We start from the raw sequence: 57,671 nt of genomic DNA, 5'->3' as shown, positions 1-57,671 counted from the left end.
GGTGGTCGACATCAAAGTGGCGTCATCCTCAAACGCGAATTCGCGCTGAGTGACGGGCTGGTTATTACGCATGTGTGTGTCCTTGCAAAACGCAGGCGAAAAGAAAAATCGATTATGCTTTTTTATCTTTTCGGCAGCGCACGGCTTGAGCTTTAGCACCAGTTTCACATTCAGGGCAATAAAAAAGCCGCTTTGCAGCGGCTTTCACACTTTGGTTACTGACGTCATCTATTAACCTGGTTTTACAGTAAACCAAATCAATCTTTTAATTTAAAACGCACCTGCAGCGCAAAGGGCGCAGGGAAATCAGAATTGCCAGCGAACCCCCACGTTATACCGCCACCCTTTAGCACCGTTGCCCGCAATCTCTTTGCGATAATCCGCCTCGGCGTAAAGCGATACATCCTTCTGCAAGGTGGCAGTGCCGCCGGCGCCCACTTCCCACATCTGACCAAATTTTCCGCTGCTGAAGGTGGCGCCAAACGCCGGATTATCCACCGAAGACACTGATGTATCCGCCGCTCCACCCCAACCTTTGTAGTAGTTAGCGCGCAGATACGGGGTGTATTGGCGATTGCTGTCGTCGGTCCACGTGCGATCGAGGCGCGCGCCCAAACGGCCAATGGTTTGGTTGTAATCGCCGTAACGTACCTTGTTGCCGTCTTTATCGGTGAAGTCATTCATGTTCAGCTTCATGTACATCAGCTGCGCCTGCGGCTCCAGCTTGTAGCCATCGCCCAACTCAAACGGATAGCCGCTCTCCAGCGATGCCGTCCAGCCATTACCTTTCAGCTTCGCCACCTCTTGCGTGCGGGCAATGTCGGTTTCGCCGCGATGCCTGTCAAATGACAACACGCCATCCAGATAGAAACCGCTTTGACGCTGCCAGGTGCCGTAAAACGCCAGGCTGTCGCTGTCGAAGGTGGTGCTGCTGTAGCCGTCGGCCGCATGCGGACGAATGCGCGTATTACCGCGCGTGTAGGCTAAGCCGCCGCGCAGGCTATCCTGCTCGCCATCCAGACGCAGCAGATTGCCGCCCACCTGCACCGCGCTGTAATCGAGGTCAAAGTCATAGCCGAAGTCGTGGAAACTCTTATCACTCTTGTACTTCAGGTTCGAGCCGATGTAGCGCAGGAACATCTCGCCGCCGTTGCCCTGCGGACGCGTCTGCTCGTGGCGCAGTTCGCCGAGGCGTTTATGCAAATCGTCGATAATCGCCGAGGTGTAATAGGCTAAACCGACCGGCGCTGAGACATAAGATGGCACCTGCGGCACCACCGCTGGGCGCGAATCGTAGCTTTGCGGCGTACCAAAGGCATCAGTGATGAAGGTCGGCTGGCAGCTGTTGCCATCTTCACACACGTAGAAGTTCGCCAGACGGTAATCCCAATAGTTATTGCCGCTGCCGCTGACTAAGCGTTGATTGGGATCGCTACTGCCCGGCGCGAAGGTGTAGAGGCGATATTGCCACGGCCCGGCGCCGAGATAGCCATCTTTCAGCGCGAAGCTGTTAGCGCTGGCATTACCGCCGACCTGTGCCAGCGAGATCCCTTCGTTGCCCTCCACGCCACCATTTTGATTGAGATCGGTCAGTGCGCCGGTGCTGGCATCGGCAAGCTCCACATTCACCAGCGTGGTACCGCTGGCATTGCCGGTGACATTGAGATGGTCGGTGAACTGGTTGCTCAGCGCACCGCCCTCATTCAGATTGGTGACCAGATTGAGCTGGCCGCCGCTTGATGCCAGTGAGCCCGCAATATCCAGCGTGTTGCCCGGCGAACCCGCGCCGTTGGTGAGATCCAGCGTACCGGCGTTGTTCACCACCAGCGAATCTGCCGTTCCACCCGACAGCGTTGGATGCACGTTATCGCCGGCAAACAGCGTAGAGTCAGCATCCACGTTGATAGTGCTGTGCGCCAGTTGCAGGTTATCGGTCAAAGTCCATTGGGTGTTGGCGAAGTTGATGGTGCTCCAGCCGCTGCCGAGGTTGACCCCTTTGCTGAGATCGTCGGCGCTGAAGCTGCCGCCGCGTGAATCGATCTGGTTGAAGGTTAAGGTGTTACCGGTGCCGGTGCCGCTGGTGAGATGGTAGGTGGTGCCGAGATCGACATTGCTCACTTCAGCGGTGTTGTTGTTGTCATTGCCCATGGTCAGGCTGCCGTTGAGCGTACCGCCCGTCCAGCGGAACAGATCCGATCCGCCGCCTGGGTTGATATCGCCCTGCACCGCGCCTTCCGTCAGCAGGATTTCATCATCAGCGTTGCTGCCCGCCACCGCCACCGCCACGGTTTGTGGATTGGCGGTGATGATGTTGCCAAGGTTTTCGAAAATGGTTTTACCACCGCGCAAATCCACCACCGGCGCCGTCAGGCTGTTGGAGGTAAAGTTGCCGGTATTGACGATGGTGCCCGCGGTGCTGGACACCAGCGCCGATCCACCCGCCGCATTATCAATATTCACATTGGCGGCGGTGGTGACATTGCCCGTGGTGTTGGCGCGAATACCGGTGCCGCCTGCGCCGGTAACATTAAACTGATAGCCCGAACCCAGCGTAAGATCGCCGCTGGTGGTCGAGCCATCGGCATTGGCGATGTTCAAACCGGTACCGCTGCCGTTCACGTTGGTGGTCACGGTTGAAGCCGGATCGAACGGTACGGCGGTGCGAATCCCGTTGCCGTCGCCGACATTAATGGTGAGATTGCGCAGGCCGACGTTGCTCAGTTCGGCGCGGTTTTCGATGCCGTTGCCGCTGCCCAGCACGTTAACCGTGGCATCGCTGGCGCTGAGTGCGGTCGCGCCGCTATCCAGCAAGATGCCGTGCGCGTTGCCGCGCGTGGTGATCACCGTGTCGCTACCGGTTAAAGCCAGCTGCGCGCCATCGCTGATGCGCACGCCCGCCGTACCGTTATCGACATTAATGGTGCCGCCTTTCGCCAGCGTGCTGCCGCTGCCGGAGACATCCAGCCCGGTGCCGTTGGCCACGTTGACCACGCCGTTGTTGGTCAGCGTACTGCCAGCGCGCGAACGGATACCGATGTTGTTGCTGCCGGTGAGATTCACATTGCCGTTGTTGACCAACTCAGCGCCGTTGGTGACGTCAAAGCCAATCGCACCATTGCCCGCGCCGCTGACGTTGCCGTTGCTGGTGACGCGGGTAGCCGCTGACGTGCCATCCAGCGCGTTACTCAGATCGGTACGCAGATTATTCACCAGCACGCCGACCGCGTTGCCGCCGCTGAGATTAATGCTGCTGCCGCTGTCCAGCGTGGCGCTCGCGCCGCCTTCTGCGCGGATTGCCGTGCTACCCTGGCCGCTGGCGGTGAAGTTGGCGTTGCGGCTATTCAGGCTGCTGCCGCTGCCAGAGATGATCGCGCCGGTGCTGTTACTGGCGCTGGAGGTAAGGGTTGTTGGAGAGGCGAAACTTAGCGCTGCGCCGTCATCAATGCGATAACCGGTTGAGCCGCTGGTGTTAACGTCCAAGGCGTTGGTGGCGGAGCTGATGCGCGATCCGCTGCCCGCCGCGTGATAGGCGATCTGGTCGCTGTTGTTGAATACCGGCGCTGAACCAGCAGCGATATTCACCAGCGCGCCGTTGAGCGCTTCCGCCCCGATTGCGCCGGTGCCGTTCAAATTCAATGTCCCACCATTCAGGTTCGCTACCGCACGATTGCCGCTGGCGCTAACGCCGCGACTGCGGTTGGTGGTGCTGCCGCCGTTAACGTTGATGGTGCCGGTATTATTGGCGGTGGTGGCAAAGGTACTGCTGCCACTGTTCACTGCGATGCCGGTGCCGCCATCGTTGATATTGATGTTGCCGCTGTTGGTGCCGGTTGCACCGCTTTCGACGCGGATGCCGGTTGAATTGGCGCCGGTGAAAGTGATATCGCCAGTGTTGGTCAGCTGCGCGCGATTACGCGCCACATAGCCGGTCAATCCACTCTGCGCAGCATTTAAAGACGCCGCAGAGTTCAGGCTGGTGCTGGTCACCGGCGAGCCGCTGTTTCTGCCGAAGATATCGTGTTTTTGTCCGTCAACGATCGCGCCAATCGCGTTGCTGCCGGTGAGGTTCATGGTGGTTGCCGCGTTAATCACGCCATTTGCGCCCCCTTCCACCGTGATGCCATTGGCGCCGCTGCCGCTGACGTTGATCACCGCCGCACCACTGTTGACATCGGTGCCCGCGCCGCTGCCGAGCACCGCTGTTGAACCTGCTCCGGAAGCGGTGAGCGACAAGGCGTTGCCGTTAAAGTCTGCGCCCTGCTCAACGCGGAACAGCGTGGAGTTCTGCGTGGTGACATCAAACGGATTATTGCCCAGCACGTTGATCAGCGCATTGGGGCCGCAGGCGAAGAAGGCAATCTGGTTGGTGCCATTGGAGAAAGTCGGTACGGCAGCCGGATCCACCGTAACAGTGGAATTACCGCGCGCATGCACGCCAATCGCGCCATTGCCGCTGAGGTTAATCGGGCCATCGACGGTGGCCTGCGCCGTGCCCGTTCCTTGCCCTTCCACCCACACGCCGTAGTTGCGCGTGCCGCTGGCCGGATCGGCCCCGCCCGCCACGTTAATGGTGCCGGTTGAGGTGGCACTCGCGGTGTTGCCATTGGTGGCCAGCACTTTCAGGCCGGTGCCGTTCACGCCATTCAGATTGATGGTGCCCGCGTTATTGATGTTGCCCGCACTGTTGGTCACCAGCATGCCGACGTTTTCGCGCGGTATCGCAGCAGCCGCACCGTTCACATTGATGGTGCCGGTGTTGATCATGGTGGCGTTATTAGCACCTGTCGCCGACATCCCCGCTGCGTTTTGCGTTTTCGTCCCGATGGTAATGCTGCCCTCGTTGACCGCGTTGCCGTTGGCGACCAAGGCGATACCGCTGGTGAGCCCGCTCTGGTTCATCGCGGTATCCGCCGTCGCCTCACCCAGGCTGTTTTGCGGGCCGCGACCAATGTAGATATTGCCGCTGGCGTTATTGGTAAAGCTTGAAGTGGCATCGGTCAGCAATACGCCGGATGCGGTGCCGCGCGCACTGGAACCGTTAACGCCGACGTTGATATTGCCGCTGTTATTGGCGCTGGAAGACACACCCAGATTGATGCCCGCCACGCCATACTGCGAATTGCTGCCGGTGGTGGCGAAATTGAGGATGCCGTTGTTGTTGAAGGTACTGCCAGTTTGCACGGCTACGCCGTTGGCACCGTAGCCGGTCGAACCAATGCCGGTGCCATCCTGACGATTGAGGAATCCGCCGTTAATCACACCATTGTTAATCCCGCTGCTGTTGTCGGTCAGCACCAGCGCCGTGCCGTTATTGGTGATGCTGCCTCGGCTCGCCAGCTTGCCATCAATCACCGCCTGCGCACCGTTCGAAGCTTTAATCGCTCCGCCGGTTGCGCCCACCACTTCCAGCGTTTTACCCGCCGCCAGATTCACTTTCGCCCCCGCGCCATTGGCATTAATCACAATGCGATTTTGTATCGGTTGCGTGACTTCATCGGGTGGCGTGGCACTGACGTTGTAAACAATGTTGGCATTGGTGAAGGTGACGGCTTTGTTGAATTCGGTGAGATAGCGCGTTTTATCGAGGTTGCCTGACTGAAGTTGGCTGATCAGCCAGTTATTGTAGCTTTGCAGTTGGCTGGCGTTAGTGACGCTAAAACTGGTGCTGTTGCCATCCAGCGTCTGCACGCTGAAGGCCCCGTTATAGGTGGCGAGATTTTGCACCTGATAGCTGCTGGTGGCCGAGCCTGCGCCGTCTGGCGTAGCGGTTGAGCCGAAGAAGCTAATGCGGTTGTTGCTGTTCCAGTTTACCGTGCCGGTGCCGCTCACATCAAAAAGCGCTGTCTGCTTGGCTGCCATGGTCCAGCTGTTGGTGCTGGCGCTGCTGAGCGCATTGGCCTGGCCGATATTCACGTCCAGCGTGCCACCTGTCACATCGGCAATACGCGCGTCGATATATTGGCCATTATTGACGTTTTGCACATCCGGCACGCTGGTGGCGCTGGTGACGGGCGCTAATGCGACAAGACTCGCAGAGTTGTAAACCTGGAACGTGCTGTTGGTGCCGGTGGCTGCATCGGGCGTGGTGATGGCAAAGTTTTGCGGGCCGGGATCAAGGCGATCCTGATTGAGATACTGCGATCCCGAGGTGATTGCTACTTGTCCGAGCGTGGTGGTGACTGCGCCATCTGTTCCTGCCGTGAACGCCTGATTCCCGGTAAGGGTTTCATTGCCGCTGCTGACGGTAATTTTACCTATTTGGTTGTCATTATTTTGTGGTGTGTAAGTCCCTAATGTAACAGCCTGACTTTGCATGGCTGGATAAACCAGCAATTGCGCCGCCAACATTCCTAATGCGATAGGATTTAATGTAAACCTCATACTTCCTCCAATGGGCGTGCAGCGTCCGCGCTGTTATTGCAACAGCGTTAAATTCATCGCGAGGGGATAAAGCGGCAGGTGAATACCAACCCCGTGTAGCAATCTAATTTGAGAACAACTGTGTGAAGAAATACGGTGCAGCAATAAAAAGGATGGCGTTATTGTTATAGATTAATTGGCTTTAGGTATAGACATTTTTGCTTGCCGATGCAAAAAGCAATTTCGGGCAACTAATTGTGAAATCGGACAAATGGTTGCGATGTGCATTAAATATTTAAAAATAAATAATACCAATATAAATTTAAGTTCTGGTTATCTATCTCCTTAATAAATGCTTTATTTTTTACTGACACTTAACTTACAGATGGCACCTAATGGATTAATGGGGCAGTGCCAGGGTGAGCGAGACGAGAGAATCTTAAAGCGTGATCGAAATCACGTTTATACCAGGTCGCCATGAATGGCGACCTGGTCGATATCCGCATTTTACTTAACTCAAATCCACATCGCGGGTGCCGCCCCACCAGGTAAAGGCAAACCCGCCAATCCACGCCACAATCAGACCGGCGAGATACACCGCCATTCCGGCAAAAATGCCCTGCGATGACGTCATTAGTGGCAGCGTGACTAAACCGGAAGGGCCAAACACGGTGTTCATACCCACCGGTAATCCCAGCCACGCCACCAGCCCGATAAAGAAGCCGCCCAGCGCGCCGCCAAAACAAGCGGTAATAAACGGCTTCAGGCGCGGCAGCGTCACACCATAAATCAGCGGTTCACCGACACCAAGCAGCCCCGGCACAATCGCACCTTTGATCTGTTTACGCAGCAGCGAGTGTTTGTCCGCTTTGCACCACAACGCCAGCGAGGCGCCCACCTGCCCCGCGCCAGCCATCGCCAGAATGGGAAAAAGCGAGTTAAAGCCCTGGGTTTCCATCAGCGCGAAATAGACTGGAATAAAGCCCTGATGAATGCCAAACATCACCGCGATCAAAAACAGTCCGGCCAAAATAGCGCAACCAAATGGATTGTTATTGAGATGAATAAACAACCATGACATGCCTTTAAACAATTCACCGCCAATCGGCATAATCACCAGGAATGTCACCGCGCCGGTAATTAATAACGTCAGCAACGACGTCAGGATCATATCGAGATTATCGGGAATGATTTTTCGCAGCTGTTTCTCAATCCAGGCACCAAATATCGCCGCCAGCAGCACGCCTATAATATTGCCGCGTGGATCGATTACCATACCGAAGAAATCCTGCATCCCGCTGTAATAGCCAACTTTGGCGTCAGGCATATAACCGAGCACAAACAGCGAGGCGATAATGGCGCCGTTGACGCCGGTCCCACCAAAGGCTTTCTGCGCGTTGTAGCCGATCAAAATACTCAGGAAGGTAAACAGCCCTTTGCCGAACACCTTCATGTACGCCACGGTATCCAGCAGCCAGCGTGCATGATCGCCCGGCTGATTGAGGTGGAAGATCTGTTCAATCAGCGTGGCGAAACCCAGCAGTAAACCGGCACCGATAAAACCGGGGATCAGCGGCGTAAAAATGGTGGCAAAGCAGGAGAGAAAACGGTGCAGCGCGCTGGTCTGTTTTGCCTTCATCTGCTGCTTTTGCGCGCTGGCGATGGCGTGCACATCGTCTGGCGCTTGTTGATTGAGCAGCGCCTGCATCTTCTCCGCTGCGGTTTGTGCTTTGCCGGGGCCGAGCACAATCTGCAACTGCGCATCGCTGTCGATCACGCCCAGCACGCCCGGCAGCGCTTTGAGTGTGGTGCTGTCCACTCGCGTGGCATCGTTAAGCGTCAGACGCAGACGCGTCATGCAGTTGCCGCACTGCTGCACGTTGCTGGCGCCGCCCACCGCCTGCAGAATGTCGCGCACCAGACCTTCAGTAATGGCCGCCATCATTGCGCTCCTGCGTCACGTAACGCGTTGCGAATAAAGCCCTGATTCTGACTTAACAGCGATTTCGCTTCAGCGGCCGTTAATCCCGCCAGCACCATGACAATCGCGGTTTTACAGTGTCCCTGACACGCCGCCAGCGCCTGCTGCGCGGTGGCATCGTCACAGTCGGTGGCTTGTTTGACGATGTTCACCTGGCGCTGCACCAGCTTCTGATTAGTGGCTTCGACATCAACCATCAGATTGCCGTACACCTTGCCACTGCGAATCATCGCGCCGGTGGTGAGCATATTGAGCACCAGCTTCTGCGCCGTTCCGGCCTTCATGCGCGATGAACCGGTAACCACTTCCGGGCCAACCACCGGCGTTAGCGCCACATCCGCGGCCTGCGACATCGGGCTGTTGGGATTGCAGGTTAACGCCGCAGTAAATGCGCCCTGCTGACGCGCATACGCCAGCGCGCCCAGCACATACGGCGTGCGGCCGCTGGCGGCAATGCCGACCAGCACATCATTAGCATTGAACTGGATATCCCGCAGATCCTGCGCGCCCTGCCCCACATTGTCTTCGGCGTTTTCTACCGCCTGCAGAATCGCGGTGTGGCCGCCGGCAATCAGCCCGACCACCTGGCTGCGCGGCGTGCCGAAAGTCGGCGGACACTCGCTGGCATCCAGAATTCCCAGACGACCCGACGTGCCCGCGCCGCAATAGATCAGGCGACCGCCTTTGCTGAAGGCTTGGGTAATGGCATCCACCACCTGTGCAATCTGCGGCACGATGGCTTCTACCGCCAGCGCCACTTTTTTGTCTTCATCATTAATCACCCGCAGCATGGCTTCGGTGGACAGCTCATCGATGTTCTGACTGGCGGGATTACGACCTTCGGTGATCATCTGGCTGAGATCGATCTGCATGCGACACTCCTGTGAGAGAATAATTTATTCGTAAAACTATATATCACACAGAATTGTTAATTCCTCTGCTGCGCGTGATTTTTTTGCTTTTGCCACAGCAGGCATAAAAAAACCCGCCGAAGCGGGTTTTAGTGCGTAGCGGTCGCTATTAATCGCGACCCTACGACGTTATTAACTGGCGCTTTGCGTGCGCAGCTGCTGCTCGTAGGCGGCGGCTTGTTTGGTGTCGAACTGGTCTTCCCAGCGCGCAATCACCAGCACCGCCAGCGCGTTACCGATCACGTTCAGCGCGGTACGCGCCATGTCCATGATGCGATCCACACCGGCGATAAACGCCAGACCTTCCAGCGGAATGCCCACACTGCCCAGCGTTGCCAGCAGCACCACGAAGGAGACGCCCGGTACGCCAGCGATACCTTTCGAGGTCACCATCAGCGTCAGTACCAGAATAATCTCGTCGGTCAGCGACAGGTCGATGCCATACAGCTGGGCAATAAAGATCGCCGCGATGCTCTGGTACAGGGTTGAACCGTCGAGGTTAAACGAGTAACCGGTTGGCACCACGAAGCTGGTGATGGCTTTCGGCGCACCGTAGGCTTCCATCTTCTGCATGATGCGCGGCAGCACGGTTTCTGAGCTGGAGGTGGAATAGGCAAGAATCAGCTCGTCTTTCAGAATGCGCATCAGCGTAGTAATGCGCAGCTTACAGAAGCGCGCCACCGTGCCGAGCACCACGAAAGCAAAGAACAGAATCGCCACGTACACCAGCAGCACCAGCTTGGCGAGCGGATAGAGCGAAGCAAAACCGAAGTTCGCAATGGTGACCGCAATCAGTGCAAACACGCCGACTGGCGCGTAACGCATGATCATGTGCGTCACTTTAAACATGGTTTCGGAAATCGAACGGAATACCGTGACCAGCGGATCGCGATGTTCCGATGGCAACGCCGACAAGCCCATCCCAAACAGCACCGAGAAGAAGATAATCGGCAGCATGTCGCCCTTCACCAGCGAGGCGAAGATGTTCTGCGGGATCAGCGACAGAATGGTGGTGACCAGACCGTGCGGTGCGCCCTGAACGGCTTCGGTTGTGGCTTCGTATTTAGAGATGTCCACCGTTGCCAGCGTTGACATATCAATGCCGCTGCCGGGTTGGAATACGTTGGCCAGCGTGATGCCGACCACAATGGCAAGGGTGGTGATCACTTCAAAATAGATAATGGTTTTGACACCAATACGTCCGAGCTTTTTCGCATCACCCACGCCAGCAATGCCGACAATCAGTGAGGAGATAACAATCGGTACCACAATCATCTTGATCAGATGAATAAAGATGTCACCCGCTGGCGTCAGAATGTTAGTGATTAACCATTCACGATCGTCGGGCTGATTATGCAGCACGGTTCCCACAATCACGCCCAAAATCAGCGCGACGAGGATTTGCCATGCAAGGGTGAACTTAAAACCTTTCATAACGCGTTATTTCCTCAGTTAAAAACCCCTTTGCTCTGCTGCGAAGGTGCAGGAGAAATGTCACACAGGGAAGTGAGCAAAAGCCCGATAAAATAGAGGGTTATTTATGACTACGTCGGTTACAGCTGTGCAGGCATTTTGCGCCTGCGGAGTGATGCAGTCTGAGTTGATACCTGCTGAACAGGGCCGAGATAAGTACCATTTTCACTACGGTAAATGCAACCCCCGGCGCGATAGCGCAAATCTTATTCAGGTTAGTAGCATAAAATGCTGACAAAGGTTAACAGCCATAACTCGCTGTTATGAAAAGTGTTAATTCGATAATTTTCAGCATAGCTATGCAATATTGCGCAAAAAGCGGCCCGGCGCGTTTGCTGATTATTTGCACAGAAGAACCAGAAATCTCTTAGGCTTAAAGCAGAAAATCGGACTGATCGCGCGGCGTTTTGACTCTGCGTTCGTGAGGCATTTGGCGGTGATAACAGGTCGTGATCCAGACTACAAAACAGAAACAAAGCCCTGTTGCGGTCTTCAATTAACCATTGATTGACATATGATTAACATCTTCAAGGAGGTCAGCCATGAGCCAAATACACAAGCATCCCGTACCCGCTGCCATTGCAGCGAATGCTCTCATTAATGCCGATCAGTATGCGGCGCTGTATCAACAATCGGTTGACGATCCCGACACCTTTTGGGGTGAGCAAGGCAAAATCCTCGACTGGATTAAGCCTTACAGCAAAGTGAAAAATACCTCCTTTGCCCCCGGCAATATTTCCATTCGCTGGTATGAAGATGGCGAGCTAAACCTCGCCGCTAACTGCCTTGATCGCCATTTGGCCACGCGCGGCAACCATCCTGCCATCATCTGGGAAGGCGACGACGCCAGCGAAAGCAAAACCATCAGTTTCCGCGAACTGCATGCGGACGTCTGCCGCTTTGCCAATGTGCTCGGCAGCCTGGGAGTGAAGAAAGGCGACGTGGTCGCGATCTATATGCCGATGGTGCCCGAAGCGGCCGTAGCGATGCTGGCCTGTGCGCGCATTGGTGCGGTGCACTCGGTGATCTTCGGCGGCTTCTCACCGGAAGCGGTTGCTGGACGCGTGGTGGATTCCAACGCCAAACTGATCATCACCGCCGATGAAGGCGTGCGTGCTGGTCGCAGCATTCCGCTGAAGAAAAACGTCGATGATGCTCTGAACAATCCCAACGTCACCACGGTGAAAAATGTGGTGGTGTTTAAGCGCACCGGTAAAGACACCGGCTGGCGCGAAGGCCGCGATCTGTGGTGGCACGATCTGATGGCGAAGGCCAGCGATCAGCATCAGCCGGTTGCTGTTGATGCCGAACATCCGCTGTTTATCCTTTATACCTCCGGCTCCACCGGCAAGCCGAAAGGCGTGCTGCACACCACCGGCGGTTATCTGGTGTATGCCGCCAGCACCTTTAAGTACGTATTTGATTATCATCCGGATGATATTTATTGGTGTACTGCCGACGTCGGCTGGATCACCGGTCACAGCTATCTGATATACGGTCCGCTGGCGTGCGGCGCAACCACGCTGATGTTTGAAGGCGTGCCGAACTGGCCGAAGCCGAGCCGCATGGCGGAAGTGGTGGATAAACATAAGGTGACGCTGCTGTATACCGCGCCAACCGCGATTCGCGCGCTGATGGCCGAAGGTGATAAAGCGATTGAAGGCACCGATCGCAGCAGCCTGCGCATCATGGGTTCGGTGGGTGAACCGATCAACCCGGAAGCCTGGGAGTGGTATTACAAGAAGATTGGCGATAGCCGTTGCCCAATCGTCGATACCTGGTGGCAAACCGAAACCGGCGGCTTCATGATCACGCCATTGCCGGGCGCAACTGAACTGAAAGCCGGTTCCGCCACCAAACCGTTCTTCGGCGTGCAGCCTGCGCTGGTGGATAACGAAGGCAACCCGCTTGAGGGGGCGACCGAAGGCAACCTGGTGATCGTCGATTCCTGGCCAGGCCAGGCGCGTACGCTGTATGGCGATCACGATCGTTTCGAGCAAACCTACTTCTCCACCTTCAAAAATCGCTACTTCAGCGGTGACGGCGCGCGCCGTGATGAAGAGGGTTATTACTGGATCACCGGTCGCGTCGATGACGTGCTGAACGTTTCCGGTCACCGTCTTGGCACCGCCGAAATTGAATCGGCGCTGGTGTCGCATCCGAAGATTGCCGAAGCGGCGGTGGTGGGCATTCCGCACAGCATCAAAGGTCAGGCGATCTACGCGTATATCACGCTCAACCACGGTGAAGAGCCGTCGCCAGAGCTGTATACCGAAGTGCGTAACTGGGTGCGTAAAGAGATTGGCCCGATTGCCACGCCGGATGTGCTGCACTGGACCGACTCGCTGCCAAAAACCCGCTCCGGCAAGATTATGCGTCGCATTCTGCGCAAAATCGCTGCCGGCGATACCAGCAATCTCGGCGATACCTCTACGCTGGCCGATCCGGGCGTGGTAGAGAAATTGCTGGAGGAGAAACAGTCCATCTCAATGCCGTAAGCGGCTTCTGTTGTAGGGGCGACCATTTGGCCGCCCTTATATGCCACGTATTTCTGAGTTCGCACAACTTATAAAACTAGAATATTCAGCCAGTTAAATCATTTAATCGTGAGTATGCTGGCCGCCTTGCCTCTGGAGAAAATGTGATGAACGAAACCCCTGAACAGGAAGCAGTCTGGCAACAAGTCGAGAATAATCCGCGCTTTCATGAGCTGGTGCACAAGCGCCAGGCGTTTGCGCTGCTGCTCAGCGTGATCATGCTGGTGCTCTACATCGGCTTTATTCTGTTGATCGCCTTCGCACCCGGCTGGCTCGGTACGCCGCTGCACGCCGGCACTAACGTCACGCGCGGTATTCCGATTGGTGTCGGTTTAATCGTGATGTCATTCGTGCTGACCGGCGTCTACGTGTGGCGCGCCAACGGCGAGTTTGATCGTCTGACCAAACAGATCCTGAGCGAGGTGAAATCATGAAGCGCCTGCTTTCAATATTTCTCGCGGTAGTGCCCGCCAGCGTGTTTGCCGCCGATGCCATTACCGGCGCCGTGCAACGGCAAGCCACCAACTATGAAGCCATTATCATGTTCGTGGTGTTTGTCGCCGCGACGCTTGGCATCACGTATTGGGCTTCCAAACGTACCCGCTCACGCAGCGATTATTACACCGCAGGCGGCAATATCACCGGATTCCAGAATGGCCTCGCCATCGCCGGTGACTTTATGTCCGCCGCCTCCTTTCTCGGTATTTCTGCCCTGGTTTATACCTCGGGTTACGACGGGCTGATCTACTCGCTCGGCTTCCTCGTCGGCTGGCCGATGATCCTGTTTTTGATTGCCGAACGGTTGCGTAACCTCGGGCGCTATACCTTTGCCGATGTGGCTTCTTATCGCCTCGCGCAGAAACCGATCCGTACGCTGTCGGCCTGCGGCTCGCTGGTGGTGGTGGCGCTCTATCTGATCGCGCAGATGGTCGGTGCCGGTAAGCTGATCCAGCTGCTGTTTGGCCTCGACTACCATATCGCGGTGGTGATGGTCGGCATTTTGATGGTGCTGTACGTGCTGTTCGGCGGCATGCTGGCGACCACCTGGGTGCAGATCATCAAAGCGGTGCTGCTGCTGTTTGGTGCCAGCTTTATGGCGATTATGGTGATGAAAGCTGTTGGCTTTAGCTTCAACACGCTGTTCACCGAAGCGATGGCGGTGCACCCAAAAGGCGCGGCGATTATGCAGCCGGGCGGGCTGGTGAAAGATCCGATCTCGGCGCTCTCATTAGGTCTTGGTTTGATGTTCGGTACCGCCGGTTTGCCGCATATTCTGATGCGCTTCTTCACCGTGGCTGATGCGCGTGAAGCGCGTAAAAGCGTGTTCTGGGCCACCGGCTTTATGGGCTACTTCTACTTCCTGACCTTTATTATCGGCTTCGGCGCGATTTTGCTGGTGGGAGCGAATCCCGCCTTCAAAGACGCCAGCGGCGCGCTGCTCGGCGGCACCAATATGGCGGCAGTGCATCTGGCGAACGCGGTCGGCGGCAGCCTGTTCCTCGGCTTTATCTCGGCAGTGGCCTTCGCCACCATTCTGGCGGTGGTGGCCGGTTTAACACTGGCGGGCGCGTCGGCGGTTTCACACGATCTTTATGCCAGCGTGATCCGCGAAGGTAAGGCGACGGAACGCGATGAACTGCGCATCTCGAAGATCACCGTGCTGGTGTTGGGCGTGGTGGCGATTGCGCTGGGCATTCTGTTTGAGAAACAGAACATTGCCTTTATGGTTGGCCTGGCGTTCTCGATTGCCGCCAGCTGTAACTTCCCGATCATTTTGCTGTCGATGTACTGGTCGAAACTGACCACGCGCGGCGCGATGGTGGGCGGCTGGCTGGGGCTGATCACTGCGGTGCTGCTGATGATCCTTGGCCCGACGATTTGGGTGCAAGTGTTAGGGCATGAGAAGCCGATTTATCCGTATGAGTATCCGGCGCTGTTCTCAATGCTGGCGGCGTTCATCGGCATCTGGCTGTTCTCGATTACCGACCATTCAGCACGCGGGGCGCAGGAGCGTGCGCGCTTCCGTGGGCAGTTTATTCGCTCGCAGACGGGGATTGGGATTTCGCAGGGTAAATCGCATTAAGTCCGTGCTGGCTTCCCCTCACCCTAACCCTCTCCCATAAATGGGAGAGGGAACCGATCGAGCTCGTTTTTCTCCTTCTCCCGCTTGCGGGAGAAGGCCGGGATGAGGGACAGACCGCACCCAAACAAAAATGGCGACCCATTGGGCCGCCATTTTTCATTTTAATTCAGACAATTAGAAACGCAGTGATGCGCCGACGTACGGGCCATCGACCAGTACGTTATCTTTGCGGCTGCCTTTATTGTTGAGCTCGATGTACTGATAACCCACACGGAGGTTCAGCAGAGAGATCGGCGTGAAGCTCAGGCCGCCCGAGGCTTCCTGGTAGCTATCAAGACGATCGGAGAAGGCTTCTGGCGCATAGTAATATTCGCCGTACAGACCCCACATGCTGTTGAAGCTGTATTGTGCTGCGCCACCGACTGCCACGGTGAAGCCATCACGACCATCTTCCGGATGGGTGAACAGCGCTTTCGCAGTAGGTGCAATGCGGAAATCGCCCACGTCGATGTTATAGCCGAGGCCCGCACCGTAGGTGCTGCCATCGTGATCGCTGCGCAGCCAGTTGCCTTTCAGGAACAGGCCCGGTGAAGTGGTGCCGAGGCCAAGGTTCAGGTTGGTGCTATGCTCACCCACGTCAACACTGCCCTCAATTGCCTGCGCGCCGCTGCTCAGCAGTGCCAGACCCAAAACGCTTCCAGTAACAAGTTGCTTTAACATGTGATTCCACTCCATGAAGGACAATTAATTCGGCGGCAAGGGTACCAGCCTGGCGACGAGAGACAACATTATTTGGAAAGCTTTACGTAAAAATGGATTACAGCGGGGGGAAGATGGCCCCGAGGGGCCATTTGTAAGACTAGAAACGCCAGGCTGCGCCAAGAAAAAGACCATCAACCGAACGATGAGTAGTATTACTGCTCAAGCCACTGCTCAAGTAGCGGTAACCGGAACTTAGCGTTAACCAGTGGGCTGGTTGGGAGTAAATTCCCGCCTCAAACTGATGCAGGTGCTCCAGGTTATAATTGCCGACATTTGGCGACATGCTGAAATCGAGGTAGAGCCAGGTATGATTAGCTTGCGGCAGCGGAGCCATCGCGCGGATACCTGCATTTGCCCCGAAGCTGGAGGATTTATCATGGTTCAACTCAGCCCAGAATAAGCCCACGCGAGGAACAATACGCAGTGCGCCCATAGCGACACCATACCCCAGATTCGCGTCCACTAATTCTGACTGATGTTTTGCATTCACATACTCAATCCCATATTGCAGGCCTGGCGCGGTTTTTTGGCTATTGATTGCGGCAGCAAAGAAATCACTACCACCCTTTACGCCGATTTCCTGAGCGTTTACCCCAGCGGAGGCCAACAGCAGCCCCATTGCAAAATACTGACTTTTCATTTTTTCGCTTCCTTATCGTTTAAGCGGGCAAACAATAAGCAAAGCGATGTGGTTGCAGTATGAGCAATGACTCAAAACAAAGGCATTATGACACCCATAATAAATGGTTCAGCAGCGGCGCCAGAATCACCGTCACGACGCCAGACAGCATCATCACCAGACTGGACACCACACCTTCCTGCTGGCCGAGTTGATAAGCGCGCGCGGTACCTGCACCATGTGATGCGGCGCCAAATCCCGCGCCTTTGGCGACGCCTTGCTTGATGGCAATACGCAGAAACAGTACATCGCCCACCGCCATACCGAACACGCCGGTGATCACCACAAACAGCGCCACCAGATCCGGCTGGCCGCCAATCGGCTGCGCGGCTGCCAGCGCAAACGGCGTGGTGATCGAGCGTACTGCCAGGCTGCGCTGGATGGTTTCCGGCAGCGTCAGCAAGCGCGCCAGCCACACCGAGCTGCATACCGCCACCAGCGTGGCCGTCAGCACGCCCACGCTGAGCGACAGCCAGTGGCGCTTGATGATGTCGAGGTTCTCATACACCGGCACGGCAAATGCCAGCGTGGCCGGACCGAGCAACCAAATCAGCCAGTGACTTTCGGCGATGTAATTTTTCCAGCTGACATGAGTGAGCAGCAGCAGCGCCACCAGCACCAGCGGCGTCAACACCAGCGGCATCAATAGCAGCGTGCGCCAGCGCCGATAGATAATCTTGTTGAGGTAATAGACCAGCAGCGTGAACGTCAGACACAGCAGGCTAATCAATAGATCATTCATGATGCACCTGCTTACGCGCGGCGCGCGCCAGTTCGAAGCGGTATAAACGATCGACCACCAGTGAAGTGGAAGCCAGCACCAGCAAGGTGCTGACGCCAATCACCACGCAAATGCGCCAGCCTTCGCTGCGCAGCAAATCGCTGTAATTCACCACCGCCACCACCGCCGGAATAAAGAACAGCAGCATTTCCGCCAGCAGCCAGTTAGCACCGGCTTTCACCCAGCGCAGCGGCACAATGCGCGTCATGATTAATACCAGCAGCAGCACCATGCCAACCACATTGGCCGGCAGCGGCAGATGCAGCCAGCTCACCAGCCTGTCGCTAAAAATAAACAACCCGACATACAGCACCAGCTGCAGCGGAACAAACGTACGTTGCAAGAGATCCGTTCTGCGCGGACTTAATGCCATCATTGCCTTGCACCCTGAGGAAGAATTGAGGTGTCCAGTATAAATCCGCCGCAAACTGTGAAAGAAATGAATTAAAATCATTCAAACTATGCCAAAAAGGAATGTTTATGGACGTGCGCGCCCTGCGCTATTTCACTGAAGTGGTGCGTCAGCAAAGCTTCACCCGCGCCGCTGAGAAGCTGTTCGTGACGCAGCCGACTATCAGCAAAATGCTGCGCCAGCTGGAAGAGGAGCTCGGCTGCACCTTGCTGCTGCGTGAAGGTCGCAAACTGCATCTTACTGATAGCGGCCAGGCGGTTTACCAGCGCGGATTGGTGATTCTGCAGGAATTCCACCAGCTCGAAGCGCAGTTGGGCGACATTAACCAGTTGAAAACCGGCGAGCTGCGGCTGGGTATTCCGCCGATGGTCGGCATGCAGATGGCCGGATCGATCTCCGCCTTTCGCCGCCGTTATCCGGGCGTACAGCTGAAAATATCCGAGTTCGGTGGATTGACGGCGCAGCAAGCGGTACTGAGTGGCGCGCTGGATATCGCCCTCACCGCGCTGCCGATTGAGCCAGAACTGCCGCTCAATACGCTGGAGCTGATGCACCATCCGCTGTGCGTGCTGCTGCCGCGCAGTGAACAATGGCGCGATCACCACACAGTCGGTTTGGCGGAGTTAGCCGAACATCCGCTGCTGATCCTCAATGAAGAGTTCGCGCTGAATCGCCAGATCCGCAAAGCGTTTCAACGCCAGAACCTGACGCCGACTATTGCGCTGCGCAGCGCGCAGTGGGATTTTCTCGCCGCGATGGTGCAGGCGGGCATGGGATTGGCGATTCTGCCGGAGCCCATTTGTCAGCGGTTGGATAAACAATCGCTGCTGTGGCTGCCGCTGGAATCGGAGTTGCAGTGGAGTTTAGGGTTGATTTGGCGGGAAGGTAGTTATCTGTCGCGCAGCGCCGAGGCGTGGATTGAGTGTTGCCGTGAGCACTGGCCGGATAGTGCGCCGCGGCTGTCGGTGTGAAAACTGCCGCAGCGCATTAATGTCGATAGGTCGCCATGAATGGCGACCCTACGTTTGGCTTGCTGCTATTCCTCTTTCTCTATCAGCAGCGCTTCCAGCAGATCGAGATCGTGCAGCAGTTTCTGCATCGTCTCGTTGGAGATCTCCTGCGTGGCGCGCAGATGATAAACCTCGGCACGCTCGGCACGCAGCGCATTGAGGCGGAAACGACGTTCGAGGTTTTCGGCAAATTGCGCCTGTTCGATATCGTTTTTGCCCTCCGCGCGGCGACGCAGATTACCAATCACGCGCAAACTGACCTCTTTCAGCAGTTCCGGATCGATGTTCTCTTCGGTGTCGGTTTCGAGACGCTGCTCCATTTTATGCAGGCTCTCAATCGCCACGCCCGCCATCGCAGCACGTGCGAACTGAATCTCACGACGATGGCCAACCTTGTCGATGCTCTCAACGTCACGCAGCAGAATCGGCAAGATCACCACACCCACCAGCAGCGACACCAGGATTACGCCGGTGGCGATGAACACCAATTCATAGCGCGCTGGGAACGGATCGCCGTTGCTGAGGAACAGCGGAATCGACAGCACACCGGCCAGCGTGATGGCGCCGCGTACCCCGGCAAAAGAGGCAATCAGCAGTTCACGCAGCGAGTAGTTGGTAAACTCCAGCGGCTTCTTTTTCAGCAGACGCATACTGGTGCGCTTCATGATCCACAACCAACCGAAACGCACTACCATCAGCGCGGCGTAGACCAACAGAACGTCGGTAAACAGCATCCACAGTTCGACGTTGGGATCGGCTTGCGCTTGCGCAATCGAGGTGGAAAGGATGTCGGGCAGTTGCAGGCCGAGCATCAGGAACACCATGCCGTTGAACACAAACTCCAGCATCTGCCACACGCTGTTCGCACGCAGACGCATCGCCAGCGGTGCCTGGCGGATAATGCCGGAACGCGTGATGGTCATACCGGCGGCGACGGCGGCGAGGATGCCCGACACGCCAAGGTGTTCCGCAATCAGGTATGAGGCGAACGGTAACAGCAGCAGCAGCACGGTTTGGGTTGCCGGGTCATCACCGCTCCAGCGGCTTAGCAGACGCAGTGAGCGGCCATACAGCCAGCATATCGCCACACCGGCAACCAAACCGCCGACCGCCACTTTGAGAAACTCGACGCTGGCGCCGCCCCACGTAAACACCATGGTGCCCATCGCCACCGCGACGGCAAACTTCAGCGATACCAGACCCGATGCGTCGTTCATCAGGGCTTCGCCCTGCACAATCGACATGATTTTTTTCGGGATGCGCCCTTCACCGACAATGCCGGACAGCGCCACGGCATCGGTTGGCGACAGCACCGCCGCCAGCGCAAAGGCGGGAATCAGCGGAATGCCTGGCACCAGCCAGTAAATCAGGTAGCCAATCCCGACCACGGTGATCAGCACCAGAACCAGCGCCAGCCCCATGATTTCGCGACCGTGATGCAGGAACTCATTAATCGGCGTTTTCCAGCCATCCGCGAATAGCAGCGGCGGAATGAACAGCACGAGGAACAGCTCCGGATCAAAATCGACATGCAGGCCGAAGACGGGAAACGCGAGCAGTGCACCGGCGGCAATTTGCACCAGCGGCAGGGGAATTTGAAACGGCAGAATACGTGCCGCCACGCTGGAGAGTGAAACCACCAGCGTCATGATGAGAATAGTAAAGAAGATTTCCATGCTTTCCTTAGGCGAATCAATTTCATTAAAGCGATGTTGTTGCGTGGGAAAGTGTAAAACAAAACGCCGCACAGCGGGGCAACCCGATGTGCGGCGTGGAGCAGAAAGCGAATAATCCTGGAATTATTCAACTTTGAGGTCAGATGGCCCAGCCACCGGCATAGAACGCCACCAGCGCAACAGCAATCACCACCGTACCAACGTTCAGCTTGCGCCACTCGCCGGCAAACAGGCGGCCAATCACCAGTGAAGCGAAGCCGAGCATGATGCCGGTGACGATGTTGCAGGTCAGCACGATGAACACTGCAGTCAGCAAACCGGACATCGCATCAACGAAGTCGTTGAAGTCGATTTTTGCTACGTTGCTCAGCATCAGCAGGCCAACGTACATCAATGCCGGAGCTGTCGCGTAAGCAGGCACCAGATAGGCCAGCGGCGACATAAACAGAATCACCAGGAACAGCAAACCCACCACAATCGCCGTCAGACCGGTTTTACCGCCCGCCGCCGTTCCTGCCGCCGATTCGATGTAGACCGCAGCCGGTGAAGCGCCGACCAAACCGGCGAACAAGCTGCTGACAGAGTCCGTTGTCAGCGCACGGCCACCGTTGATGATCTGCCCCTCTTTATCCAGCAGATTCGCCTGCCCCGCTACCGCGCGAATGGTGCCGGTGGCATCAAATACGGCGGTCATCACCAGCGCCAGCACGCTTGGCAGCACCACAGGTTGCAGCGCGCCCATGATATCAAGGCTAAACATCGCCGATTGCCCGTTGGCATCCTTCAGGCTCGGCATGGCGAACAGGCCTTGGTAGGTCACCGCCGGATCGAAAATCAGGCCAAGAATCGAGATGGTGATGATGGTCAGCAGAATGCCGCCCGGCACGCGGCGTTTTTCCAGACCGAAAATCGCTGCCAGGCCGACCAGCGACATGATCACCGGGAACGACGCGAACTGACCCAGCGCCACCGGCAAGCCTGCAGCCGGGTTTTTCACCACCAAACCAATGCCGTCAGCGGCGATCAGCAGCAGGAACAAGCCGATACCGACACCGGTTCCGTGCGCCACGCCCATCGGCAAATTACGCAGAATCCACGCACGGATGCCGGTGACCGAAATCAGCGTGAACAGTAAGCCCATCAGGAACACTGCGCCAAGCGCCACCGGCACGCTGATATGCTGGCCGAGCACCAGGCTGAAGGCGGTGAAGGCGGTCAGCGAGATGGCGCAACCAATCGCCATTGGCAGGTTGGCCCACAAGCCCATGACAATCGAACCAAAGCTAGCGACTAAGCAGGTGGCAACGAACACCGCCGTTGGCGAGAAGCCCGCTTTGCCCAGCATGCCGGGCACCACGATGACGGAATACACCATCGCCAGAAACGTTGTCAGACCCGCCAAGACTTCCTGACGCACGCTGCTGCCGCGTGCAGAGATATTGAACCAGGCGTCCAGTTTTCCACTGGCCGGGCGCGATTCGCCAGACATAATTCTTCCTCAATATTTTTGTGATGTGAGTCGCCGCGCGGCGCACGTTTGCTGTTCCCTGATGGCGGATTTTCATGATGAAAATCCAGGCAAACGTTTACGTCGCCGCGTATTCCAGCCGTAAAAGGGGACGCGGAAAAAAGGCAAACGATTATCTGGCGTTTGCCATGGGGTTTTCAACTCCTAATCGCGGACATGACAGGATAAATTCAGGCTTTCGCCCCGTAGGGTCGCCATTCATGGCGACCTGGCTGAACTTAGCGGCTCAACTCAATCTCACCACCCTGCTGGATCGCACGTTGCCAGGCAGCGCGCTGCTGCATGGTTTCCAGCCAGCGGGCGGTGGCGGGCATATCGCGCAGTGAACCACGCAATTGCAGCGCCAGCAGCGGGAAGCTCATCTGCACATCGGCGATACTAAAACGTGAACCGGCAAAAAATGGATGCTGCGTAAGATGCTCTTCAATCACGCTGCCGTGCAAAGCCAGCTGCTTATTCAGCCAGGCTTTCTGAATCCCTTTGCTCAGCGCGATACCCGCCGGACGCAGCAGCCACGGGACCGGCTTTTTGCCAAACTGCGCAAACACCAGCTTCATTACCAGCAGCGGCATCAGCGATCCTTCCGCGTAATGCAGCCAGTAACGCGCCTGAATCTGTTCATCTTCATGACTCAACGCCAGCTGATGCTCGCTGTCGTATTTGAGTTGCAGGTATTCGAGAATCGCGCCCGACTCGGCAATCACGCGATTGCCGTCGGTAATCACCGGTGATTTCCCTAGCGGATGCACTTTCTTTAAGGAATCGGGGGCCAGCAGAGTGTTTTCACGTTGATAGCGTTTGATTTGGTAAGGCACCGCGAGCTCTTCCAGTAGCCATAACACGCGATGCGAGCGGGAGTTTTCCAGATGGTGAACGGTGATCATACGGTTTCCTTGCCGGTAAAAGTGTTCCGCCAAGTATAGTCGATCAGCGTTTTTGCTCGTCTTGTTCCGGATCGAGTAGCACCGCACCCGAACCTTGCTCGCCCAGGCGGTCACCCGGATTGCGTAGCGGGCAATCGCGCATCGATAAACAGCCGCAGCCAATGCAGCCATCGAGATCGTTACGCAGGCGCGTCAGGGTTTCGATGCGTTTATCCAGCTCCTCACGCCAGTGTTGCGTCAGCGCATCCCACTCCTGCGTCGACATGCGCTTATTGGCCGGCACATGTGTCAGGCTGTCGCTCACCGTCGCCAGCGGAATGCCGATGCGTTGCGCAATTTTGATTATGGCCACGCGACGCAGCACGTCACGGCTGTAGCGGCGTTGATTGCCGCCGTTGCGCGAGCTGAAAATCAATCCTTTGGTCTCATAAAAGTGCAGCGCCGACACCGCCACGCCGCTGCGCTTCGCCACTTCACCCGGCGTTAAAACCGGCTTCGGATAATTGCGTTCTTTTTTCATTTAGGGCCTTTACCTCAAGTTAACTTGAGGAATTATACTCGCACCCCAGCAAAACTTCGAATTTCTCACCAGGCAAAAAACATCAGAAGGATGAGGCTATGATGCAACAGGAAATCATTCATTCGCTGTCCAACTGGATCGATCAGAATCTGGATAAAGCGCTGTCTATTGATGAAGTCGCGGCAAAATCAGGTTACTCAAAATGGCACCTGCAGCGTATGTTCCGTGCCGTCACGAAACAAACGCTGGGTGGCTATATTCGCGAACGTCGTCTGACGCTGGCCGCTGAAGCGCTGCGCCAAACTCAGCGTCCGGTGTTCGATATCGCGATGCAATACGGTTATGACTCGCAGCAGACTTTCTCGCGCGTGTTCCGCCGTCAGTTCTCACAAACGCCTACCGCTTATCGTCACACCATGCGTCGCCAGGCGATGATTCAGCGTCCACGCTTGCTCAGTTTTGACTGTGCAGACAACAACATGACCAGTTTTGCCCAGCGTACAACCGGCGAGTGCTGCCCGGTTAGCTAACCTTTTCTGCGCGCCCCTTGCGGGCGCACCTCGCTTTTCCTGCCTGCTTTAGCCTCCAGTTCGATAAAAATCTTTCTACCTGACCCGGTATAAATTTTGTTCAAAATTTAAAATCGAGTGATATAATGTGAGCCAAGTCACACTTTCCTGTATTCAGTAAGACGGCCTGAAGGACTTCCCTGACCTTCCTTCTTCGCCGCCAGTGATGTCGATTGAATGTCGGGGATATCACTGATTCTAAGAGGTTTTTGCAGATGGCCACCTTAACCACCAGTTTGATTGTTATGCGCTGGGAACTCCTGAGTGCGGTAATGATGTTCTTCGCCAGCACCATGAAAATTCGACTGCGTCAGAACAGTCATCACGTGATGGCGCTGCTGTGCGGTGGTATTGGCGTGGGCATGTCTTGCTGGTTTGTCACCGGCCTGCTCGGTATCACGCTGAGCATGGAGAATCTGCATAACTTCATGGAAATCTCCAAAAACGCCTTTATTGAAGTGATGAGCCAGACGCCAACCGATTGGCCAATGCCTTAATCGCCGCCAATAAAAAACCCCGCCGAAGCGGGGTTTTTTATTTTGCTGTGTGATACTTAAATTTTCTTCAATACGGCAGGAATGGTTACTTCCGTCACCGTGATGCCCGGTATCTTCGTACCGCGACGATCCTGAATCCACATATCACCCATCATCTGATTGAGCCCGCGATCCAGACCGGTCACCAAACCCGCGCCTGGCGTAAAGGTCAACTCGCCGAAGTAGATCTGTTCTTTATCGATGTACCAATCCACGCGCACATAATCGAAATCACTCGCCAGCTTTTTACTCAACGCCAACGCGTGCTGCAACGAGGCCATTTGTGGCGTCACGTCCAGACCGGTATCACGAATTTTGTGATACGCCTCATTGAGGTTGTTGACGTAAAAGTTCATCGACAACAGCGGATTGCAGCGGTTGTAGATTACCTGCAACACATACTCAAAGCTGCCGTCGCGCTTGTTGAACATGTGGAACTTGTAGTCAATCGGCGCCGATTTACCATCGCCAATGTACTGCTCCACCAGAATGCGCGGCTTGATGTAGCGATAGTGAATCTCGCGCGCTTCGTTGGCAAAATCGGTCTTCAGCCAGCGATGGCAGTCGCTAATAATCTGCTGCTTCTTCAGCGCATCCGGCTCTTCCAGCAAAATCTCTACCATGTTAGAGGCGTGATTCGGCTTGATAACGGTATTTTTCCAGCTCGGCAGCGTGTGCAAAGAGCTGGGATCGCTGGTCTCGTACACCAGCGGGATCAGGTATTCGCTGCCCACTTTCTCGGCGATATATTCGCGCACCGAATATTTGTCCGACAGACGACCATACATCTGATAATCGCCATGGATGAATTTGCGGTACAGCACCTTCTCGTTAAACACTTTCGGCTCACGCAAATTGGGCAGTTTGCGGAACTTATGAAAATAGTAGATACGATCCTGGTATGCCCAGGGCATCTTCTTGATGAAGTACTGCACGCTTCTTCTGAGTTCATCTTTCAACTTGAGCATATCTGACCTCATTTGTAGGTTTTGTAGTTGAGTGAGGAAACCTGGATTTTTTGGATGACGCCGTTTTTGAAGAAGTAATTCATTACGGTAAGAGACAGCAATTCTGAGATGAAAACGCTCCATGCGGCACCCATGATGCCGTAGCCCTGGATCAGCCACCACGACAGCGGCAAGCTGATCACCATCAGGCAAACAATTTTCTTCAACAGATAATTAAACCCGCCTTCTTTGACCATGTAGCGATACGCTACGGTCCCCATCGCCGAAAAGCAGGTCGCTAACGACAACAACGTAATGAGACTTCCTGACTGTGTGTACTCGTGACCATATAAAGCGATGATGATTTTTTCGCCGTACATTGCGATCACCGCTAACAACAACAATGAAACACCCATGACATAACCATTAAGCCGTGCTGTCAGCTTGATGGCGGCTTCTCCACGCTCGCGGAAGATTTCCGAAAAGCAGGAAGTGATGATGGCGACCGGGATAAAAATCCAGGAGGCCGAAATGGTATTGGCGGCGGCAAACAGCCCGAGATCGCGCGCCGAGGCGATGCCCGCCAGGAACATCTGTGCCGCTTTCACCTGCACCGAGATAAAGATGCTGGAGATGGCCAGCGGTAATCCGGCATACAGCAAATAGCGCAGATAGGTGTTGCGCTTATCCTGCGGCGGCGCCACGTCCTGATTTTCGCGGTAAAAGTTAAAACGCTTAATCACATACGGCACCAGCGTGACGGCGACAATCGATACGGTCAGCCACAGCGGATTGAGGTGCAGCCAGGCAATGGCAAAACTTAAGCTGAAGCCCAGCAGCAAACCGACAGAGTTGGCGATGGTGTTCAGTCGCGACGCTAAGCGCGCATTGTTGTAGACACTGAAGGTGTCCTGCGTCACGAAAACCGAAGAGATAAACGAGGCCAGTGCAAAGGCGAGGAAGTTTTCCTGCATGTTGTACCAGACCCAAATCAAGACGGGCAGCGATGTGAGCAACAGCAAAACCATGCGCATGTTGCGCGCTACGGTCATCAGGCGCAGCCCTTTCGGCGCACTCTTACTGATACGTTTAAACAGAATGGTTTCCGTACCGAAAATCGCCACGGTCTGCACCATGGAAAACAGCGAGGTCGAAAACGCCATTTGGCCAAAGATGGTTGGACCAAAGGATTTTGCCACGTAGGAGGTCACAAATATGACGCCGAACACGGAGACGATCTTTTCAGACATCATCCAGGCGGCATTAGACATTACGCTCAATTTCATTGACTGATCCTTAGTATTACGAACTACAACAACTTTCGGTACAACGTCCTTGAAATGAATTAACAAGCGCTCAGTGGGCCTGACTTAATTTATTAACTTCAAACCAAACTGGTCCGAAAAATGAGACTCGCGTCAGCAATTAGGAATTATATTCAGGAAAATTCCGATTATATCCGGTGCGAAACTCGGTGGATGTAAACGATTTCAGCTTAAATTCTAAGCAAAGGTTTACTGGCACACCCTGACATTTCTGCAAGTGGTTTATGCCGATTTTCCAATGAATGTAGTATTTTTCTGCATTTGGGATGGAGAGAATTTATATCAAAAACCTAAAGCCAGGAAGGCGTTCAATGCCATTCAGAATAAAATAAGATTTATCCCATGATGATATTTCTTCTAAATATCTTAATTTAACCCTCGCAATTCAAATCGCGCACTTTAATACTGAATTAATAGTGTTTTTGCAGTGCCAGATATTAATACAGTAATTCTCATCCACTAATTGATAAGAAAGGTAATAGCATTTATGAGAAAGTCACGATATAGCGAAGAGCAAATCACAAATGCCATTAAAGCTTCTGAAACGGGAGTGAAAGTCAGGGAGATTTGTGAGGAGCTTGGCATTTCCGAGGCCACTTTCTATAGCTGGAAGAAGAAGTTTTCTGGGCTCTCTTCCGAGGAAGGCCGCAAAATCAAGGAGTTGGAAGATCAGCTTCTTAACCTCACGCGTGAACTGCAATCTCTGAGTTCCGATAAAGAGATGCTGCAAAGCGTATTGAAAAACTTCTTTACCACGAATGAAAAGCGTCAGGCGGTTAACTTTCTGCAAACGACATTCGACATAGGTACCCGTCGTAGCTGTCGTTTACTGGATATTAGCCGTAGCGTTTATCATTATCCTGCAGGTACAGATAATCGCTAACACCATTAAGGCCGATGTTATTTGACTTAATGCTGAGATTTGTTCTTACCAGAAGATATGAAGATCATTTAATACGGCGTTCACAACATAACAATTCGCTCCAATTTTTCCTGATGAATACCATCGCGGAATTGCTTCCTTTTTTGCGGTAAAATAGATTCACATCAGCAAAAGTCTCTCTATTCAAGCCATTCAAACGAAGTCCAATCTCATTTCGGTGAGATTGGCGCTTCAATTATTACTTTACCAACATTAATCATCAGCCCTGAATGCAGACAATTCTGTTAAGCATTAATGAACAACGGTGTGTAACCGTTCACACATAACCTCTGCTATTAACTGGACCTACTCCTGAATTCATTCATCATTCGGTTGACGCGCGTAGACCAACATTCCTTATCAAGCCGCCAGGAATAACCCTGATAAGAAAGGTTATCGAGCCTAAACAATAACAGCCAAAAAGTGGGGGATAAGTTAAATTACTGCACCCTATTCATCGTTACGCTTAATGGTTTTTTGCCAAAGATTAATGGAATCTTTCTTAACATCGCCCTATTCCCTTAAGCAAAAAGTGGCTTTCGAGTGCCAATCTTCAGTGCCAAACGGCAATAAACGGTAGGTTAGATGCATGTTTTTCCGCCTTAACGCGCCGGTTTTTTCCGCTTTAGGGCCTGCTATAGCCAGGAAGAACTAAGATTAATGAAGGTTTAGTGCGCCTTCATACGGCCAAACACTGTCGCGCGGGACGCAGCGACATGTCTGTTTATGACAAATCAGGGCTGAAAAAGCGGCTGAAATAAGCCGAAAAGTTATATCGACGGCCTGGTCAGCGTCAGAAAGCGGGATTAGAGGTGTGAAAGAGGTTGGTCAAATTCTTAAAATACAGCGGAGTACGCTGCCGAAATGTTTTTCAGCAGCGCTCATTGATGACTTATACCGCTGTAATATGCGGCTGAGGTTTAATGCGCATTGCGTAGATTACGCCAACAATCAAACAGCCAATGCCGACCGCAGTTAACAGCGGCGGCCAGCTTTGTCGCCACAGGAATGTCCACAGCAATCCGGCTAAGGTTTCGAACACAATCAGCGGCCCCATGATCACCGTCGGCACGCGTTGGCTGGCAGCATTCCAGCAAAGTGTGCCCAGCCATGAGCAGATCAGCCCGATACCTAACATTAATAATAGAAAGCGTTGCGGCTGCGGCCCGAAGGGCAGCGCAAACTCAGGTTGTTGCCAGTGGAGCTGTACGCAGACCAATAGATAGAACACCAACGCCTGCGGCAGCGTCACCAAACCTTGTGCCGTCGCCCAGCTGGATGGCTTATGCTGGGGATGCGCGCGCAACCATAAACCATTACGCAGCGGATACCATGTCCAGCATGCCACCGCCAGAACCGCTAACCCTAAACCGGTGAGATAGCGCGACCAGTCAAAATCGGGACCTTGCGTCTGAAGTTCGGCGGCATTCACGCAAGCCAGGCCTGCGGCAATAATCAGCAAAGCCGGCGTCAGTTTACGCCACGGCAAACGTCCTTCAAGATGGCCATAACAGAGATTGGCCGTCACAGTAATCACCACCGGTAAGGTGCCGATAATCATGGTCGAAATGGGCGCGCCGGTGCGTTGAATCGCGCTGGCGAGAAACGCGTAATAGAGCAGATTGCCAATCAGCGACAGCTTCAGTGCTTCAATCCAATCTTTGCGCGCCAGCTGACGCAAACGACGGCGATCCAGCCAGGCCAGCGGCAACACCACCAATCCAAAGGCGACGTAGCGTCCGGCCGATTGCAAAGTGCCCGGATAATCCGGTATCAGCAGCGGACCCACAAAGATCAATCCCCACATCAATCCCGCTGCCAGCGCAAACAGTATTCCAGCAAACATAAACTCTTCCTTTATAGGCATTCCGCTGCAGTGTGACGCAGGCGGAGGCGAAAGGCTTGTAGCAGATTGCGGTTAGCGTGAAGGGAACACTTGTTTTTGATAGCGGCCCGGCGTGATGCCGTAGCGATGCGCGAAGGCGCGGGTGAGATGTGCCTGATCGGTAAGGCCGACCGATGCCGCAACGGTTGCCGCACTGTCGCCGCGTGCCAGCTGCTGTTTTGCGGCGAACAGACGAAAAGCCATCAGCATTTGATGCGGCGTGACGTGGAAGTGCTGTTTGAAACTGCGCAGGAAATGCCACGGCGACAGTGATGCCAGCGCAGCAAGTTCTTCAAGCCGCACCGGTTCGGCGAGGTTTTCACGCAAATAGTCTCTTACCGCATCAAAGCGATGTGCACCTTCGGCAGGTCGTTGCTGTCCCTGACGCGCCAGCGGACGCATTAACTCCAGCAGTTCAAGCAAATTGCTTTCGCGCTCCAGTGTGGTTTCCGCCTGCCACATCTGCGCCAGCAGTTGCGAAAACGGCTGCGCCAGTCGCGCATCGATGCGCAGTGCATCGGTGAACCACCAATCACGATCGCCAGTCAGACGATCCATTTCCCGCGGATCGATATAGATCATGCGATAGTGCCAGCCTTCGTCGCAGGCAGATTCACCGGTGTGCAGCTCATCGGGATTCATCGTCACTAACGAATGCTGCGGCGCGGTGTAATTGGCGCCGCGATAGCGAAAACGCTGGGCGCCGGACTCAATCGTACCGATGCCAAAGGCTTCATGGGTATGCGGTTCAAAAGCGTAGCGGGAGATGTGCGCCTGATACAGCTCGATGCCCGGCAGCTCAGCGAAATGCTGAAACTGCGCACGATCTTGCTCACATGGAAAGACTTCAGGAACCACCTTCACGACACACCTCCGAAATAAAAGCGCTTATAAGCATGCGCGGCAGTGGCGAGAAATGCAAAGGTGAATTGCTTTACCTCTGCGCGTCGGCAATCCACACTGAGGCTTCAAACTTAGGAGAGTGAAATGGCGAATCGAGTCGTAGTTGTGGTGGATATGCAAAATGGCGTATTGGCAACGCCACGTTTTGATCGTGCCGGACGCTGTGAGCGAATCAATCAGTTAACCGCTGCGGCCGATCAGGTGATCTTCATCCAGCACGTTGGGCCAGGTTTAGAAGTTGATTCAGTTGGTTGGGCGATTGTGCCCGAGCTGCAGCAGCCAGCCAACGCCATCTTCATTAATAAGACCGCTTGCGATAGCTTCTGGCAAACCGATCTCGCCGCTCAACTCGACCAACTCAACATTAAAAGCTTCGTCATTTGCGGCTGCGCGACCGATTACTGTGTCGATACCACCATCAAAGTCGGCGCCAGCCTCGGCTATCACATCACCGTCGCCGCCGATGCGCATACCACCGCCGACCGCACGTATGTTTCCGCGCAGCAGCAGATCAATCAGCACAACGAAGTGTGGGCCGATTTGATTATGCCGGACAATCCGGTGCGGGTGCGTGAGACGGAAGCGTTATTGCGGGAATGGCGACCGCATTAAAGGTTCTGCTATTGAAAACTTCTGACAAGTGTCAATAATAGAGTATGACATTTGTCAGACCTGGAGAATCTTATGAGAGCCTACATTCCTGATGGCAAATCACATGACAATGCACTTTGGCGCTTTGCTGGCTTACCCCCACGCGGATTGGAGCTAACTCGCATGCTTGAGGCGGGCTTGCCGGTCGCGGTGATTGATGACATTCGTCATTGGTCGGCAATGAGTAGAGCCGAAATTATGAAGGTCACTGGCATCAATGAGCGAAATATTGCCCGCCGTAAAAGCGCAGGTAAAAGCTTGTCACCCGATGAGAGCGAACGCATAGCCCGCTTCGTCCGAGTGATGGATGCAGCCGTTCAATTGTTTGGTGGTAATAAAGAAGATGCTACGCAATGGTTAAGCCGGCCGGTCAAAGGATTAGGCAACATTGCACCTATTACCTTGCTAGCCACTGAAAGCGGCGCACTGGATGTGCTCGATTTGATTGGCCGTTTGGAGCATGGTGTCTTCTCGTGATTTTCTATCGGCTAACCAAAACGCTATACGCTTCTGAAGCCTGGACCGGCAACGGTGCGAAACAGTATGGTGGCCGCTGGAATCACAAAGGCCACCCAACCATTTATGTCGCGACCTCGGTTTCACTTGCCGCGCTTGAAGTGCTGGTGCACGTTTCGAACGAGTCGATTTTGGATGAGTACACTTTATTCAGCATCGAGATTCCTGACGATGAAGTCTCCTACATTTCAGAAGACTTTTTGCCTGCTGACTGGCGCCAGGATCCGGCTCCAGTTTCAACTATGGATTTGGGCACAGGTTGGCTGCAATCGAGAGAAGGTGCAGCACTGATCATTCCTTCAAGCATTATTCCGATGGAAAATAATGCGATATTGAACCCGGAGCATCCGGTATTTGAGAGTTATCTGTCGAGCGTAAATAAGTTACCGTTTGCATTCGATAAACGATTGATAAAATAAAAAAACATCCTCTTTTGAATAACAAAAAGCCCCGCATTACGGGGCTCTTAACAAATACTACGTAATGTATTTTTAGAACGGAATATCGTCGTCAAAATCCATTGGCGGTTCGTTGTTGGCTGGTGCGCTCTGCTGCTGTGGACGCTGTTGTGCGCCGCCGCTGAACTGGTTGCCACCGCCCTGCGGCTGCTGTTGTGGCTGCTGTGGCTGGCCCCAACCGTTGTTATTGCCGCCGCCCTGGCCGCCCGAAGGTGCGCCACCTGCGTTCGCGCCCTGCTGACGTCCGCCCAGCATCTGCATGGTGCCGCCAACGTTAACTACCACTTCAGTGGTGTATTTTTCCTGGCCGGCCTGATCGGTCCATTTGCGGGTGCGCAGCTGACCTTCGATGTAAACCTGAGAACCTTTACGCAGGTATTCGCCAGCCACTTCTGCCAGCTTGCCGAACAGCACAACGCGGTGCCATTCAGTGATCTCTTTGTTTTCACCGGTTGTCTTGTCGCGCCAGCTTTCTGACGTGGCCAGCGTAATGTTGGCTACCGCGCCACCATTTGGCATGTAGCGCACTTCCGGATCCTGACCCAGATTCCCGACTAGAATCACTTTGTTTACGCCACGACTGGCCATGTTGCTGTCTCCCGATGAGTTGATGCTAAAAGTCTAAGCGAAAAATTGTATCACGTCACATTGGCGTGTGCCCACTTTAGAGCGGGATTCCAAAATTTATCGGCGGACAGAATAGCAAAAACACTGGATATTTATTCAGTTTATTTTTTGTGCCATAATGGACCGTTTCTGCTGGTCGTGCTGGCAAGGCATGGCGAGTGTTGTTCAATCCGGGAAAGGTGAATGGATAAGATCGAAGTCCGCGGTGCTCGCACCCATAATTTGAAGAACATCAACCTGATCATCCCTCGCGATAAGCTCATTGTGGTCACCGGTCTGTCAGGTTCCGGTAAGTCTTCGCTGGCGTTTGATACGCTGTATGCGGAAGGCCAGCGTCGCTATGTCGAGTCGCTTTCGGCCTATGCGCGCCAGTTTCTTTCATTAATGGAGAAACCGGACGTTGACCATATTGAAGGTCTTTCGCCCGCCATCTCCATTGAGCAGAAATCGACTTCGCATAACCCGCGTTCCACCGTCGGCACCATTACTGAAATTCATGACTATCTGCGCCTGCTGTTTGCACGCGTGGGTGAGCCGCGCTGTCCGGACCACGACGTTCCACTGGCGGCGCAAACCGTGAGCCAGATGGTCGATCAGGTGCTGTCGCAGGAAGAAGGCCGTCGTCTTATGCTGCTGGCGCCAGTGGTGAAAGATCGCAAAGGCGAACACACCAAAACGCTGGAAAACCTCGCCGCGCAAGGCTACATCCGTGCGCGTATTGATGGCGAAGTGTGCGATCTGTCGGATCCGCCGAAACTGGAGTTGCAGAAGAAACACACCATTGAAGTGGTGATTGACCGCTTCCGCGTGCGCGACGATCTGGCAACGCGTCTGGCCGAATCCTTCGAGACCACGCTGGAACTGAGCGGTGGTACGGCGATCGTCGCCGATATGGATGATACCAGCGCCGAAGAGATGCTGTTCTCGGCCAACTTTGCCTGCCCGATTTGTGGCTACAGCATGCGTGAACTCGAACCGCGCCTGTTCTCGTTCAACAATCCGGCCGGTGCCTGCCCGACCTGTGATGGCCTTGGCGTGCAGCAATATTTCGATCCTGACCGTGTGGTGCAAAATCCCGAGCTGTCGCTGGCGGGCGGCGCCATTCGCGGCTGGGATCGCCGTAACTTCTACTACTTCCAGATGCTGCGCTCGCTTTCTGAGCATCTGCAATTCGATGTCGAAGCACCGTTCAACAGCCTGAGTGACAACGCGCGCCATGTGATTCTGTACGGTTCCGGCAAAGAGAATATCGAATTCAAATACATCAACGATCGCGGTGACACCTCGGTGCGCCGCCATCCGTTTGAAGGCGTGCTGCACAACATGGAGCGCCGTTATAAAGAGACGGAATCCAACGCGGTACGTGAAGAGCTGGCGAAATTTATCAGCAACCGCGCCTGCGCCAGCTGCGAAGGCACGCGCCTGCGTCGTGAAGCACGCCATGTTTTTGTCGAAGACACCAACCTGCCAACCATCTCAGAAATGAGCATCGGTCATGCGATGGATTTCTTCGCCAACATGAAGCTGAGCGGCCAACGTGCGCAGATCGCGGAAAAAATCCTTAAGGAAATTGGCGATCGCCTGAGCTTCCTGGTGAACGTCGGCCTGAATTACCTGTCGATGTCACGCTCGGCGGAAACGCTCTCCGGCGGTGAAGCGCAGCGTATTCGTCTGGCCAGCCAAATTGGTGCCGGTTTGGTCGGCGTGATGTACGTGCTGGATGAACCGTCTATCGGCTTGCATCAGCGTGACAACGAGCGCCTGCTCGGCACGCTGATTCACCTGCGCGATCTCGGTAATACCGTGATTGTGGTGGAGCACGATGAGGATGCGATTCGTGCCGCTGACCACGTGATCGATATCGGTCCGGGCGCCGGCGTGCACGGTGGTCAGGTGGTTGCGGAAGGCGATGTGCACGCGATCATGGCGAATGAAAATTCCCTGACCGGCCAGTTCCTCAGCGGCAAACGTGAGATTGCCATCCCTAAACAGCGCGTCAAAGGCGATCCCGCTAAAGTGCTGAAGCTCACCGGTGCGCGCGGTAACAACCTCAAAGATGTCACGCTGACGATTCCGGTCGGCTTGTTTACCTGCATCACCGGGGTGTCCGGATCGGGTAAATCGACGCTGATCAACGATACGCTGTTCCCGATTGCGCAGCGCCAGCTCAACGGCGCGACCACCATCGAAGCCGCGCCGTATCGTGAGATCGCGGGTCTCGAGCATTTCGATAAAGTGATCGATATCGATCAGAGCCCAATTGGGCGTACGCCACGATCGAATCCCGCGACCTATACCGGCATTTTCACGCCGGTACGTGAGCTGTTCGCCGGGGTACCGGAAGCGCGTTCACGCGGCTACAATCCGGGCCGCTTCAGCTTCAACGTGCGCGGCGGACGCTGCGAAGCCTGTCAGGGCGACGGCGTGATCAAGGTAGAAATGCACTTTCTGCCGGACATCTACGTGCCGTGCGACCAGTGCAAAGGCAAACGCTATAACCGCGAAACGCTGGAGATCAAATACAAAGGCAAGAGCATCCACGAAGTACTGGATATGACCATCGAAGAAGCGCGCGAGTTCTTTGATGCGGTGCCGGCGCTGGCGCGTAAGCTGCAAACGCTGATCGATGTTGGCCTGTCGTACATCCGCCTCGGCCAGTCGGCGACCACGCTCTCGGGCGGTGAAGCGCAGCGCGTTAAGCTGGCGCGTGAGCTGTCCAAACGCGGCACCGGCCAGACGCTCTATATCCTTGATGAGCCGACCACCGGCCTGCACTTTGCGGATATTCAGCAACTGCTGGAAGTGCTGCATCAGTTACGCGATCAGGGCAACACCATCGTGGTGATTGAGCACAACCTCGACGTGGTGAAAACCGCAGACTGGATTGTCGATCTCGGCCCAGAAGGTGGTAGCGGCGGCGGTGAAATCCTAGTGTCCGGCACGCCAGAAACGGTGGCGGAGTGTGAAAAATCACACACGGCGCGTTTCCTTAAACCAATGTTGAAGAAGTAATTTTCTCCCAGGCCCGCCATTGCGGGCCTGATTTTTATCTGTCGAATTCCGCAACGAAATGCAGGAACAGGCAAGAATCAGACAACTTCAGGCATATACGCATTCCATCCTGCTGACTATCCTTACAGCGTTCCTTTTGGCGTGACTCACGCGCCTTTTATCCCTGACGGGATCCCGCATAAAAATCACGACACATCCTACTGGAGACACCATGAATATTACGCATGCCTATGCCGCACAGGACGCGAAAGCAAAACTCGCCCCGTTCGACTTTAAGCCACGCGAACTGCGCGCTCATGATGTGCAGATTGAAGTGTTGTACTGCGGCGTCTGCCACTCTGACCTGCATACCGCGCGCAACGAATGGCGCAACACCATTTTCCCTGTGGTGCCGGGCCATGAAATCGTGGGTCGCGTCACTGCCGTTGGCGCGCACACTCACAATTACAAAGTGGGTGATTTGGTCGGCGTGGGTTGTATGGTTGATTCCTGCCGCAGCTGTCCAAGCTGTCAGGAAGGGCTGGAGCAGTATTGCGAAAATGGCTTCGTTGGCACTTATAACGGTGAAGACCGTGAAACCAAAGCCATCACCTACGGCGGTTACTCCACCAGCATGGTGGTAGATGAAAGCTTCGTGCTGCGCGTACCCGAAAATCTCGATCTGGCAGGCGTTGCGCCGCTGCTGTGTGCCGGTATCACTACCTACTCGCCGCTGCGTCACTGGAATGTCGGTCCGGGTAAAAAAGTCGGTATTGTCGGTTTGGGCGGCCTCGGTCACATGGGCGTGAAACTGGCTCATGCGATGGGCGCACATGTGGTGCTGTTCACCACGTCACCGTCAAAAATTGAAGATGGTAAACGCCTGGGCGCTGATGAAGTGGTGATCTCGAAAGATGCCGATCAAATGGCCGCGCACACCAACAGCTTTGACTTCATCCTGAACACCGTTGCGGCGCAGCACGATCTCAACCCGTTCATCGCCCTGCTGAAGCGTGATGGCAACATGACGCTGGTCGGCGCGCCGGAGCACGATCACCCGGCACCGCAGGTCTTCAACCTGATCTTCAAACGTCGCAGCATCGCCGGTTCACTGATTGGCGGCATCGCGGAAACCCAGGAGATGCTGGATTTCTGCGGCGAGCACGGTATCACTTCAGATATCGAACTGATCGCGATGAATCAAATCAACGAAGCCTACGAACGTATGCTGAAAAGCGACGTGAAATACCGCTTCGTGATTGATATCAATACCCTGCGCGAAGAATCTGCGGCTTAATTCGCCTCAGTGTTCATCATGGTTGACGCCCGCTTCACGCGTGGCGTCAGCCTGTTGCCAGGAAGCATCCACCAGATAGTAAATCTGCGAATCCTTCAGCGAACCATCCAGCCACAACGTGCTCCAGTGCGACTTGTTTAAGTGCTCGCTGGGAAACACATCGTTATGCTCCTCACGTAATAATTCCGCCAGCGCAGGTGTCGCCTTCAGCGACAAAGCCGGACGCCCTTTGACCTCATAAAGCATGGCAAACAGCACGCCTTCACTTTTAATCTGCGTCGCCTGCCAGCACTCTTTAAAGCTTTGCTCCGCGCCCGGCTTGCTCATGCAGTACGTCAGTAAATCCGATGTGTTCATGTTTTATTCCCCTTGTAAGGTCGCCACGATACGCCGCGCACCGCCCTGCACCCGATGTTCACCCAACCAGATTCCCTGCCATGTGCCTAACATCAGGCGACCACGGTTGACCGGAATCAGCAGTGAAACGCCGAGTAGCGACGATTTGATGTGTGCGGGCATGTCGTCAGCCCCTTCGTAGTCGTGCTGATAAGGCGCGCTTTCCGGAACATGGCGTAAGAAATGCTGCTCCATATCGCTGCGCACTGTGGGATCGCAATTCTCATTCAGCGTTAACGACGCTGATGTGTGTTGCAGCAGGAGATGCAATTGGCCGACGCGCACATCGGATAAGCCGTGAAGCTGGCCGACAATCTCGTCGGTAATCAGATGAAAGCCGCGCGCTTTGGCGCCAAGCGTAAGCGTTTGTTGATGCCACATGCCAGAATCCTAAAAGTAATCACACCGTTTAAGTGTGCAGCATGTCGGCGAAAGGTAAACCCTGAAGAGAGGAAAAAGCGGCAGAGCGTGAACTCTGCCGCCTGAAGGTTAGTCGCTCAGCTTAGCGGCCATGGTTTTGATACTGGATGATGTCAGCGTGGTGGCTCTGTGTTGCCTGGGTATTGACTCACATTACCGCAGCAAATGCCTCAGCAACCTGGTTGACGTTACGGCTGTTCAGGCCGGCAACGCACATACGGCCGCTGGCAATCAGGTAGACGCCGAACTCATCACGCAGGCGATCAACCTGCTGCGCGCTCAGGCCGGTGTAGCTGAACATACCGCGCTGCTTCAGCAGGTAATCGAAGTTTTGACCTGGCAGCTTGGTGCTCAACACATTCACCAGCGCCTGGCGCATTTCGATAATGCGCAGACGCATCGCTTCCACTTCTGCCAGCCAGTTATTCAGCAGCGCTTCGTCGTTCAGCACGCATGAAACCACCTGCGCACCAAAGTTTGGCGGGCTGGAGTAGTTGCGACGTACGGTCGCTTTCAGCTGGCCCAGTACACGAGCGGATTCTTCCGCGCTGTCGCAGACAATGGACAAGCCGCCAACGCGCTCGCCGTACAGCGAGAAGATCTTGGAGAACGAGTTGCTCACCAGCGCTGGCAAGCCGGCAGCCGCAATGGCGCGAATGGCATAAGCATCCGCTTCCATGCCCGCACCAAAGCCCTGATAAGCGATATCGAGGAACGGAATCAGCTCCTGCGCTTTCAGCACTTCGGTGGTTTCATCCCACTGCGCATTAGTCAGATCGGCGCCGGTTGGGTTGTGGCAGCACGGATGCAGCAGCACGATGGATTGTTTCGGCAAGGTTTTCAGTTTGGCGATGAACGCATCAAACTTCACGCCGTTGGTTTCTGCGTCGTACCACGGATAAGTCTCTACTTCGAAGCCCGCACCGTTAAAGATCGCGATATGGTTTTCCCACGTTGGATCGCTCACCCACACGTTTGACGCTGGGAAGTAACGCTTAAGGAAATCAGCACCGACTTTCAGCGCACCTGAGCCACCTAAGGTCTGGATGGAGGCAATACGGCCCGCGTGCAGCATCGGATGTTCTTTACCGAACAGCAGCGGTGCAATGGCGTTGCGGTAAGCGTTCAGACCTTCCATCGGCAGATACAGCGATGCCTGATGCGGCTGCGCCTGCAGGCGCTCTTCTGCTGCGGCGACCGCCTGCAGCTGAGGAATGATGCCCGCTTCGTTGTAATAGAGACCGATGCTCAGGTTTACTTTGTTATCGCGCGGATCTTGTTTGAAGGTTTCCATCAACGACAGAATCGGATCGCCGGCATAGGCATCAACGTTTTGAAACACGGTGCAGATCTCCATGATTGGTCAGAAATAAGAGGTAAAGATGCGTCATCAAACCATGTAACGGCCGGGACGATGATTCATTGCGATGATGAGATTGAGGATCACCGCGCCCGCGATGGAAGCAAACAGCATCGGTAACGACACCACAAACAGTGACGCTAATACCACGCAGGTATCAACCGCCATTTGCAGTTTTCCGGCACGCAGACCGATGCGGTCCTGCAGCCAGAGCGCCAAAATATTGATGCCACCGAGGCTGGCTTTATGACGGAACAACACTATAAACCCAATGCCCATCACCACGTTACCGAACAGTGTCGCATAAAACGGATTTAGCGCAGAAAAATGCACAAACAGCGGATGTAAATGGGTAAACAGCGACACCAGGCCAACCGCGCAGAAGGTTTTCAGGGTAAATTCCCAGCCCATGCGTCGCACGGCCAGCCAGTAAAATGGCAGGTTGATCAGGAAGAAGGCGCTACCAAAAGAGAGCGGCGACAAATAGCTGATTAAGAAGGCAATACCCGCCGAACTGCCGGTCAGTGCGCCAGCCTGTTTCAGCATGATGACGCCGAAAGAGACCATCAGCGTGCCGAGGACGATCGCCAGCGCATCTTCAATCAGCGAATGGGGAACTTTGGTGGGTTGAACAACGTTATCCATGGATTAATCTCATTGCAAATGATGCGGTTCAAATGCAAAAAACGCACCACATCGGCGACGTATGCGAGCCGCCGATGGGTGCCAGCGATTATCCAATTGATAACTAAGGCGCTTTATTGCAGGTTTTTGTGCATCAATTGAGACTCAAACCATCAACCCATGCACAAATTTGTTTTCCGGTGCGCGTTTTTTGCATTATTAAGGCAATAATTGCACCAGATTAGCACATCACGCACTTTTTTGGCGCGTTTTGTGCTGCGGGATTATCATCAAACCGTTCTCTTTTAAACGGCTCAATACCACGGACGTTTTCACGTGCGCCACGCTTTGATGACCAGCCACTAACTGGCTGATTAGTGCGCTCAATGACGCCAGATCGGCCACCGCTACTTTCAGCAGATAGTCGGCATCGCCAGTGGTTTTAAAGGCATCGACGATGGCGGCTTCTTCTTCCACCATGCGATGGAAACTCTCTTCGTAATCCGGCGTATGGTTTTTCAATCGCACTTCAATCAATCCCACCATGCCAAGGCCCACCGCGTCGGGCGAGAGCCGCGCGTGATAGCCGAGAATGAGATTGGCCTGCTCAAGATTGATGCGGCGGCGTGAACATTGCGATGCCGAAAGTCCGACTAAATCACTGAGTTCCTGGTTGGTGAGGCGTCCGTTAGATTGTAATAATGTCAATATCTTAAGGTCGTGATCGTCTACCTGAGTCATTCTGTTTCCACAGCGAAATAAGGGGCGCTTTGCTACAGATAACCTGATTGAAGCCGGGGTTGTCCAACACTATTTTCTGATGACGTGAAATGCATGCACAAAACGTGCATGCATCCGGGTTAAAAGGGTTATTCGTCGTCGTATTGCGGGCCAGCGTAGTTATCAAAGCGCGACCATTGGCCATTAAAGGTCAAACGCACCGTACCGATCGGGCCGTTACGCTGCTTACCGAGGATGATCTCGGCGATGCCTTTAAGATCGCTGTTTTCGTGATACACCTCGTCGCGATAGATGAACATGATCAAGTCGGCATCCTGCTCGATCGAGCCTGATTCACGCAGATCCGAGTTCACTGGACGCTTATCCGCGCGTTGTTCCAGTGAGCGGTTCAGCTGCGACAGCGCCACCACCGGCACATTCAGCTCTTTCGCCAGCGCTTTGAGCGAGCGCGAGATCTCGGCGATCTCCAGCGTACGGTTATCCGACAGTGCAGGCACGCGCATCAGCTGCAGGTAGTCGATCATGATCAGGCTCAACCCGCCGTTTTCGCGGAAAATACGGCGCGCGCGTGAGCGCACTTCGGTTGGCGTCAGGCCAGAAGAGTCATCGATAAACATGTTCTTCTTCTCGAGCAAAATCCCCATGGTGGCGGAAATACGCGCCCAATCTTCATCTTCCAGCTGACCGGTACGAATACGCGTCTGATCCACACGCGACAGTGATGCCAGCATACGCATCATCAGCTGTTCGCTGGGCATCTCCAGACTGAAAATCAGCACCGGCTTGTCCTGCAACATCGCGGCGTTTTCGCACAAATTCATGGCGAAGGTGGTTTTACCCATCGAAGGACGCGCCGCCACGATAATCAGATCCGAGCCCTGCAAACCGGCGGTTTTTTTGTTCAAATCCTGATAGCCGGTATCGACGCCGGTCACGCCATCGTGCGGCGTTGAGACCAACGACTCAATACGCGAAACCGTGGCTTCGAGGATCTGCTCGATGTTCTGCGGGCCCTGATCTTTGTTGGCGCGCTGTTCAGCAATTTTGAAAACGTTGGATTCGGCGAAGTCGAGCAGATCTTCACTGCTGCGTCCTTGCGGATCGTAACCGGCATCGGCGATTTGGTTCGCCACCGAGATCATCTCACGCACCACCGCACGTTCACGCACGATATCCGCATAAGCACCGATGTTCGCCGCACTTGGCGTATTTTTTGCCAGCTCGGCCAGATAGGCGAAGCCGCCGGCCATCTCTAATTCGCCCAGTGTTTCCAGCGATTCAGAGAGCGTAATCAGATCGATCGGCTGGCCCGCTTCCAGCAAACGCTGCATTTCCGTGAAAATCATGCGGTGCGAGCGGTTGAAAAAATCACTGGCGACAACACGCTCCGAAACGTTGTCCCAGCGCTGGTTATCCAGCATCAACCCACCGAGCACCGACTGCTCCGCTTCTATGGAATGCGGCGGCATTTTCAAGCCTTCCAGCTGCCGATCGCGGGGTTCGTTCGATTTGTTGGTGGGTTTATTTCCTGCCATAGTGAATGCATTACCGATCGTGAAAGGGACGCGCAAGTATAACGTCCCAGGATGAACAATCACAGGAGTCAGAATGGCAAAGCGTATTCAGTTCAACCAACACGGCGGCCCAGATGTGCTGCAATGGGTCGATTTCGAACTGGCCGATCCCGCCGAGCACGAAGTGCAGGTGGAAAACAAGGCGATTGGCATTAACTACATTGATACCTATGTGCGCAGCGGCTTGTATCCGCAAAGCAGCTTCCCTTCCGGCTTGGGCACCGAAGCAGCCGGTGTGGTGAAGCGTGTCGGATCGGCGGTGACGCGTTTTAAAGCGGGCGATCGCGTGGTCTATTGCCAGGCCGCGCTCGGTGCGTATAGCGAAGTGCACAATGTGGCGGAAGATCGCCTGGTGATCTTGCCGGACAGCATCTCCTTTGAGCAAGGCGCGGCTTCTTTCCTTAAAGGGTTAACCGTGCAGTATCTGCTACGCCAAACCTATAAAGTGAAAGCCGATGAAATCTTCCTGTTCCATGCCGCAGCCGGTGGCGTGGGTTTGATCGCCTGCCAATGGGCCAAAGCGCTCGGCGCACATCTGATTGGCACGGTAGGTTCTGCAGAGAAAGCGAAGATTGCCAAAGATGCCGGCGCCTGGGCGACGATCAACTATCGCGAAGAGGATATTGCGAAGCGCGTCAACGAATTGACCAACGGTGAGAAAGTGGCCGTAGTGTATGACTCGGTGGGGAAAGACACCTGGGAACCTTCGCTGGATAGCCTGCGTCGCCACGGATTAATGGTCAGCTTTGGTAATGCATCGGGTCCGGTAACCGGCGTTGATCTTGGCATTCTCAATAAGAAAGGCTCACTGTTCGTTACCCGCCCTTCGCTGTTCGGCTACATCACCAATCGTGCAGAACTGGATGCCGCCAGCAATGAATTGTTCTCATTGATCGCCAGCCGGGCAATTCAGCTTAACGTGCCAGAGCAGCAGAAATTTGCCTTGCGTGACGCAGTGCGCGCGCATCAGGTGCTGGAGAGTCGCGCGACTCAGGGTTCCAGCCTGCTGATTCCCTGATCGCTAAATGCAAATGGGGCTTCCCGTAGAAAGCCCCTTTTTCTTTCTTTTTTATAGTTCGCGCTGGTGTAGGGACAGCGGCGATGAATTCGTTTGAAACAACGCCAATCATCCTGACAGAAAACATAAGTAAAAAATATGTTTAAATGCGGAATTATGCTAAGCAATTTCCGAGTCTGTGATCGTCACCGCAGTTAGCGCCAATCCCTTCTATCTAAGTCGCTGATTTTTCTTTTCAGCCTGCGCAATTTAGCCTCACCTGAAGGTGTGGTAAATGCGCGATAAAGCCATACAACAGCCACTGCCAGCACCAGCCACGGCAACACTTTTATAACAATTGCCAGCAATCCGCCAAAGAACATCAAAGCGGTCGCCACCACCAATGCCGCGATGACGCCCAGCAGCGAAACGCCGGTGAACAGCAGCATCAGAAAAAAGCCGATAACAAATAGAATTTCCACGAAGGCTCTCCTGTGTAAATAACATCAGGAACATTACAAGATGCGTGCCAACTTATAATAATAGCTAACCACTTGAATTTTAAGAAAGAATGATGAGTGAAATGTTGAAAGGGTGATGAAAAAAACTAATTTGTGGCGTAGAAAAAACCATCCTATTGGCTTTCAGGTGCGCATGAATGCACACCCTATAAAAGCCGGAACGCTCCGTCTTGCCTGACGATGATTACATCACTTCCTGCGGGATCTTATCCGCTACCAGCGCTAACGCCGCTTCCAACACACGCACATCGGCACCGGGTTTGTGGGCGTTTTCACTTAAATAGCGACGCCACTGGCGCGCACCGGGAATGCCCTGGAACAGGCCAAGCATATGACGTGTAACATGGCCGAGATACATGCCCTTGGATAATTCAGCTTCAATGTACGGATACATTGAGCGCACCACCGCCACCGGATCGACGCGCGGCGTATCGCGGCCAAACAGTTCGCGATCAACCTGCGCCAGAATACCCGGATTCTGATAGGCTTCGCGCCCCATCATCACGCCATCCATATGCTGCAGATGCAGCTTAGCTTCTTCCAGGGTTTTGATGCCGCCATTAATCGCCATGATCAGCGCCGGGAAGTCGCGCTTCAATTGGTAAACGCGTGGATAATCGAGCGGCGGGATCTCGCGATTCTCTTTTGGACTCAAACCGGAAAGCCAGGCTTTACGTGCGTGGATAATAAAGGTATCGCAGCCGCCCTGTTGCGCCACGGTGCCAATAAAATCACACAGGAATTCGTAGCTGTCCTGCTCATCAATGCCAATACGGGTTTTCACCGTCACTGGAATGCTTACCACATCGCGCATCGCTTTAATGCAGTCGGCAACCAGCGCCGCATCGCCCATCAGGCAGGCTCCAAAACGACCATTCTGTACGCGATCGGACGGACAACCAACGTTGAGGTTGATCTCATCGTAGCCACGCTCTTCTGCCAGCTTAGCGCACTGCGCCAGTGCGGCGGGATCGCTGCCCCCCAACTGCAGCGCCAGCGGATGCTCTTCCTCGCTGTAGGCCAGATAGTCGCCTTTACCGTGAATGATCGCGCCGGTCGTCACCATTTCGGTGTACAGCAGCGTGTCGCCGCTCAGCTGACGGTGGAAATAACGACAGTGGCGATCGGTCCAGTCGAGCATGGGGGCGATGGAAAAACGTTGCGAGGAGAAAGTATCGGTCATGAAACGCAGTGAATCCGCAGTAAGTTAAGTGATGAGAAACTGCGCAATCATACCACAGCAAAACGGGCGGCACAGCCGCCCGTTATCAGACAGGGAATTAGAAGTTAAATCCGAGCTGCAGCATCGCACCCACGGTGTTGTCTTTACCCACAGAACCGGCCAGATCGAGATGAACGGTATTGTTGAACGGTGACACACCTAAACCGGCGGTGAACACGTCAGTATCGTTCGACTTCAGATCGGCACGATAACCGGCACGCAGCGCCAGCCAATCCAGCACACGATACTCCGCACCTACGCCAGCATATTGGCTGCTGTCTTCCGATTTAAAGCGCTTAGTTTCAGTCAGATCAACATCACCGGCCAACGTGAACGGCCCGCTATTCCAGGAAAGCCCGGTCGTAACCAGTGGACGAATTTGGTAAGTATCGCGGTAGCCGTTCACCTCTTTGGTGTCGATATCGCGCGAGATCAGGTTTTGCCCAGTCACACCTAAGGTCCAGTTCTCACCGAAATCCGTTGCAACGCCAGCATCCACGTTAAAACCGGTATCGCTGCTGCGATAGCGGCTGCTGTTAATGTCGCTCTTGTCGTAGTTGTAGATACTCGCGGTGTAGTTATACAGCCAGGTTTTCTGTAGCTTTGGCGTCACGCCGACAGAAACTGGATGGCCAGCAATCGAGAACTCATGCGCAACTGACACACCATAATCGGTGATCAAAGCCGCCAGCCCATTGGCGCTGGAGCGCAAGTTATCTTCAGCGCCCGGCGTCAGAGGAATAGTGCCATCTGAAATGCCGCGAAGGTAAGTGATATCGCTGTCTGCCACATTGGCACGTACCAATGCGGTACCGTACGCTTTAGTTATAAAGGCAAAAGGTAGGGTTTCATTTGGAACAGTGACGGCTAGTGCTACACCTGCGGTAGCATGGGCTTTATTACCACGTAACTGACTGAGCTGGTTAGCCATATCACCCGCAGCAGCTTTCACCTCTGGATAGCCATTTAAATAATCTTCGAGAGAAAAGTCCCGAAGCTCATCCTGATAACGATCAACGGTATCGGTAATGTCGTCGACGCGATCAATCAATTTGTCTTTATCGGTAACCTGTGCACCGGCTGATGGAAGAATGATGCTAACGTTGTCTTCAGGCTGCGCCTTGGTCATCAATGCTGGGTTAGCCAGCACTGCGGAACTCCAGGTGGAAGAGGCTACGCCGGTACCGCCCATCGCATCGTTACGCGCGTCATACCATGTACCTGCTGCCAGAGCTGAGGAAGAAAGAAATACTGCATTCAAACCAACAAGATAAGCTACTTTTTTGTGCCTGAATAATGTCTTCGCCATGAGCCTGCCATCACCTTTGAAATGTCGCTGAATCACTCACCGACTGAAAGTTTAGTTAGCCGCCATTCTGAACCCTGGCTAACGCTTCATTGCTGTGAATTAAAAGGAAATAGCACTGCTATTCGCAGAATTGGATGCGTAAACACCATTCTGCTGTGTTTATATGCAGAAAAATTAACAGTGAATAAATTGATACCAGAAATTACTTAAGACCTTTTGAACCTTATACGCTAACCCGGTGAGTTGCAAAGCAAAATCCTTGTAGCCGTTGCGCTGTCTGGCTGGACGGATTTTTCAGACATAATGGTTGCAACAATGTTGTTGGGTTAACAGGAAGGATAATCGATTGATTGGTGGGAGTTTTCTGCAGGAGTTTAAGGAAAATAAGCAATCACAGCAGCGTAAAAATTTGTGTGATAAAATAACATCACCTGCAACCCGGAGAATGCTTATGTCAAACCTCACGCCAGAACAACTTCTTACCCAGGCTGAATCACTTTGCCTTGATCGCGGCGTGCGCCTCACCACTCAGCGCGCCGAAGTACTGCGCTTGATGGCAGAGCAGAATGGTTCGATAAGCGCTTACGATTTGCTGGATCAGCTGCGTGTCAGTGAACCGCAAGCTAAACCGCCTACCATTTATCGCGCGCTGGATTTCCTGCTGGAACAGGGATTTATTCATCGCGTTGAGTCGAATAACAGTTATGTGGTTTGTCATCATTTTGATGAGCCGGCACATACTTCAGTGATGTTGGTGTGTGACGGTTGTGCGGCAGTGACTGAAAAACACGCTCATGGTGTGGAAAAGACCATTGCTGCGTTAGCGGATCAGGCGGGATTTTCTTTGCGTCATACCGTGATTGAGGCACATGGCCTGTGTGAGAGCTGCGCAGAAGTGGCGGCTTGCACGCATCATGAAAGCTGCGAGCATGATCATCAGGTTGAGGGAAAAAAACGGGTAAGAAAATAGAGAGGCACGTCCTTGTGCCGGGCCAATCACTACGCTAAATGATTGGCGGGTAGGAGCATCTTCCTCAGGGGCAATTACCAGCGGTAATCTTTATTGGTGCTTTCCCAGTCCTTAACTTCTTGTTCGGCCTGGTCTTTTGCATAACCGTAGCGTTCCTGGATTTTACCGACCAGCTGATCGCGTTTACCTTCGATCACCGTCATATCGTCATCGGTAAGCTTGCCCCACTTTTCTTTAAACTTACCTTTAAACTGCTTCCAGTTTCCGCTCGCTTCGTCTTTGTTCATAATAATCCTCCACTACATCCTGAGTGAGATAGATATATTGCCTGCTTAGCTGGCAATATACCCAGACAACGCGCTACTCATGTGCGCCGTATAAGGTAATTGTAGTAGCCGCTTCGCAGTTTGCAGAGAAATACAGATTAATCTGTAGTTTACGCTTCGCTTATTCAGGCGATGAACCAGCTATTGCGCAGCCAGTGACCGCGCCAAATCAGCCACAGCGTCAGTCCGCGTAACGCCAGGAACACCGTCACTGCCAGCCATAAACCGTGATTGCCGAGCCATGGCAATGTGAGCAGCGCTAGACCGTAGCCGATTGCCGCTATCACCATGCTGTTGCGCATCTCACGACCGCGCGTCGCGCCGATAAACATGCCATCCAGCAAATAACACCAGACGCCAATCAGCGGCAGAATCACTTGCCAAATCAGATAGCGATCGGCCATCTCGCGTAACGCTTCCAGTGACGTCAGCATCGCCACAATCTGCGGACCGGTGAACGCATAAATCAGCGCAAAGATTGCTGCAACGAAGCAAGCCTGACGACAAGCCGCATGCCAAATCAGCAACAGCCTACTGCGATCTTTGGCCCCAACCGCTTCACCCGAACAGGCTTCAACCGCATAGGCAAAACCATCCAGCGCGTATGCGGTAAAAGTGAGAAACATCAACAGCACCGCATTGACCGCCACCACATCCGGGCCAATCCGCGCGCCAAGGATGGTGAGTGACGCGAAGCAAATTTGCAGCATCAAAGAACGCAGCATGATGTCGCGATTGAGGCGGAATAGCCGCGCCGCATCGCCACGCCAACTGCTTTTAAGCAGAGTAAAATGGATACCGCGCATCTTCAGCACGCGCGCCACCATCCACAAACCCACGCCCAGCGTGACATATTCTGCCAGCGCGGTGGCCGCCGCCGCGCCAGCCACACCCCAATGCAGTTTGAGGACGAACAGCAGATCAAGCAGGATATTCACCAGATTGCCTATGATCAGCAGCACCATCGGCGCCCGCGCATACTGCACGCCTAGCAGCCAGCCAAGAATCACCAAATTGGCTAAGGTTGCGGGGGCACTCAGCCAGCGAATCTCAATAAATATTTGCGCCTGCTGCTGCACTTCCGGGCTGCCGCCCACTAAAGCTGCCGCCAGGCTGCTTACCGGCGTTCGCAGCACCATAAACAGCACGCCAAAAACCAGGGCAATCAGCAGCGGTTGCGTTAAGGCGCGCGCCAGCGCGGTTTTGTCATTGGCGCCAAATGCCTGAGAGGTCAATCCGGTGGTGCTCATACGCAGGAATAGCAGAAGCATAAAGATGAAGCTAGTCGCTGTTGTGCCCACGGCGACGCCACCGAGGTAAATCGGGCTATCGAGATGACCAATAACGGCGGTATCCACCACGCCCAGTAACGGGACGGTGATATTTGACAGGATCATCGGCAGCGCTAGCCGCCAAAGTGTTTTATCTGAAGAGGAAAACAGCTGCATCAGCCCATTCCGTTGTGTGCGGTAATCAGCGTAATGGCGCCAGCGTGAGCCGCAGAAAGAGTCACAGAGAAGTAAAACAGCAGACTGCGGTCAGCGCAAATTCGCACCGCCGCAGTTGGGGAGGATCAGAAACTGATCAGAGCCACTCGCCGTTGCGTACAATCCCGACAGCTAAACCTTCAATGGTTAGCGACTGCTCACGGGTATCAACGACAATCGGCTGGAAATCGGTGTTTTCCGGCAGCAGATGGACAATCGCGCCCTGCTTTTTCCAGCGTTTCACGGTGACTTCATCATCAATGCGCGCCACGACAACCTGGCCGTTACGCACTTCCTGCGTTTTATGCACGGCTAACAGATCGCCATCCATAATGCCGATATCTTTCATCGACATGCCGCTCACGCGCAGCAAAAAATCGGCGCTCGGTTTGAACAGATTCGCATCCACCTGATAGTGGGCTTCAATATGTTCCTGCGCCAGCAAGGGTTCACCGGCAGCGACGCGACCAATCAGCGGCAACCCTTCGCTTGGTTCTTCTTCCATTAGTAAACGAATCCCGCGCGATGCGCCGGAAACAATTTCAATTACGCCTTTACGCGCCAGCGCTTTCAGATGCTCTTCAGCAGCATTGGGCGAGCGAAAACCCAGTTGCGCAGCAATTTCCGCACGCGTTGGCGGCATGCCCGTCTGGTTAATATGGTCGCGAATCAGGTCATAGACCTGTTGCTGCCGTGCAGTTAACGCTTTCATCCCGCCCCCTGGTTGTTTATACAGTCGCTGTGAGTATATACAGGTATTCGCGAAATGAAAACCGTAACAGAGGGAAAAATCAGCGGTTTGATGAATCTGGAATCCCTATCTCAAATGCGTCCAGAGCAGCGCGATCCAGACGAACAGAGCCAGTAAGATAGTCAGCAATACGGCGGCCGATCCCATATCTTTGGCGCGGCCCGCGAGCGGATGTTGTTCCTGCCCGATGCGGTCGACCACCGCCTCGATAGCGCTATTAAGGATTTCAACGATGATAACCAGCACCACCGAGCCAATCATCAAGATGCGGGAGAGGGTATCTACATCCAGCCAGCACGCCACGAGAATGGCCACCAGCGCGGCAACGGCTTCCTGCCGAAATGCAGCTTCATGCTGCCATGCAGCACGCAGGCCCTGCCAGGAATAACCGGCTGCTTTCACTATTCTTACTAAACCGGTGACGTTATTTGCCATGTCTATGGAACCCTTGAACTATTTTGACGTCAATGTGTGGGCAGTTTGAGGCGGCAGAGCCACAGACCTTCGCTGCGCTTTCTGGTATGCTTGCCGCGCTTTGCTAACAAGAGGCTTAAAGTTGTCTATGTCAGGTTGGCGTAAACTCTATTACAAATTATTGAATTTACCACTCTCTATTTTGGTAAAAAGTAAGGTCATTCCGACCGATCCCGTTTCTGAACACGGGATCGATCCAACACGTCCGGTGATGTATGTTTTGCCTTATGATTCAAAGGCTGACCTGCTCACGCTGCGTGCTCAATGCCTGAAACATGATCTGCCCGATCCGCTGGCTCCGCTGGAGATCGATGGCACCCTGCTGCCGCGCCACGTGTTTATTCACGATGGCCCACGCGTGATTCCCTATTTCGTGGCCAATCCCGAGTCGGTAAAGTTGTTCCACGATTATCTGGATTTGCATCGCAGCAACCCGCAACTCGACGTGCAAATGCTGCCGGTCGCGGTGATGTTTGGTCGCGCGCCGGGACGTGAAACATCCGGTGAATCCACGCCGCATCTGCGCGTGCTGAATGGCGTGCAGAAGTTCTTCGCCATTTTGTGGCATGGCCGCGACAGCTTTGTCCGCTTCTCGCAAACCGTTTCGCTACGCCAGATGGCGACCGAACACGGTACCGATAAGTCGATTGCACAGAAGCTGGCTCGCGTAGCGCGCATTCACTTTGCTCGCCAGCGTCTGGCAGCGGTCGGCCCGCGTCTGCCTGCACGTCAGGATCTCTTCAACAAGCTTTTACAGTCCAAAGCGATTGAAAAAGCGGTAGAAGATGAAGCACGCAGCAAAAAGATTTCGCATGAGAAAGCCCAGCAGAACGCCATCGAAATGATGGAAGAAGTGGCGGCGAACTTCTCTTACGAAGCGATTAAGGTCACTGACCGCGTGATGGGCTGGCTGTGGAGCCGCCTGTATCAGGGCATCAACGTACACGGCGGTGAGCGCGTGCGTCAGCTGGCGCAGGATGGTCACGAGATTGTCTATGTGCCCTGCCACCGCAGCCACATGGATTATCTGCTGCTCTCCTACGTGCTTTATCATCAAGGCCTGGTGCCGCCGCACATTGCTGCGGGGATCAACCTAAACTTCTGGCCAGCCGGCCCGATTTTCCGTCGCCTGGGCGCGTTCTTTATTCGTCGTACCTTTAAGGGCAACAAACTCTATTCCACCGTTTTCCGTGAATATCTCGGCGAGCTGTTTAGCCGTGGTTACTCCGTTGAATATTTTGTGGAAGGCGGACGTTCGCGTACCGGCCGTTTGCTGGATCCGAAAACCGGCACCCTGTCGATGACGCTGCAGGCGATGCTGCGCGGCGGCAGTCGTCCTATCACCTTCGTGCCGATCTACATCGGTTACGAGCACGTGATGGAAGTGGGCACGTATGCCAAAGAGCTGCGTGGCGCGGCCAAAGAGAAAGAGAGCTTCCTGCAGATGGTGCGCGGCTTGCGTAAGCTGCGCAATCTTGGTCAGGGCTACGTTAACTTCGGCGAACCGCTGCCGTTGATGAACTACCTGAACAAAAACGTGCCGGAATGGCGTGATGCGATTGATCCTATCGAACCGCAACGCCCTGCGTGGATGACGCCTGCCGTGAATGACATTGCGGCGAAGCTGATGGTGCGCATTAACGAAGCCGGTGCGGCCAACGCCATGAACCTGTGCGTGACTGCGCTGCTGGCGTCACGTCAGCGTTCATTAACCCGCGAACAGCTGATTGAGCAGTTAGAGTGCTACACCCAACTGCTGCGCAACGTGCCGTATTCGCCAGAAGCCACGGTGCCCGATATGAGCGCCGAAGCGCTGCTCGATCACGCGATGGGCATGAACAAGTTCGAGACCGAGCAGGACAGCATTGGCGACATTATCATTCTGCCGCGCGAGCAGGCGGTGCTGATGACCTACTATCGCAACAACATTCATCACATGTTAGTGATGCCATCGTTGATTGCCGCCATCGTGCAGCAACATCGTGAAATCAGCGAAGCAGAGCTGCTGCGTCAGATGAGCCTGGTATATCCGATGCTAAAGAGCGAGTTGTTCTTACGCTGGGACAAGGCGGAGTTGCCTGCACTACTTAACGCACTCTGTGCAGAGATGGCGCGCCAGGGCCTGATCACCTTGCAGGATGGTCAACTAAGAATGACGCCGGCACGTCACCGTTCGCTGCAACTGCTGGCGGCGGGTATTCGTGAGACGCTTCAGCGCTTCGCGATTACCTTCGCTATCCTCAGCGCGAAACCGGCCATCAACCGTGGCACGCTGGAGAAAGAGAGCCGCACCCTGGCTCAACGCCTTTCTGTATTGCACGGTATCAACGCACCCGAGTTCTTTGATAAAGCGGTATTCACTGCATTGGTACTTACGCTGCGTGATGAGGGTTATATCAGTGACAAAGGCGATGCCGATGCAGAACGCAGCCATATGATGTGGCAGATGCTGGCGGAGCTGGTCACCAGCGATGTCCGTCTGACGATTGAGAGCGCGGTCACCCACGATTAGTAGGCGACATGAAAACACAAAGGCGCACTTCGGTGCGCCCTGCTAAGTCCTCGCTATTCTCCCACGATCCCTCCTGCCTGATGACTCATCTCGGTCGCCATGAAGGGCGACCCTACGAGACTTGTAGCGATGGCGAGTCAAAATTATGCCTTGATGGTGCAGCGCGGGTGTTGAGGCGACATCCCAACTCGCTGAACGAGAGAGGGATTCCAGGGCGAGCCGCATGGATGCGGCGAGAGGTGGCGCTGAGCAGGAGCGAATCGCCACCGGTCCGTCAGGAATTGTGAACGAGTGAAGGCACCGCGCAGCGGCGAGCTGGGCTGGCGCAAGGCCCGGGAGTGCAGAGGGCGTGGCCAGGCGCTCTCTGCTCGGTCGCCGCACGAAGGTGCTGCAACTGCCTCAGCGCAAAGCGAACGAAAGTCGCTCTGCGCTTAACTGAACAAAATTACGCTTCAGTGCACCTTTTTTGTTTATAACAAATCCGCGAACGGCACGGTGCTGAGCAGAATGCCGAGAAACAGCACCATGCCCACATAGTTGTTATTCAGAAACGCCTGGAAGCAGGGATCACGCTCGCGCTGGGCAATCAGCTTCTGCTGATGCACAAACAAGCCAGCTGCCAGTAACAGTGACCAGTAAAACGCGCCATTCAGATTGAGCATCATGCCCACCAATGCCATTAGGCCAAGCGTCGCCAGCTGCAATAAACCGATAATCAGTTTGTCATAACGACCAAACAGAATCGCCGTCGACTTCACACCAATCTTCAAATCGTCATCACGATCGACCATTGCGTACTGCGTGTCATAGGCCACCGTCCAGCAGATATTCGCCAGGAAAACCAGCCAGCAGACCAAAGGTAAGGACTCACTAACTGCCGCCCAACCCATGGGAATCGCCCAGCCAAATGCCGCGCCGAGCACCACCTGCGGCAGATGCGTATAGCGCTTCATAAACGGATAAACCCACGCCAGCGCCAGGCCGCCAAATGACAGCAAAATGGTCATGGTGTTCATGGTCAGCACCAGCATAAACGCCAGCAAGCCGAGACCGGCGAAAAGCAGTTTAGCCTCTTTCTCAGATACCGCGCCGCTGGCCAGCGGACGTGACGCCGTGCGCTTTACGTGACCATCGATTTTGCGGTCAGCGTAGTCATTGATGACGCAGCCTGCAGCACGCATCACGATCACGCCGAGCACAAACACTAACAGCACCGGCAGCGGTGGAATCGCCATGCCGGAGAGCCACAATGCCCACAGGGTTGGCCATAGCAGTAGCACGGTGCCGATGGGTTTATCAATACGCATCAGGCGGCAGTAAGCCTGCCATTTGGTCATGGGTAAGGTGTTTTGCACAGTGGTTTATCCTTGATCCAGCGCGCGATAGAGCGGCGACGCCGGTAAAAACAGTTCAGTTAACAGTAGCGGTTTGCCCGACAAGCGCAGGCGAGAACGGCGTCCCCATAACTCGCCAACCTGACCGGGATCGATAAAATCGCGGCTCAGGGTAGATGATGAGAACAGATAGCGACCGAGCGGACGCGTACCGAGCTGTTGCAGCATCTGCTCGGGGCCGTTCAGCGTACTTTCTGGCACCACGGTGCGGCCAATCAGCCAGGGTACGCCATCACCGCACAGCACAATTTCGCGCAGCCAGAAGCGCGGATCGGCGGGCAGAAATTCCGCCTCATCCGTTATTTCATCGGCGCCTATAAACGCTTCACGGATCACTTCTACGGTCACTTGCTGACAATGCTGCTCGAAGCGACGCGTCATGGAATCTTCTTCCATTAACCAGTCAAGTAACGGGGCAGAAAACTGCGGGGAAGAGGCTGGCAGCCAGTGCAGTGCGCGTAACTGGCGCAGCGCGTCATGCGACATCAGGACATCTCCGGAAAAAAAGTTGCCCTAGTTTAACGCAGAGGAGAATGCGTGGCACTGCTGGTTGTGCCACGCAATATTATTACTCGCGCTTCAGGCGGTTACTGTTGGCCAGCCACAGCGTCACCACCAGAATCAAAATCGCCGCTGAATAGTAGAGCGTATCAAACGGATTTTTATGGTCGACGATGATCAGGCGAATGATCGCCGTGATGCCGATATAGATAAAGTAGCGCAGCGGGAAGTGATAGCCCGACTGAAAGTACTTCACAATCAACGCGATAAATTCGAAGTAGAGGAAGTAGATAACGATGCCTTCAATCAGCAGATAGGAAGAGGTCTGCTCGCCAGTGCTAAACAGCACATTGGCCAGATGAATGGTTTCTTTACCGAGAAACACCACCAGAATAATGGCCAGGATGATCAGTCCAATGTTCAGCACCCACTGCAGTGCTAAGGAAATGTACTGCCCAACCCCTGTTTTTATTGTCATTTTTGCGCCTCACGCTCTCAATTACTTACTGGCGCTATCATGCTGTAGTGTGATCAAAATCACAATATTTATACTTCGACATCCACGCACAGCGCGTCGTAGCGCCAGAACTCGCAGTCGCAATCAATCACGCGCTTGTGCTGATCGCGGTTGATGCGGGTAATTAACAAGCCGGGCGTACCACTCGCCACGTTAAGCGCGGGTGCGGCGCGCGCCGGCAGCGGTCCCGGCAACATGGTAAAACGCGCACCGCCGTAGCGAATGCCATAGCGCTGGTCATAGAGATCGGTCAGCGAGCGCGTCAGGTCTTCATCCAGCAATCCCGGAAAAAAGGCGGGATTGAGGTAATGCTCGACATACAACACGGCGCGGCCGTCAATACGCCGCAGGCGGCGAATGCGGTAAACCTTATCGCCTTCCAGCAGTTGCAGATGGCGCGCGATCGCCAATTGTGCTGGTACTTCCCGCGCCTCCAGCACTTCAGTGCTGGCAATACGGCCTTGCTCAGCGGCCATGGCGTGAAAATGGCTGTGATGAGAGGGGTTGTAGACCAGCCGAGGCGGTGCGAGAAACCAGCCACGACGCAATTCACGATAGATAATGCCCTGCGCTTCCAGCCAACCCAGCGCCTCACGCAACGTAATGCGCGTGGTGGAATAGTGTTCGCTTAAGCTGCGTTCGGCGGGCAAACGACCGCTGGCAAATTCACCGCTTTCAATGCGTTCCCGCAGCCCTGCTGCAATCACATCCGCCGTTTTCGACATCATTTTTCAGCCTCATTTTGGGGCAAATCTGCACTATGACAGTTCGATGACTACAATGTGACAGAGAACAACCCACGCTTTAGCGCGCTGTAACCGCATGTGGATGGTCGCGCCACACCCCGTTTCACCACCATGGTCATAAAACCTTCATCTATTCGGGCTACATTGGCTCGGTTCTTGCTGGACTAGACCAAGAAGTCCCACAACATATACCGGGAGCAATCGAGATGAAAGCGTTTATCGCCTCTGTAGTAGCCAGTGCCGTACTGCTTGCGCTGCCTGCCGCGCAAGCCGCAGATAATGACCTCGCCGCGTTAGAAAAAGCCGCGCGCGCCGAAGGCCAGGTTAACAGCGTCGGCATGCCCGATAGCTGGGCCAACTGGAAAGATACCTGGAGTGACCTCAACAGCAAATATGGTCTGAAGCACAGCGACACCGACATGTCCTCTGCGCAGGAACTGGCAAAATTTGATGCAGAGAAAGAGAACGCCAGCGCCGATATCGGTGATGTGGGCGCGGCTTTCGGTCCGATTGCCGTGGCGAAAGGCGTGGCGCAACCCTATAAACCAACGCATTGGGATCAAATCCCAAGCTGGGCGAAAGATCAGGATGGCAACTGGATGCTGGCCTATACCGGCACCATCGCATTTCTGGTGGATAAGCAGCAGGTGAAAGATGTGCCGCATAGCTGGGCCGATCTGAAGAAAGGTAAGTATGTGGTCACTATCGGTGACGTCGGCACTGCGGCTCAGGCGGCCAACGGCGTGTTAGCAGCCAGCTACGCGTTGGGCGGTGACGAGAAGAATGTGAAACCGGCGTTGAGCTTCTTCGGCGATCTGGCGAAAGAAGGCCGCCTTGGCGTGACCGATCCGGTGATTGCCAACATCGAGAAAGGCGAGATTCAGGTGGCGGTGGTGTGGGACTTTAACGGTCTGAACTACCGCGATCAGATCGATAAAAACCGCTACGAAGTGGTGATTCCATCCGATGGTTCCGTGACGTCTGGCTACAGCACCATCATCAACAAATACGCCAAACATCCGAATGCCGCCAAGCTGGCGCGTGAATACATCTTGTCTGATGAAGGTCAGATCAACCTGGCGAAAGGTTATGCACGTCCGATTCGTGCCGAACACCTGAAACTGCCAGCCGACGTGCAGGCCAAGCTGCTACCGCAGTCTGAGTATAAAAATGCTCGTCCAATCAAGGACCAGGCCGCATGGGATAAAACCTCGAAAATGCTGCCGCGTCTGTGGCAAGAGAACGTCATCATCAATATGAAGCAGTAAGGAGCGAGGGATGAAAACGATCCTGGTGGTGTTGGATGGGCTGAGTAATCAGGTGGCGCAACACGCAATGGGCTATCTGTTTGCCGAATGCGCGCAGGGCAACGGCCAATATTACACGCTGACCTGCGAACTGCCTTCGCTGTCGCGCCCGCTGTACGAATGCATTCTCACCGGCATTCCACCGGTGCGCAGCGGCATAATTCATAACGGCGTCAGCCGCTTAAGTAATCAGCGCAGCATCTTCCATTACGCGCGTGCTGCCGGTCTCACCACTGCAGCGGCCGCCTATCACTGGGTGAGTGAGCTCTACAACCAATCCCCGTTCAACGCGGCGCGC

At 54.5% G+C, this 57,671-nt stretch carries 51 protein-coding genes and 1 pseudogene (1 of these 52 cut by a window edge); 17 read left to right on the top strand and 35 right to left on the bottom strand.

Translation table 11 applies throughout. The annotated features are described in order from the left end of the window. The 5 genes from RTM06_RS04255 to gltP form a co-directional block, all read right to left on the bottom strand. Nucleotides 1-72, bottom strand: the 5' portion of a protein-coding gene (locus RTM06_RS04255; protein WP_312180153.1) for a methyl-accepting chemotaxis protein. It extends 1,473 nt beyond the left edge of the window; only the first 72 of its 1,545 coding nucleotides appear in the window; the start codon lies at nucleotides 70-72; the stop codon falls past the left edge of the window. A gap of 234 nt (nucleotides 73-306) precedes the next feature. Then, nucleotides 307-6,381: an autotransporter outer membrane beta-barrel domain-containing protein gene (locus tag RTM06_RS04250; protein WP_312180151.1), complete on the bottom strand. Its 6,075-nt coding sequence runs from the start codon at nucleotides 6,379-6,381 to the stop codon at nucleotides 307-309. A 490-nt stretch (nucleotides 6,382-6,871) separates the two neighbouring features. Further along, nucleotides 6,872-8,302 carry a PTS N-acetylmuramic acid transporter subunit IIBC gene (gene murP, locus RTM06_RS04245; protein WP_312180166.1) on the bottom strand — a complete coding sequence of 477 codons (1,431 nt, stop codon included), beginning with the start codon at nucleotides 8,300-8,302 and terminating at the stop codon, nucleotides 6,872-6,874. Beyond that, entirely contained in the window at nucleotides 8,302-9,213 is a 912-nt protein-coding gene (murQ, locus tag RTM06_RS04240) for an N-acetylmuramic acid 6-phosphate etherase (RefSeq protein WP_312180150.1), read from the bottom strand. The genes murP and murQ overlap by 1 nt, the downstream gene beginning before the upstream one ends. 171 nt (nucleotides 9,214-9,384) lie before the next feature. Further along, nucleotides 9,385-10,686: a glutamate/aspartate:proton symporter GltP gene (gltP, locus tag RTM06_RS04235; protein ID WP_007888562.1), complete on the bottom strand. Its 1,302-nt coding sequence runs from the start codon at nucleotides 10,684-10,686 to the stop codon at nucleotides 9,385-9,387. 581 nt (nucleotides 10,687-11,267) lie between these two features. Between gltP and acs the strand changes: the two genes are divergently transcribed. The 3 genes from acs (at nucleotide 11,268) to actP (ending at nucleotide 15,345) form a co-directional block, all read left to right on the top strand. Next, entirely contained in the window at nucleotides 11,268-13,223 is a 1,956-nt protein-coding gene (gene acs, locus RTM06_RS04230; RefSeq protein ID WP_312180147.1) for an acetate--CoA ligase, read from the top strand. Between the two features lie 146 nt (nucleotides 13,224-13,369). Continuing rightward, a complete protein-coding gene (locus tag RTM06_RS04225; RefSeq protein ID WP_256698171.1) occupies nucleotides 13,370-13,696 on the top strand; it encodes a DUF485 domain-containing protein in 327 nt (108 codons plus the stop codon). Next, nucleotides 13,693-15,345, top strand: coding sequence for a cation/acetate symporter ActP (gene actP / locus RTM06_RS04220; protein WP_265300686.1), 1,653 nt, complete (start codon nucleotides 13,693-13,695; stop codon nucleotides 15,343-15,345). Before RTM06_RS04225 ends, actP begins: the two co-directional genes overlap by 4 nt. A 174-nt stretch (nucleotides 15,346-15,519) precedes the next feature. Here actP and RTM06_RS04215 read toward each other — a convergent pair whose 3' ends face one another. The 4 genes from RTM06_RS04215 to RTM06_RS04200 form a co-directional block, all read right to left on the bottom strand. After that, entirely contained in the window at nucleotides 15,520-16,065 is a 546-nt protein-coding gene (locus RTM06_RS04215) for a YfaZ family outer membrane protein (protein WP_008109987.1), read from the bottom strand. Between the two features lie 139 nt (nucleotides 16,066-16,204). Next, complete coding sequence (locus tag RTM06_RS04210) at nucleotides 16,205-16,747, bottom strand: YfaZ family outer membrane protein (protein ID WP_312180143.1); 543 nt, start codon at nucleotides 16,745-16,747, stop codon at nucleotides 16,205-16,207. Nucleotides 16,748-16,832: 85 nt separating this feature from the next. Further along, the gene (locus tag RTM06_RS04205; protein WP_256698168.1) at nucleotides 16,833-17,528 is read right to left on the bottom strand and encodes an LrgB family protein; all 696 of its coding nucleotides are present in this window, start codon (nucleotides 17,526-17,528) and stop codon (nucleotides 16,833-16,835) included. Next, on the bottom strand, nucleotides 17,521-17,943 hold the full coding sequence (locus tag RTM06_RS04200) for a CidA/LrgA family protein (protein WP_256698167.1): 423 nt from the start codon (nucleotides 17,941-17,943) through the stop codon (nucleotides 17,521-17,523). The genes RTM06_RS04205 and RTM06_RS04200 overlap by 8 nt, the downstream gene beginning before the upstream one ends. 104 nt (nucleotides 17,944-18,047) lie before the next feature. Between RTM06_RS04200 and RTM06_RS04195 the strand changes: the two genes are divergently transcribed. Further along, nucleotides 18,048-18,950: a LysR family transcriptional regulator gene (locus RTM06_RS04195; RefSeq protein ID WP_265300680.1), complete on the top strand. Its 903-nt coding sequence runs from the start codon at nucleotides 18,048-18,050 to the stop codon at nucleotides 18,948-18,950. Between the two features lie 65 nt (nucleotides 18,951-19,015). On the opposite strand, the gene RTM06_RS04190 is transcribed toward RTM06_RS04195, so the two are convergent. The 4 genes from RTM06_RS04190 to soxR form a co-directional block, all read right to left on the bottom strand. Next, nucleotides 19,016-20,665: a Na+/H+ antiporter gene (locus RTM06_RS04190; RefSeq protein ID WP_256698164.1), complete on the bottom strand. Its 1,650-nt coding sequence runs from the start codon at nucleotides 20,663-20,665 to the stop codon at nucleotides 19,016-19,018. Between the two features lie 139 nt (nucleotides 20,666-20,804). After that, nucleotides 20,805-22,154, bottom strand: a complete 1,350-nt coding sequence (locus RTM06_RS04185; RefSeq protein ID WP_312180136.1) for an NCS2 family permease — start codon at nucleotides 22,152-22,154, stop codon at nucleotides 20,805-20,807. Between the two features lie 257 nt (nucleotides 22,155-22,411). Beyond that, entirely contained in the window at nucleotides 22,412-23,077 is a 666-nt protein-coding gene (locus RTM06_RS04180) for a glutathione S-transferase family protein (RefSeq protein WP_293791886.1), read from the bottom strand. A 43-nt stretch (nucleotides 23,078-23,120) separates the two neighbouring features. Beyond that, on the bottom strand, nucleotides 23,121-23,597 hold the full coding sequence (soxR, locus tag RTM06_RS04175; RefSeq protein WP_008109977.1) for a redox-sensitive transcriptional activator SoxR: 477 nt from the start codon (nucleotides 23,595-23,597) through the stop codon (nucleotides 23,121-23,123). Between the two features lie 98 nt (nucleotides 23,598-23,695). Here soxR and soxS point away from each other — a divergent pair, with 98 nt between their 5' ends. Both soxS and RTM06_RS04165 read left to right on the top strand, forming a co-directional pair. Beyond that, complete coding sequence (soxS, locus tag RTM06_RS04170) at nucleotides 23,696-24,127, top strand: superoxide response transcriptional regulator SoxS (protein ID WP_036649992.1); 432 nt, start codon at nucleotides 23,696-23,698, stop codon at nucleotides 24,125-24,127. 254 nt (nucleotides 24,128-24,381) lie between these two features. Further along, nucleotides 24,382-24,663, top strand: coding sequence for a YjcB family protein (locus tag RTM06_RS04165; protein ID WP_008109973.1), 282 nt, complete (start codon nucleotides 24,382-24,384; stop codon nucleotides 24,661-24,663). Nucleotides 24,664-24,719: 56 nt separating this feature from the next. On the opposite strand, the gene RTM06_RS04160 is transcribed toward RTM06_RS04165, so the two are convergent. Continuing rightward, the gene (locus RTM06_RS04160; protein WP_008109972.1) at nucleotides 24,720-25,670 is read right to left on the bottom strand and encodes an ATP-grasp fold amidoligase family protein; all 951 of its coding nucleotides are present in this window, start codon (nucleotides 25,668-25,670) and stop codon (nucleotides 24,720-24,722) included. Nucleotides 25,671-25,678: 8 nt separating this feature from the next. Then, complete coding sequence (locus tag RTM06_RS04155) at nucleotides 25,679-26,935, bottom strand: polysaccharide biosynthesis C-terminal domain-containing protein (RefSeq protein ID WP_008109971.1); 1,257 nt, start codon at nucleotides 26,933-26,935, stop codon at nucleotides 25,679-25,681. Between the two features lie 526 nt (nucleotides 26,936-27,461). Here RTM06_RS04155 and RTM06_RS04150 point away from each other — a divergent pair. After that, a complete protein-coding gene (locus RTM06_RS04150) occupies nucleotides 27,462-27,857 on the top strand; it encodes an IS3 family transposase (RefSeq protein ID WP_008109970.1) in 396 nt (131 codons plus the stop codon). 931 nt (nucleotides 27,858-28,788) lie between these two features. On the opposite strand, the gene RTM06_RS04145 is transcribed toward RTM06_RS04150, so the two are convergent. After that, a complete protein-coding gene (locus RTM06_RS04145) occupies nucleotides 28,789-29,742 on the bottom strand; it encodes a DMT family transporter (protein WP_154194875.1) in 954 nt (317 codons plus the stop codon). A 72-nt stretch (nucleotides 29,743-29,814) separates the two neighbouring features. Continuing rightward, complete coding sequence (locus RTM06_RS04140) at nucleotides 29,815-30,645, bottom strand: AraC family transcriptional regulator (protein ID WP_312180131.1); 831 nt, start codon at nucleotides 30,643-30,645, stop codon at nucleotides 29,815-29,817. Nucleotides 30,646-30,768: 123 nt separating this feature from the next. On the opposite strand from RTM06_RS04140, the gene RTM06_RS04135 reads away from it, so the two are divergent. The 3 genes from RTM06_RS04135 to RTM06_RS04125 all read left to right on the top strand — a co-directional run bounded on the left by RTM06_RS04135 (nucleotide 30,769) and on the right by RTM06_RS04125 (nucleotide 32,270). Beyond that, nucleotides 30,769-31,296: an isochorismatase family protein gene (locus RTM06_RS04135; protein ID WP_312180129.1), complete on the top strand. Its 528-nt coding sequence runs from the start codon at nucleotides 30,769-30,771 to the stop codon at nucleotides 31,294-31,296. A 72-nt stretch (nucleotides 31,297-31,368) separates the two neighbouring features. Further along, a complete protein-coding gene (locus RTM06_RS04130) occupies nucleotides 31,369-31,812 on the top strand; it encodes an antitoxin Xre-like helix-turn-helix domain-containing protein (protein ID WP_101763056.1) in 444 nt (147 codons plus the stop codon). Next, nucleotides 31,809-32,270, top strand: coding sequence for an RES family NAD+ phosphorylase (locus RTM06_RS04125; RefSeq protein WP_256698156.1), 462 nt, complete (start codon nucleotides 31,809-31,811; stop codon nucleotides 32,268-32,270). Before RTM06_RS04130 ends, RTM06_RS04125 begins: the two co-directional genes overlap by 4 nt. Before the next feature lie 72 nt (nucleotides 32,271-32,342). Here RTM06_RS04125 and ssb1 read toward each other — a convergent pair whose 3' ends face one another. Further along, nucleotides 32,343-32,897, bottom strand: a complete 555-nt coding sequence (ssb1, locus tag RTM06_RS04120) for a single-stranded DNA-binding protein SSB1 (RefSeq protein WP_008109965.1) — start codon at nucleotides 32,895-32,897, stop codon at nucleotides 32,343-32,345. 222 nt (nucleotides 32,898-33,119) lie between these two features. Here ssb1 and uvrA point away from each other — a divergent pair, with 222 nt between their 5' ends. Both uvrA and RTM06_RS04110 read left to right on the top strand, forming a co-directional pair. After that, nucleotides 33,120-35,948 carry an excinuclease ABC subunit UvrA gene (gene uvrA / locus RTM06_RS04115; protein WP_293791894.1) on the top strand — a complete coding sequence of 943 codons (2,829 nt, stop codon included), beginning with the start codon at nucleotides 33,120-33,122 and terminating at the stop codon, nucleotides 35,946-35,948. A 211-nt stretch (nucleotides 35,949-36,159) separates the two neighbouring features. Beyond that, nucleotides 36,160-37,224: an NAD(P)-dependent alcohol dehydrogenase gene (locus tag RTM06_RS04110; protein ID WP_061718370.1), complete on the top strand. Its 1,065-nt coding sequence runs from the start codon at nucleotides 36,160-36,162 to the stop codon at nucleotides 37,222-37,224. 6 nt (nucleotides 37,225-37,230) lie between these two features. On the opposite strand, the gene RTM06_RS04105 is transcribed toward RTM06_RS04110, so the two are convergent. The 6 genes from RTM06_RS04105 to dnaB all read right to left on the bottom strand — a co-directional run bounded on the left by RTM06_RS04105 (nucleotide 37,231) and on the right by dnaB (nucleotide 42,300). Continuing rightward, a complete protein-coding gene (locus RTM06_RS04105; RefSeq protein WP_265300658.1) occupies nucleotides 37,231-37,581 on the bottom strand; it encodes an MmcQ/YjbR family DNA-binding protein in 351 nt (116 codons plus the stop codon). A 3-nt stretch (nucleotides 37,582-37,584) separates the two neighbouring features. Continuing rightward, complete coding sequence (locus tag RTM06_RS04100; protein ID WP_061718371.1) at nucleotides 37,585-38,001, bottom strand: secondary thiamine-phosphate synthase enzyme YjbQ; 417 nt, start codon at nucleotides 37,999-38,001, stop codon at nucleotides 37,585-37,587. Nucleotides 38,002-38,188: 187 nt separating this feature from the next. Beyond that, nucleotides 38,189-39,382, bottom strand: a complete 1,194-nt coding sequence (locus RTM06_RS04095) for an amino acid aminotransferase (protein WP_312180120.1) — start codon at nucleotides 39,380-39,382, stop codon at nucleotides 38,189-38,191. A gap of 48 nt (nucleotides 39,383-39,430) precedes the next feature. Further along, nucleotides 39,431-40,045: a YitT family protein gene (locus tag RTM06_RS04090; RefSeq protein ID WP_008109953.1), complete on the bottom strand. Its 615-nt coding sequence runs from the start codon at nucleotides 40,043-40,045 to the stop codon at nucleotides 39,431-39,433. Nucleotides 40,046-40,273: 228 nt separating this feature from the next. After that, nucleotides 40,274-40,765, bottom strand: coding sequence for an Lrp/AsnC family transcriptional regulator (locus tag RTM06_RS04085; RefSeq protein ID WP_097095220.1), 492 nt, complete (start codon nucleotides 40,763-40,765; stop codon nucleotides 40,274-40,276). A 128-nt stretch (nucleotides 40,766-40,893) separates the two neighbouring features. Further along, nucleotides 40,894-42,300 carry a replicative DNA helicase gene (gene dnaB / locus RTM06_RS04080; RefSeq protein WP_312180113.1) on the bottom strand — a complete coding sequence of 469 codons (1,407 nt, stop codon included), beginning with the start codon at nucleotides 42,298-42,300 and terminating at the stop codon, nucleotides 40,894-40,896. Nucleotides 42,301-42,373: 73 nt separating this feature from the next. Here dnaB and RTM06_RS04075 point away from each other — a divergent pair, with 73 nt between their 5' ends. Beyond that, nucleotides 42,374-43,357, top strand: a complete 984-nt coding sequence (locus RTM06_RS04075) for a quinone oxidoreductase (RefSeq protein WP_312180111.1) — start codon at nucleotides 42,374-42,376, stop codon at nucleotides 43,355-43,357. A gap of 194 nt (nucleotides 43,358-43,551) precedes the next feature. On the opposite strand, the gene pspG is transcribed toward RTM06_RS04075, so the two are convergent. From pspG to traF, 3 genes are all read right to left on the bottom strand, one after another. After that, entirely contained in the window at nucleotides 43,552-43,818 is a 267-nt protein-coding gene (gene pspG / locus RTM06_RS04070) for an envelope stress response protein PspG (RefSeq protein ID WP_008109948.1), read from the bottom strand. A 223-nt stretch (nucleotides 43,819-44,041) separates the two neighbouring features. Beyond that, a complete protein-coding gene (gene dusA / locus RTM06_RS04065) occupies nucleotides 44,042-45,040 on the bottom strand; it encodes a tRNA dihydrouridine(20/20a) synthase DusA (RefSeq protein ID WP_312180108.1) in 999 nt (332 codons plus the stop codon). A gap of 97 nt (nucleotides 45,041-45,137) precedes the next feature. Next, nucleotides 45,138-46,388, bottom strand: a complete 1,251-nt coding sequence (gene traF, locus RTM06_RS04060; protein WP_312180107.1) for a conjugal transfer protein TraF — start codon at nucleotides 46,386-46,388, stop codon at nucleotides 45,138-45,140. Nucleotides 46,389-46,839: 451 nt separating this feature from the next. On the opposite strand from traF, the gene zur reads away from it, so the two are divergent. Then, complete coding sequence (gene zur, locus RTM06_RS04055; RefSeq protein ID WP_265300643.1) at nucleotides 46,840-47,358, top strand: zinc uptake transcriptional repressor Zur; 519 nt, start codon at nucleotides 46,840-46,842, stop codon at nucleotides 47,356-47,358. Between the two features lie 74 nt (nucleotides 47,359-47,432). Here the strand turns inward: zur and RTM06_RS04050 are convergent, their stop codons facing one another. The 4 genes from RTM06_RS04050 to RTM06_RS04035 all read right to left on the bottom strand — a co-directional run bounded on the left by RTM06_RS04050 (nucleotide 47,433) and on the right by RTM06_RS04035 (nucleotide 50,357). Next, entirely contained in the window at nucleotides 47,433-47,645 is a 213-nt protein-coding gene (locus RTM06_RS04050; protein WP_008109944.1) for a CsbD family protein, read from the bottom strand. A gap of 164 nt (nucleotides 47,646-47,809) precedes the next feature. Further along, on the bottom strand, nucleotides 47,810-49,132 hold the full coding sequence (dinF, locus tag RTM06_RS04045; protein WP_312180104.1) for an MATE family efflux transporter DinF: 1,323 nt from the start codon (nucleotides 49,130-49,132) through the stop codon (nucleotides 47,810-47,812). A 136-nt stretch (nucleotides 49,133-49,268) separates the two neighbouring features. Further along, the gene (lexA, locus tag RTM06_RS04040; protein ID WP_256698146.1) at nucleotides 49,269-49,883 is read right to left on the bottom strand and encodes a transcriptional repressor LexA; all 615 of its coding nucleotides are present in this window, start codon (nucleotides 49,881-49,883) and stop codon (nucleotides 49,269-49,271) included. A 105-nt stretch (nucleotides 49,884-49,988) separates the two neighbouring features. Beyond that, complete coding sequence (locus RTM06_RS04035; RefSeq protein WP_154182481.1) at nucleotides 49,989-50,357, bottom strand: diacylglycerol kinase; 369 nt, start codon at nucleotides 50,355-50,357, stop codon at nucleotides 49,989-49,991. Nucleotides 50,358-50,484: 127 nt separating this feature from the next. Between RTM06_RS04035 and plsB the strand changes: the two genes are divergently transcribed. Then, entirely contained in the window at nucleotides 50,485-52,908 is a 2,424-nt protein-coding gene (plsB, locus tag RTM06_RS04030; RefSeq protein WP_312180164.1) for a glycerol-3-phosphate 1-O-acyltransferase PlsB, read from the top strand. 470 nt (nucleotides 52,909-53,378) lie between these two features. Here plsB and ubiA read toward each other — a convergent pair whose 3' ends face one another. The 4 genes from ubiA to RTM06_RS04010 all read right to left on the bottom strand — a co-directional run bounded on the left by ubiA (nucleotide 53,379) and on the right by RTM06_RS04010 (nucleotide 56,048). Then, nucleotides 53,379-54,263, bottom strand: a complete 885-nt coding sequence (gene ubiA / locus RTM06_RS04025; RefSeq protein ID WP_008109936.1) for a 4-hydroxybenzoate octaprenyltransferase — start codon at nucleotides 54,261-54,263, stop codon at nucleotides 53,379-53,381. A gap of 6 nt (nucleotides 54,264-54,269) precedes the next feature. Beyond that, nucleotides 54,270-54,788: a chorismate lyase gene (ubiC, locus tag RTM06_RS04020; protein WP_312180099.1), complete on the bottom strand. Its 519-nt coding sequence runs from the start codon at nucleotides 54,786-54,788 to the stop codon at nucleotides 54,270-54,272. 82 nt (nucleotides 54,789-54,870) lie between these two features. Then, nucleotides 54,871-55,281, bottom strand: a complete 411-nt coding sequence (psiE, locus tag RTM06_RS04015) for a phosphate-starvation-inducible protein PsiE (RefSeq protein ID WP_008109934.1) — start codon at nucleotides 55,279-55,281, stop codon at nucleotides 54,871-54,873. Between the two features lie 68 nt (nucleotides 55,282-55,349). Next, on the bottom strand, nucleotides 55,350-56,048 hold the full coding sequence (locus tag RTM06_RS04010) for a UTRA domain-containing protein (protein ID WP_312180097.1): 699 nt from the start codon (nucleotides 56,046-56,048) through the stop codon (nucleotides 55,350-55,352). 224 nt (nucleotides 56,049-56,272) lie between these two features. Between RTM06_RS04010 and RTM06_RS04005 the strand changes: the two genes are divergently transcribed. Then, complete coding sequence (locus RTM06_RS04005; protein WP_008109931.1) at nucleotides 56,273-57,334, top strand: ABC transporter substrate-binding protein; 1,062 nt, start codon at nucleotides 56,273-56,275, stop codon at nucleotides 57,332-57,334. A 10-nt stretch (nucleotides 57,335-57,344) separates the two neighbouring features. Continuing rightward, nucleotides 57,345-57,671: pseudogene (locus RTM06_RS04000) on the top strand (alkaline phosphatase family protein); the annotation flags it as partial.

The organism is Pantoea sp. CTOTU46764 (assembly GCF_031974595.1).
Taxonomy (GTDB): Bacteria; Pseudomonadota; Gammaproteobacteria; order Enterobacterales; family Enterobacteriaceae; genus Pantoea; species Pantoea trifolii.
Note: the sequence above shows the minus strand (reverse complement) of the source record. Positions and strands in the feature narration are given on the sequence as shown.

What these genes read in the sequence shown, in the direction of transcription:
- RTM06_RS04035 (WP_154182481.1), bottom strand. Translation starts at nt 50,357, where the DNA reads ATGGCAAATAACGTCACCGGTTTAGTAAGAATAGTGAAAGCAGCCGGT.
- dinF (WP_312180104.1), bottom strand. Translation starts at nt 49,132, where the DNA reads ATGCAGCTGTTTTCCTCTTCAGATAAAACACTTTGGCGGCTAGCGCTG.
- RTM06_RS04005 (WP_008109931.1), top strand. Translation starts at nt 56,273, where the DNA reads ATGAAAGCGTTTATCGCCTCTGTAGTAGCCAGTGCCGTACTGCTTGCG.
- uvrA (WP_293791894.1), top strand. Translation starts at nt 33,120, where the DNA reads ATGGATAAGATCGAAGTCCGCGGTGCTCGCACCCATAATTTGAAGAAC.
- RTM06_RS04010 (WP_312180097.1), bottom strand. Translation starts at nt 56,048, where the DNA reads ATGATGTCGAAAACGGCGGATGTGATTGCAGCAGGGCTGCGGGAACGC.
- RTM06_RS04165 (WP_008109973.1), top strand. Translation starts at nt 24,382, where the DNA reads ATGGCCACCTTAACCACCAGTTTGATTGTTATGCGCTGGGAACTCCTG.
- acs (WP_312180147.1), top strand. Translation starts at nt 11,268, where the DNA reads ATGAGCCAAATACACAAGCATCCCGTACCCGCTGCCATTGCAGCGAAT.
- murP (WP_312180166.1), bottom strand. Translation starts at nt 8,302, where the DNA reads ATGGCGGCCATTACTGAAGGTCTGGTGCGCGACATTCTGCAGGCGGTG.
- gltP (WP_007888562.1), bottom strand. Translation starts at nt 10,686, where the DNA reads ATGAAAGGTTTTAAGTTCACCCTTGCATGGCAAATCCTCGTCGCGCTG.
- RTM06_RS04200 (WP_256698167.1), bottom strand. Translation starts at nt 17,943, where the DNA reads ATGATGGCATTAAGTCCGCGCAGAACGGATCTCTTGCAACGTACGTTT.
- RTM06_RS04135 (WP_312180129.1), top strand. Translation starts at nt 30,769, where the DNA reads ATGGCGAATCGAGTCGTAGTTGTGGTGGATATGCAAAATGGCGTATTG.
- RTM06_RS04185 (WP_312180136.1), bottom strand. Translation starts at nt 22,154, where the DNA reads ATGTCTGGCGAATCGCGCCCGGCCAGTGGAAAACTGGACGCCTGGTTC.
- RTM06_RS04215 (WP_008109987.1), bottom strand. Translation starts at nt 16,065, where the DNA reads ATGTTAAAGCAACTTGTTACTGGAAGCGTTTTGGGTCTGGCACTGCTG.
- RTM06_RS04085 (WP_097095220.1), bottom strand. Translation starts at nt 40,765, where the DNA reads ATGACTCAGGTAGACGATCACGACCTTAAGATATTGACATTATTACAA.
- plsB (WP_312180164.1), top strand. Translation starts at nt 50,485, where the DNA reads ATGTCAGGTTGGCGTAAACTCTATTACAAATTATTGAATTTACCACTC.
- RTM06_RS04050 (WP_008109944.1), bottom strand. Translation starts at nt 47,645, where the DNA reads ATGAACAAAGACGAAGCGAGCGGAAACTGGAAGCAGTTTAAAGGTAAG.
- RTM06_RS04150 (WP_008109970.1), top strand. Translation starts at nt 27,462, where the DNA reads ATGAGAAAGTCACGATATAGCGAAGAGCAAATCACAAATGCCATTAAA.
- psiE (WP_008109934.1), bottom strand. Translation starts at nt 55,281, where the DNA reads ATGACAATAAAAACAGGGGTTGGGCAGTACATTTCCTTAGCACTGCAG.
- RTM06_RS04105 (WP_265300658.1), bottom strand. Translation starts at nt 37,581, where the DNA reads ATGAACACATCGGATTTACTGACGTACTGCATGAGCAAGCCGGGCGCG.
- ubiC (WP_312180099.1), bottom strand. Translation starts at nt 54,788, where the DNA reads ATGTCGCATGACGCGCTGCGCCAGTTACGCGCACTGCACTGGCTGCCA.
- soxR (WP_008109977.1), bottom strand. Translation starts at nt 23,597, where the DNA reads ATGAAAAAAGAACGCAATTATCCGAAGCCGGTTTTAACGCCGGGTGAA.
- dnaB (WP_312180113.1), bottom strand. Translation starts at nt 42,300, where the DNA reads ATGGCAGGAAATAAACCCACCAACAAATCGAACGAACCCCGCGATCGG.
- RTM06_RS04075 (WP_312180111.1), top strand. Translation starts at nt 42,374, where the DNA reads ATGGCAAAGCGTATTCAGTTCAACCAACACGGCGGCCCAGATGTGCTG.
- lexA (WP_256698146.1), bottom strand. Translation starts at nt 49,883, where the DNA reads ATGAAAGCGTTAACTGCACGGCAGCAACAGGTCTATGACCTGATTCGC.
- RTM06_RS04195 (WP_265300680.1), top strand. Translation starts at nt 18,048, where the DNA reads ATGGACGTGCGCGCCCTGCGCTATTTCACTGAAGTGGTGCGTCAGCAA.
- traF (WP_312180107.1), bottom strand. Translation starts at nt 46,388, where the DNA reads ATGGCGAAGACATTATTCAGGCACAAAAAAGTAGCTTATCTTGTTGGT.
- RTM06_RS04100 (WP_061718371.1), bottom strand. Translation starts at nt 38,001, where the DNA reads ATGTGGCATCAACAAACGCTTACGCTTGGCGCCAAAGCGCGCGGCTTT.
- RTM06_RS04130 (WP_101763056.1), top strand. Translation starts at nt 31,369, where the DNA reads ATGAGAGCCTACATTCCTGATGGCAAATCACATGACAATGCACTTTGG.
- ssb1 (WP_008109965.1), bottom strand. Translation starts at nt 32,897, where the DNA reads ATGGCCAGTCGTGGCGTAAACAAAGTGATTCTAGTCGGGAATCTGGGT.
- RTM06_RS04145 (WP_154194875.1), bottom strand. Translation starts at nt 29,742, where the DNA reads ATGTTTGCTGGAATACTGTTTGCGCTGGCAGCGGGATTGATGTGGGGA.
- dusA (WP_312180108.1), bottom strand. Translation starts at nt 45,040, where the DNA reads ATGACCGATACTTTCTCCTCGCAACGTTTTTCCATCGCCCCCATGCTC.
- murQ (WP_312180150.1), bottom strand. Translation starts at nt 9,213, where the DNA reads ATGCAGATCGATCTCAGCCAGATGATCACCGAAGGTCGTAATCCCGCC.
- RTM06_RS04190 (WP_256698164.1), bottom strand. Translation starts at nt 20,665, where the DNA reads ATGGAAATCTTCTTTACTATTCTCATCATGACGCTGGTGGTTTCACTC.
- RTM06_RS04225 (WP_256698171.1), top strand. Translation starts at nt 13,370, where the DNA reads ATGAACGAAACCCCTGAACAGGAAGCAGTCTGGCAACAAGTCGAGAAT.
- RTM06_RS04155 (WP_008109971.1), bottom strand. Translation starts at nt 26,935, where the DNA reads ATGAAATTGAGCGTAATGTCTAATGCCGCCTGGATGATGTCTGAAAAG.
- RTM06_RS04205 (WP_256698168.1), bottom strand. Translation starts at nt 17,528, where the DNA reads ATGAATGATCTATTGATTAGCCTGCTGTGTCTGACGTTCACGCTGCTG.
- RTM06_RS04160 (WP_008109972.1), bottom strand. Translation starts at nt 25,670, where the DNA reads ATGCTCAAGTTGAAAGATGAACTCAGAAGAAGCGTGCAGTACTTCATC.
- RTM06_RS04250 (WP_312180151.1), bottom strand. Translation starts at nt 6,381, where the DNA reads ATGAGGTTTACATTAAATCCTATCGCATTAGGAATGTTGGCGGCGCAA.
- RTM06_RS04180 (WP_293791886.1), bottom strand. Translation starts at nt 23,077, where the DNA reads ATGATCACCGTTCACCATCTGGAAAACTCCCGCTCGCATCGCGTGTTA.
- actP (WP_265300686.1), top strand. Translation starts at nt 13,693, where the DNA reads ATGAAGCGCCTGCTTTCAATATTTCTCGCGGTAGTGCCCGCCAGCGTG.
- zur (WP_265300643.1), top strand. Translation starts at nt 46,840, where the DNA reads ATGTCAAACCTCACGCCAGAACAACTTCTTACCCAGGCTGAATCACTT.
- RTM06_RS04090 (WP_008109953.1), bottom strand. Translation starts at nt 40,045, where the DNA reads ATGGATAACGTTGTTCAACCCACCAAAGTTCCCCATTCGCTGATTGAA.
- soxS (WP_036649992.1), top strand. Translation starts at nt 23,696, where the DNA reads ATGATGCAACAGGAAATCATTCATTCGCTGTCCAACTGGATCGATCAG.
- RTM06_RS04110 (WP_061718370.1), top strand. Translation starts at nt 36,160, where the DNA reads ATGAATATTACGCATGCCTATGCCGCACAGGACGCGAAAGCAAAACTC.
- RTM06_RS04210 (WP_312180143.1), bottom strand. Translation starts at nt 16,747, where the DNA reads ATGAAAAGTCAGTATTTTGCAATGGGGCTGCTGTTGGCCTCCGCTGGG.